Annotated in this window: 36 protein-coding genes (1 of these 36 cut by a window edge); 21 read left to right on the top strand and 15 right to left on the bottom strand. The window is 44.4% G+C overall.

Annotated features, from left to right (window positions below; genetic code table 11):
- Both L4D74_RS20700 and L4D74_RS20695 read left to right on the top strand, forming a co-directional pair.
- The coding region (locus tag L4D74_RS20700) for a toxin C-terminal domain-containing protein (RefSeq protein WP_428754416.1) at nt 1–870 on the top strand (870 nt) is incomplete at its 5' end.
- Nucleotides 871–876: 6 nt separating this feature from the next.
- The gene (locus tag L4D74_RS20695; RefSeq protein WP_428754415.1) at nt 877–1320 is read left to right on the top strand and encodes a hypothetical protein; all 444 of its coding nucleotides are present in this window, start codon (nt 877–879) and stop codon (nt 1318–1320) included.
- Between the two features lie 9 nt (nt 1321–1329).
- Here the strand turns inward: L4D74_RS20695 and L4D74_RS20690 are convergent, their stop codons facing one another.
- On the bottom strand, nt 1330–1575 hold the full coding sequence (locus tag L4D74_RS20690; RefSeq protein WP_428754419.1) for a hypothetical protein: 246 nt from the start codon (nt 1573–1575) through the stop codon (nt 1330–1332).
- Here L4D74_RS20690 and L4D74_RS20685 point away from each other — a divergent pair.
- The 3 genes from L4D74_RS20685 to L4D74_RS20675 all read left to right on the top strand — a co-directional run bounded on the left by L4D74_RS20685 (nt 1522) and on the right by L4D74_RS20675 (nt 7063).
- Nucleotides 1522–2481: a transposase gene (locus L4D74_RS20685; RefSeq protein ID WP_428754414.1), complete on the top strand. Its 960-nt coding sequence runs from the start codon at nt 1522–1524 to the stop codon at nt 2479–2481. The two genes, L4D74_RS20690 and L4D74_RS20685, sit on opposite strands and share 54 nt — an antisense overlap.
- Nucleotides 2482–2845: 364 nt before the next feature.
- Nucleotides 2846–4978, top strand: a complete 2133-nt coding sequence (locus L4D74_RS20680; protein WP_428754413.1) for an amidohydrolase — start codon at nt 2846–2848, stop codon at nt 4976–4978.
- 30 nt (nt 4979–5008) lie between these two features.
- Entirely contained in the window at nt 5009–7063 is a 2055-nt protein-coding gene (locus tag L4D74_RS20675; RefSeq protein WP_428754412.1) for a di-heme-cytochrome C peroxidase, read from the top strand.
- Between the two features lie 189 nt (nt 7064–7252).
- On the opposite strand, the gene L4D74_RS20670 is transcribed toward L4D74_RS20675, so the two are convergent.
- The 7 genes from L4D74_RS20670 to L4D74_RS20640 form a co-directional block, all read right to left on the bottom strand.
- On the bottom strand, nt 7253–9145 hold the full coding sequence (locus L4D74_RS20670; protein WP_428754411.1) for a cellulose-binding domain-containing protein: 1893 nt from the start codon (nt 9143–9145) through the stop codon (nt 7253–7255).
- A gap of 105 nt (nt 9146–9250) precedes the next feature.
- Nucleotides 9251–9949: an Lcl C-terminal domain-containing protein gene (locus L4D74_RS20665; protein ID WP_428754410.1), complete on the bottom strand. Its 699-nt coding sequence runs from the start codon at nt 9947–9949 to the stop codon at nt 9251–9253.
- On the bottom strand, nt 9946–11385 hold the full coding sequence (locus L4D74_RS20660) for an ethylbenzene dehydrogenase-related protein (protein WP_428754409.1): 1440 nt from the start codon (nt 11383–11385) through the stop codon (nt 9946–9948). Before L4D74_RS20660 ends, L4D74_RS20665 begins: the two co-directional genes overlap by 4 nt.
- A 488-nt stretch (nt 11386–11873) precedes the next feature.
- Entirely contained in the window at nt 11874–12503 is a 630-nt protein-coding gene (locus L4D74_RS20655; protein ID WP_428754408.1) for a heme-binding beta-barrel domain-containing protein, read from the bottom strand.
- 458 nt (nt 12504–12961) lie between these two features.
- Nucleotides 12962–14101 (bottom strand): N-acetylglucosamine-6-phosphate deacetylase, encoded by a 1140-nt coding sequence (gene nagA / locus L4D74_RS20650; RefSeq protein WP_428754407.1) that lies wholly within the window; start codon nt 14099–14101, stop codon nt 12962–12964.
- A gap of 86 nt (nt 14102–14187) precedes the next feature.
- Nucleotides 14188–15048 (bottom strand): N-acetylmannosamine kinase, encoded by an 861-nt coding sequence (locus tag L4D74_RS20645; protein ID WP_428754406.1) that lies wholly within the window; start codon nt 15046–15048, stop codon nt 14188–14190.
- Nucleotides 15048–15731, bottom strand: a complete 684-nt coding sequence (locus L4D74_RS20640; protein ID WP_428754418.1) for an N-acetylmannosamine-6-phosphate 2-epimerase — start codon at nt 15729–15731, stop codon at nt 15048–15050. Before L4D74_RS20640 ends, L4D74_RS20645 begins: the two co-directional genes overlap by 1 nt.
- Nucleotides 15732–15984: 253 nt before the next feature.
- On the opposite strand from L4D74_RS20640, the gene L4D74_RS20635 reads away from it, so the two are divergent.
- From L4D74_RS20635 to L4D74_RS20600, 8 genes are all read left to right on the top strand, one after another.
- Nucleotides 15985–16950, top strand: coding sequence for a sialic acid TRAP transporter substrate-binding protein SiaP (locus L4D74_RS20635; protein ID WP_265673834.1), 966 nt, complete (start codon nt 15985–15987; stop codon nt 16948–16950).
- Between the two features lie 73 nt (nt 16951–17023).
- Nucleotides 17024–17545 carry a TRAP transporter small permease gene (locus L4D74_RS20630; protein ID WP_265673835.1) on the top strand — a complete coding sequence of 174 codons (522 nt, stop codon included), beginning with the start codon at nt 17024–17026 and terminating at the stop codon, nt 17543–17545.
- A gap of 8 nt (nt 17546–17553) precedes the next feature.
- Nucleotides 17554–18837, top strand: a complete 1284-nt coding sequence (locus L4D74_RS20625) for a TRAP transporter large permease (RefSeq protein ID WP_265673836.1) — start codon at nt 17554–17556, stop codon at nt 18835–18837.
- 150 nt (nt 18838–18987) lie between these two features.
- Nucleotides 18988–19878 carry a dihydrodipicolinate synthase family protein gene (locus tag L4D74_RS20620; protein ID WP_428754405.1) on the top strand — a complete coding sequence of 297 codons (891 nt, stop codon included), beginning with the start codon at nt 18988–18990 and terminating at the stop codon, nt 19876–19878.
- A gap of 220 nt (nt 19879–20098) precedes the next feature.
- On the top strand, nt 20099–20935 hold the full coding sequence (locus L4D74_RS20615; protein WP_265673838.1) for a MurR/RpiR family transcriptional regulator: 837 nt from the start codon (nt 20099–20101) through the stop codon (nt 20933–20935).
- Nucleotides 20936–21174: 239 nt separating this feature from the next.
- Nucleotides 21175–22353 carry an N-acetylneuraminate epimerase gene (locus tag L4D74_RS20610; RefSeq protein WP_428754404.1) on the top strand — a complete coding sequence of 393 codons (1179 nt, stop codon included), beginning with the start codon at nt 21175–21177 and terminating at the stop codon, nt 22351–22353.
- Between the two features lie 9 nt (nt 22354–22362).
- Nucleotides 22363–23451 (top strand): YjhT family mutarotase, encoded by a 1089-nt coding sequence (locus tag L4D74_RS20605; protein WP_428754403.1) that lies wholly within the window; start codon nt 22363–22365, stop codon nt 23449–23451.
- Nucleotides 23452–23566: 115 nt separating this feature from the next.
- Nucleotides 23567–25351 (top strand): exo-alpha-sialidase, encoded by a 1785-nt coding sequence (locus tag L4D74_RS20600; RefSeq protein ID WP_428754402.1) that lies wholly within the window; start codon nt 23567–23569, stop codon nt 25349–25351.
- A 150-nt stretch (nt 25352–25501) separates the two neighbouring features.
- On the opposite strand, the gene rnb is transcribed toward L4D74_RS20600, so the two are convergent.
- The gene (gene rnb, locus L4D74_RS20595) at nt 25502–27526 is read right to left on the bottom strand and encodes an exoribonuclease II (protein ID WP_428754401.1); all 2025 of its coding nucleotides are present in this window, start codon (nt 27524–27526) and stop codon (nt 25502–25504) included.
- 376 nt (nt 27527–27902) lie between these two features.
- On the opposite strand from rnb, the gene L4D74_RS20590 reads away from it, so the two are divergent.
- Together L4D74_RS20590 and L4D74_RS20585 are read left to right on the top strand one after the other, a co-directional pair.
- Entirely contained in the window at nt 27903–29819 is a 1917-nt protein-coding gene (locus L4D74_RS20590; RefSeq protein ID WP_428754400.1) for a DEAD/DEAH box helicase, read from the top strand.
- Between the two features lie 283 nt (nt 29820–30102).
- Nucleotides 30103–31296 (top strand): acetate/propionate family kinase, encoded by a 1194-nt coding sequence (locus L4D74_RS20585; protein ID WP_428754399.1) that lies wholly within the window; start codon nt 30103–30105, stop codon nt 31294–31296.
- Between the two features lie 262 nt (nt 31297–31558).
- On the opposite strand, the gene L4D74_RS20580 is transcribed toward L4D74_RS20585, so the two are convergent.
- A complete protein-coding gene (locus L4D74_RS20580; protein WP_428754398.1) occupies nt 31559–32476 on the bottom strand; it encodes an ornithine cyclodeaminase family protein in 918 nt (305 codons plus the stop codon).
- A 1-nt stretch (nt 32477) separates the two neighbouring features.
- Complete coding sequence (locus L4D74_RS20575) at nt 32478–33632, bottom strand: DSD1 family PLP-dependent enzyme (RefSeq protein ID WP_428754397.1); 1155 nt, start codon at nt 33630–33632, stop codon at nt 32478–32480.
- A gap of 143 nt (nt 33633–33775) precedes the next feature.
- Between L4D74_RS20575 and L4D74_RS20570 the strand changes: the two genes are divergently transcribed.
- Entirely contained in the window at nt 33776–34684 is a 909-nt protein-coding gene (locus L4D74_RS20570; protein ID WP_428754396.1) for a LysR substrate-binding domain-containing protein, read from the top strand.
- Nucleotides 34685–34791: 107 nt separating this feature from the next.
- On the opposite strand, the gene L4D74_RS20565 is transcribed toward L4D74_RS20570, so the two are convergent.
- Entirely contained in the window at nt 34792–35352 is a 561-nt protein-coding gene (locus L4D74_RS20565; protein ID WP_428754395.1) for a DUF2301 domain-containing membrane protein, read from the bottom strand.
- A gap of 169 nt (nt 35353–35521) precedes the next feature.
- Here L4D74_RS20565 and L4D74_RS20560 point away from each other — a divergent pair, with 169 nt between their 5' ends.
- Complete coding sequence (locus L4D74_RS20560; RefSeq protein WP_428754394.1) at nt 35522–36523, top strand: Gfo/Idh/MocA family protein; 1002 nt, start codon at nt 35522–35524, stop codon at nt 36521–36523.
- 126 nt (nt 36524–36649) lie between these two features.
- On the opposite strand, the gene L4D74_RS20555 is transcribed toward L4D74_RS20560, so the two are convergent.
- On the bottom strand, nt 36650–36910 hold the full coding sequence (locus L4D74_RS20555; RefSeq protein WP_250618517.1) for a DNA polymerase III subunit epsilon: 261 nt from the start codon (nt 36908–36910) through the stop codon (nt 36650–36652).
- Nucleotides 36911–37343: 433 nt separating this feature from the next.
- Here L4D74_RS20555 and L4D74_RS20550 point away from each other — a divergent pair, with 433 nt between their 5' ends.
- On the top strand, nt 37344–38087 hold the full coding sequence (locus L4D74_RS20550) for a class I SAM-dependent DNA methyltransferase (protein ID WP_428754393.1): 744 nt from the start codon (nt 37344–37346) through the stop codon (nt 38085–38087).
- A 14-nt stretch (nt 38088–38101) separates the two neighbouring features.
- Here the strand turns inward: L4D74_RS20550 and L4D74_RS20545 are convergent, their stop codons facing one another.
- Entirely contained in the window at nt 38102–39166 is a 1065-nt protein-coding gene (locus L4D74_RS20545) for an NAD(P)H-dependent flavin oxidoreductase (RefSeq protein ID WP_428754392.1), read from the bottom strand.
- Between the two features lie 381 nt (nt 39167–39547).
- On the opposite strand from L4D74_RS20545, the gene L4D74_RS20540 reads away from it, so the two are divergent.
- Together L4D74_RS20540 and L4D74_RS20535 are read left to right on the top strand one after the other, a co-directional pair.
- A complete protein-coding gene (locus L4D74_RS20540; protein ID WP_428754391.1) occupies nt 39548–41005 on the top strand; it encodes a lipid-binding SYLF domain-containing protein in 1458 nt (485 codons plus the stop codon).
- A 202-nt stretch (nt 41006–41207) separates the two neighbouring features.
- Entirely contained in the window at nt 41208–41375 is a 168-nt protein-coding gene (locus tag L4D74_RS20535; protein ID WP_428754390.1) for a hypothetical protein, read from the top strand.
- Between the two features lie 262 nt (nt 41376–41637).
- On the opposite strand, the gene L4D74_RS20530 is transcribed toward L4D74_RS20535, so the two are convergent.
- Nucleotides 41638–41979: a DUF6515 family protein gene (locus tag L4D74_RS20530; protein WP_428754389.1), complete on the bottom strand. Its 342-nt coding sequence runs from the start codon at nt 41977–41979 to the stop codon at nt 41638–41640.
- A 363-nt stretch (nt 41980–42342) separates the two neighbouring features.
- Between L4D74_RS20530 and L4D74_RS20525 the strand changes: the two genes are divergently transcribed.
- Nucleotides 42343–42696: the 5' portion of an SDR family oxidoreductase gene (locus tag L4D74_RS20525; protein WP_428754388.1), read on the top strand. Its footprint extends 327 nt past the window's final position; the window shows 354 of its 681 coding nt (coding positions 1–354); its start codon is at nt 42343–42345; its stop codon lies off the right edge, out of view.

Below are 42696 nucleotides of genomic sequence, written 5' to 3'. Positions count from 1 at the left end.
CTGGGTCGGTTTTTAAGTGCGGATCCGTTTATTCAAGAGCCTTATTTGACGAATAGCTTTAATCGTTATTCGTATGTAATGAACAATCCACTTAAGTACACGGATCCGTCTGGATATTGGTGGGGGAGCAGTTCTGATTCTGATGTAGAAGAAGATAACTGGGAACCATCGCCAGATTTAGGAGGGTATTGGACGGTTGGTGACTCAGACAGAGATGATTACTACACTCGGAATGAAAGTGACCGAAATCATAGTCGAATTTCCGGTGACAATAATGACCCAAACCGAAGTGTTGTTGAGCGACAAGACTATTGGTACAGTAATATATGGGAACCACTTCGGACGGTAGCATCGGTTGGTATTGGTTTTACACCTTTAGGAACGTTTTTAGATGTCGGTACAGCCTTGACTGGCTACGACATACTAACGGGGGAAAGTGTCACTGGCATATGGCGGGCTGCGGTCCTAATACCTGGTGCTAGTGAGCTTAGGGTTGGGTCTAGAACGGTTGAATCTTTGCTTGATGCTACTGGTGTAGTTACAAAGAAGACACCAAGTGGTGGTTCCCCTGCACTTAAAGGCGATCCATATCATCCGGATACCGTTGCTGCGAGACAGGCACAAAATCGAAATCTGTATGATATATTTGATCCTAAGGCAGCTGTAAATGAACTTGGTTATGGGAGAAGAATAGCTCCTCAGAAAGCTCCGTTTAACTCTCATGGTCAACCTGTCTTCTCAAATGGTAAAGGATATATCTCACCTGATGTAGATGGGCACAACGTCACAAATGGATGGAAAATGTTCGACAATAAAGGCCGAAGAACTGGAAATTGGAATTCAGATTTAACTAAAAGAATTAAGGACTAAGACATTATGCTCAATTTAAATCTTGGTGCACAGAAAATTGAACCTGATGGTGAGCAGGTTCTAGACGGACAATTAATAATAGGCGACTTCTCCGAGGGTTTTCATGCTTCAACTTCTTATTGGGACAGAAAAAAATATCTGTCCCAATGGGTGAAAGGGCTCGAGGTTATTCTTAAAGGTGGTAATAAATCTGCCTTTATCACTACTATGTACGATCCTACTACAGCAAATTTTATATTCTGGTGGGTCATGTACCTCGTAGGAAATGATGTTTATATTCAAAATCACGTTTTATTCATGGACGAACTAGGTGAGCCATTTAATGAAAGCGACTTTGTAAAATTTGTTCCAGAACGTGAAACTTTTACAGAATATGGCGAACCTATCTCTGAGTGGAAGGTTAGTATCGATGATATTCGACGGGCGTTGGAAACTATCGAAAATATTTAAAGTTTGATGTTACAAACAGTGCAAAGAATTTTGCGGGAAAACAGAACCGGCAGCAAAGGCTAAAAGACCTTGTAAAAAAGCAAAAAGGACAGTCACTAAAAGTATGAGATTAGTCTGATTTTGTTCAATCTGCAGACTCACCAAGGCTTCCATCGAAAGAGAACGGCTAAGATATTTAAAACCTTCATAGCGGACCTCATATTGACCACAGCCAGAAAGAATCTCATCTCCGTTGATGCCACCTCGTATTATCACTGCGTGTCTCGTTGCGTGAGGCGCAGTTTTTTGTGCGGAGAAGACCCGCAGACCAACACAAGCTATGAACATCGTAGAGAGTGGATTGAGCGAAAGATTCACTCTCTAACGCAGGCTTATTACATCGATGTTTGCGCCTACGCCATCATGAGTAATCACTACCACTTGGTGCTTCATATAAATAAAGACAAAGCGTTAGCGTTATCACTGCACGATGTGGTTGAACATTGGGGCCGTGAACATAAATTGCCCGTACTCATACAGCGCTGGCAGAATAAACAGCTGACTAACCAAGCAGAAGAAGACCAGTGCATTGGGCTTATAGAAATATGGCGAGAAAGGCTGTGGAACTTAAGTTGGTTCATGAAAGAGCTCAATTACGATATCGCATGCAGAGCAAACAGAGAAGACAGCTGCACCGGTCACTTTTGGGAAAGCCGCTTCAAAAGCCAAGCATTACTTGATGAAAAAGCGCTTGCCGCAGCAATGGCATACGTCGATTTAAACCCTATTCGAGCCGGTATTGCCAAAACCCCTGAAACATCAGAGTTTACTTCGATAAAAGCCAGAATTGATGCGCTAAGTAAAAACTTAGCGACCGCCCCTTGTTTGCATCCCTTTATCGGCAACCCAACGAATGACATGTTAGACGGCATTCCGTTTCGGCTCATCGATTATATTGAGTTAGTTGACTGGACGGCCCGTCAATTTCGACAAAACAAAGCTAGTATGATTAATAATCAACCGCCTATTTTAGCGCGTTTGAATTTCAATCAGAAGAGTTGGTTAACGATATGTACGGCATTAGAAAAAACACGTTCGACAGCGATTGGATGTCGTGTTCATTCAACCCAAGCTAAGGCGGCACTGAATAAGAATAAGATGCAAATCTATCAACTAGAATAAGCGCCAACACTCACAGTCATTCCTTTCACATATGCCAGTGAAAATGTCTGGGTATTGTCGATCCTCAAGCTGCTTAAAATAAAAGACTCACTCGATAAAAACAGCCGTTTAAACTGAAATGCATTAAATAGAGCCCAAAATACAACGTGAAATCAAACAAGTCTATGGTAGCGGTTCTCGTTTCTTTTAAGGTGCATGTCCTTTTGTTCTTTTTGTTCTCTTCTGGCAGGCTTTATTGTGGTGTAAGGCACGCTGTTAGCTTTACTAACCTCCTGATTGTTGTAATAAGTTGTAATAACTATTTCATTTTTCCTGCGTTACTTTTTTGAAGATAACTTTAGAAAAATAATGCAAGGGGATTGTAATGAGTCAACAATTCGACCGTATCAACATTAACGAACAATGTCATCATGAAGGAGAGATCCATTGCTCATGTTGCAGTCCTGTTTGGAAATATTTGTTACCGAGTAATGAAATAGTCGCGAGCCAAATCGCCCACGTAAACTACGAAAGGTCTGTTGCCCAAGAAAAGCATCTTCCTTTGATATTTCACACCGAGCATCATGTTGATCCACCAATGAGGCAGTTTAAAGCGTTGGGGTACATTCAGACTATGGCAGGCGGTCAAGATTTGATGGTTCAAGCGGTAGGTGTGATTGATGGCAAGTTTGTTGCGGTCGGTAGCTTTAAGGATGTCGTAGCAACGATGCCGAAGAGTGCCGAGAAGCATTTGATTCATAGCGGGCAAACATTACTGCCAGGTCTCATCGAGCCTCACTTACATATTATTCCCACCGCAGCGTACAATCTGATGGTCGATGTAGGCCCGTTTTATGGCCAAGATCTGTTGAGTAATGCGAAACCGAATAATCCCTACAATATCAAATTTATCAAAAAGCAGCTGCGAACGGGCGCTAGCGGTAACAAAAAACAGTGGATTATGGGGCGAGGCGTTGATCCTTCTCTGCTGGTCGACAAAGACAAAACCTTTAATGCTCAAGTATTAGACGGGGTTAGTGATACTCAGCCTGTTTTCTTAATGAATGCGTCTATGCATTTGGCCTACATCAATAGCGTTGCTATCGAAATGGTACAAACGGGTTTGATGGAATTTAGTGTTAGTGACGACGGTATACTGAAAGAGCTGGCACAGATAGTTCCGGTAATGAAATTTATTGCCAGCCAGATGTACGCTACGGGTAACGAGCAAGCCGAATTGAGGGAGAAACTGGACAGAGAAGTTCAGAAGATCTTTTCTAAGGCTAGTGAGAGAGGGGTGACATATATGTTGGATGCAGGGGTGCTTCCACAAGACTTAAGCGCATCTCAATCTGTGACCAGTGGAGAAACGCAAACCCCATATGGCTATCCTGATCCGATATTTAATCAGCCCGCCTACTTGTCATGGTGTGCCTCGAAAGCAGAGTGTGAAGTCAGGGTATCTGGTGCATTAGCCACAACATCGTTAAGAGATTTTAATCAAAATATAATCGGAAAATATCAACCTAATATGGGTGATGAGATGTTCAATATTGCCTACATAAAGCTCATCGCGGATGGTTCGAATCAAGGGCTGACAGGATACCAATATACTCCCTACCAATGTGATGAAAACTTTGAACGCTTTGATCAAATGAGCGCTACCCAATCCAATAGAGCTAACTCCAACTCAGACGAGAAAGGCCCATTAGCGAAACAAACCAATGAAGGTATTTTTAACTACGGCTACCCGTTAGAGTTTAATGCGCTAGTGAACCGTGCAGTTGATGGGGGGTGGCCAGTCATGGTGCATTCTAATGGCGACCATTCGACCACGCGAACGCTCCAAGCGTTTAAGCAAGCTGGCGTATCTCAGTCTAGTAAGCAGCAACGCCGGGACCGTATTGAACATGCTTCATTATTGTCCGATGAGCATCTATCAGACATGGAAATACTTGGTATTTCACCCAGTTTTTTGATTGGTCATGTCGGGTATTGGGGCTGGGTTTTTCAGCAAACGATTTTCGGTACAGACAAAGCCAATTTATTGGATAGATGCCACTCAGCTCTTAACAGGCATGGTATGAAAATAAGCCTGCATAGTGACAACAGCGTGACACCACTAGGGCCACTCCGTTTTATGGAACAAGCAATTACCCGAATCATGGAAGGCGCACCTCAAACCCTATCGCCTCAGGTACTTAATGATGTGGAGTGCATTTCGAGATTTGAAGCACTTAAATCTGTTACTTACGATGCGGCTTGGCAATGTCATGCGGAGAAGTGGGTGGGATCTCTTGAAACGGGAAAATGCGCCGATTTTGTTTTGCTTTCAGAAAACCCGGTTACCTATGTTTGTGAACAAGATGGGTTCTCTGCCAAAGGGATGCGGAACATTCCAGTCTTAGAAACATGGAAAGGCGGGGTAAAGCGGTATAGCACAGAGGACGAGCTTAATACGCGACTGCAGAAAAAACCTTCGCTAAGGGTTGCGCTAAAACAGTCGGAAACGGTTTAACCCTTTTAACTAACTGAGATAGGTAAGATTATGAAAATGTGCAATTTTAGTTTGTTGATTGCGGTTTCGATTGGTTTAGTAGCTGGCAGTACCCATGCCGCGGATACTATAGAACAGCAAAAAATAGACAGTAGCTTGATAGGAGAAAGGGTACTGGCGATGGAGGCAAAGGGTCTACTTGATTTGATTCCGTATCAAACGGGATCCGAACTCGTTTATCCTGAACCTGTAGCGGATAGTGTTAACGGTGCTGTGAATTTGCAGCAAGGGTGGACACTAGCATCACAGCAAGAATTTTACTATACCACCCAAGGTTCCCAGATCCTTCCATATAAGTGGTATTTACACTTAGAGCAGAGTGACAGCGTGGCGCTTTTTCGCAGTGATGCCAATATTCAACAATATGGTTATATCGCGAGTGAGGCAAGCGAACTGAATCCGGATGGTTTAAGTGTTGGCTTTGCAAAAGATGTGGGTAGCGATGGAAAAGCGTGGGTGGGGTTAACCTGTGCAGCCTGTCATACAACGGAAGTTACCTACCAAGATTTGCGAATGCGAATTGATGGTGGGCCGACAATGGCGGATTTTCAGACATTTAATGTCGATTTGGTGGCTGCACTAACCGCAACGTTAGCTGATCCTGAAAAATTTTCCCGCTTTGCTGACAACATGTTGCTAGACAAGAATACATCAAGCTCCGAACAAGCGGCATTAAAGCAGGCGTTGCAGGAACAAATTGTCGTATTGAGTAATCGTAACATGATCAATGTCCCTAACGACCAACAAGTACCCTACGGTTATGGAAGGCTAGACGCGATCGGTGCGATTTTCAATCAAGTTTTGAGTGTTTTTACTGCTGAGCCGACGAATGCTCGCCCAGCAAATGCGCCAGTCAGTTACCCCTTTATCTGGGGGACGCATCAGTCTGATTATGTTCAGTGGACGGGATTTGCGCCTAACGGGCCGTTAAGTATTGGAGCTTTGATTCGAAATGGTGGCGAGGTACTTGGGGTTTATGGAAAAATCGATATCAATAGCCAGAGTCATGGGCTTGGCTATAGTAGCTCGATAGACTTTAACGGATTGGGCCTATTAGAAGCTCGCGTTGCGCAGCTGAGATCCCCACAATGGCCGAGTGAAGCAAAGTTAGCGGCATTCCAGATTGATACAGACAAAAGCCAAGCAGGGAAAGCTCTGTATGATAAAGAATGTGCAAGTTGTCACACTACTGTTGCGCGTGCTGACGAAGGGCAAAATTACCAAGCCGTGTTAACGCCGCTTTCGGAAATACAAACCGACTCTCAAGAAATCTTAAACTTAGTGGCGTTGAGAAACGCTGATAACTACCAAGGTCGTAAAGAAGCAATCGTGGCGGGGCCAACGATAGGGTATACCACTCTTGGTCTTAATCCGTTGGTGAATTCTGTGGTTGGTAGTGCTATCGATCAACTTGAAGATGCCGCACGAGCCGCATTCGTACAGTATATGGGAGGCAAGTTAGCGGCTAATGAGAACAACGGAATTAACGTATCTGATAAAGATAAAGCACTCCAGCAAGCAGAAGTGGTCGCTGAGTTTGCGGCTCTCAAAGATGCTTATGGTGAGCTCATTAAGGTGTATAAAAGGTGTGAGGCGTATCGAGCTGGTTCAACTAAATGTTCTCAAGCGCTTGAGCTCACGATTAAATTGGTGAAAGGCAAGGCGCTAGCCAAAGATATAGACAGTCAAATAACCCAGTTTTTTGAGTCCCAAAAACCGAGTCCAGTTAACGAAGAAGTCCTAACAGGACAGGTATATAAAGCACGGCCACTTAATGGTATTTGGGCAACGGCTCCGTATCTACATAATGGGTCAGTATTGAGCTTGATGGAGTTGCTTACTCCGCCAAAAGAACGTTTAAAAACATTCTACGTAGGAAGTCGCGAACTTGATCCTGTTAACGTGGGTTTCGTCAATGAACAAACGGAGCACTCTTCACTGTTTGATACGTCTTTGTTGGGTAATAATAATCAGGGCCATGTGTATGGCACACAACTGTCCGTTCAAGAAAAGCAAACGTTAGTGGAGTATATGAAAACGTTGTAACGAAATACTTACTCGTAGCGGTACGCCTATCGTTGACAATGCTCAGTATTAAATGAGCATTGTCTTTTTTCATCGATCTCACTTTTTAGTTTGTGAGTTAAAGAAAACAGATTCACAGTAAAAGAATAATAAGGCCCCTAACCAATAAAGACCCACCACCGAATGCATTTGATGGGTCTTACGCCTATTTTATTGGCAAACCGTACTCCAGCTGTTGTCGCTGCCGGGTATGGTTTGAGTCCAGTACTTAGCTTGGTAGACACTGCCTTGATACACCATTTTATCACCACTGCTTGCGTGACTCGGGTTGCCTTGCCAGTCTAGTTGTGGCCAATTTGGATAGACATTAATACCGGTAACGTCGCAAGTACCACCTCCGTTTCCACCACCACTACCGCCACCATTTCCCCCACCAGTATTGCCATCGACTTCACCCGTCACTTTAAGCGTGACAGAAGAGAAGCTTGAGTAACCTTTTAACATGACAAAGTAAGTATCGGACGTTGGAGTAGTGTATTGGCATGACTCTGCGTTACCGCTTTTATAAGGGCGGCAATCATAGCGAGTTGAGCTGGCTTTTTGACCCGGGTTAACATAAAGATCGACGTCGCCAGAACCGCCACTGGTAGAAATAGACAGGTTTTTGGTTCCTGCTGGCACAGGGATAGAGAAGTGAATCTCCGCAGACGATGAACCCGCTAGCCCAGACTTGGTTTCGCCGATGGCTATTTCCTTGGATGTTGGGGGATCAACTGGGCCGCCATTACCAGAATCAATAATGCTGAGTCCGTTGGTTGCTTTGCTTAGAACAAGGGAGTCTCCTATGTCACTGGCTGACCACCACTGAATACTTCCGGGCAGCATTAATGGGTCGAGGTCTCGCTGTGATTTCGTTAGTGTCTCTGCGCCTGAGCTAAATTGTGCGGTGCGAACCGTGAGTTTTTCTTGCGTGACACTTATAACTTTAAACTGCTGGATACTGGCAAAATCGATTGTCCAACTTTTAGGATCATTGGCGGAACGAGCAGGTGCACCCCAACTACCTTCACCAACATAGACTGTCCCACCCGTTGTCGTGCTAGTAAAGCCACTGCCTGAAGGCTTGAGCGCTTGTGTGATTTTATTGATATGAGTGTCAGACTCAACCACAAGGTTAACCCCATGATTGTAGAAAAGCTGTGCCCACCAACTCACCAGAATTGTGTTGTCTGACTTTCCAGTGTAATGGGGATACATGGGTTTGTGGTATTGCGCCATTCTCCATTTTGCTGAGCTGGCATTTGTCGATAAGTCTTGTGAAAGCCACTGGTTCATGCTGTTGGCATAGCTAGACCAGCCACTATTTTTAAATTGACTATTAAGCGTGTAGACCCGTAGCAATGGCGAGATATTAAATGCGCCGAACGTGTCTTTGGCATCACAGTGATTATCACTATTATAATCTACGCCAAATACCTGACATAACGTGTTGTAATTGCGATCTTCGTGATTACCATGAGTGGCAATAAATGGGTAGATGCGTTTGTAAGCCGTGCCTTCGATAACATCATTTGAAAAGGTTAGCTGCCAATCTGACAAATACTCAGACATTTCGCTAGCGGTGTTGGCATTGGTGTAATCGCCACCATGCATAATAAAAAGAGGTCTTATTTTGGCAACGAGCTGGTTGCCTTTGCGTCTTGTCGTCCAACCTGTTCGAGTGTCTCCTCCCGCTATCACCGTATAAGGGCTGTTATCGGTAGGCGCGGTTTTGAACCACAGCCTTTCACCACAGCCACTGCTTGAACAGACACGATAGTAAACGGGAGAGTTGGCGGGCAGTGAAGATAGGGTGACAAATTCGCTTTTTAGCGTGTTGTCGAAGGTTGTAGAGGTATGAGGAGACTTTGACTGCCAATTCTGTTCATTGGGCGAAAATCCATAAGTAACATAGTACTCGGCGTTGGTGGTGGGCGTGTAGCCAATTGTGGCTTCAAATTGAGGGGAGTTATCCCAAATGAGTCGATTGTAGATCGCCTCCGCGTTGGCTGAGGAGGAGAGGGTGAATATGATAATAGTAGCAAGGTAAAATAGACCCTTCATTGTCGTTTCCTTATTGTTTTTAGCTAACTGAGCGTGTTGGTTGTTTAGGTGAATAGTTATTAGTTATTAGTTATTAGTTATTAGTGAATAGTTAATAGGTGATCGCTAATCGGTGATCGTTAAGTGCGAGATATCGTCAGAGACTAATATGACGAAAGCCGCATTTTGGTATGGCAGTCGTAAGTCGTTATTATTAAAGAAGTTGACGCTTCTCGCGCCTTTGCCATGGCGGGAATAAATAGCGTCTAGCTTTGGTTCCTTAGTTGCACTCCAGTAATCCCCAGATAGGATGAAAGGAAAGAAATCAGTATCGATCGTTGCCGTTCCTATTCTATGGCGGGAGGTCCTAATGGAATTGAGTTCGTGATAGGTAGGGAGTCGCCATCGTGTCGCGCCACATAATTGTTCGTTATTGGTGGCATCGACTAAATCTTGGGTATCACATTGCTGTCCAACTAAGTGGCAATCCCCCTTATTGGATGCACCTTGTATTTTGCTTGTCCCTTTCGGTATTTGTGTGCTTTTTAGGTCGGACTCAAATGGATTGGAATTGATTAACCATGAGTAGGTCCAATTAGCATGATGCACTCCTTCATCATCGGTTTTTTTCTCCCAAAGTAGCTTAGTCTTTTGGTCATAAATGCATGACCAAGGCCCTTGCCAAGGCGAGACAAATAAACCGTTGAGTGAGATTTTAGAATATCGAGTTGATGCGGGTTCGCTAGGTCGTTGATGGGGAAATACGAATAGTCCTATTACGACGAAGACGAATAATAACAGTGAGCTTAAGATTCGAAGTTTCATAGCGGAAGCACCAATTGTATTGGTTTTTGGTGCCGAGTATGGCCGATCTGACTTTGATCAAACGCAGCAACCCACATGCACACCGTACCGTGGAAGGGAAGATCGGTTTGAGAGCCTGTTTGTTTTTTCCGCGCCATTTCTAACGACCATACTCCGTCGTTCCAAGTCGCGAATGCACGAACATCGCCACGATCGCCTTCAAACTGATTGGATTGCAAAATGACGGATGGTAGGAGTGTGCCTTCGGGGTAGTGGTCGTTTTGTGGTGTGTAAGGTTCGCTACCAAACCATGTGAGGGATTGTGCTGAAGAAAAGGAAGCGGTAGGCAGCCTTTTGGGTATGATGTGCTCAGTTTGGAACCATTGCCAGTTCATCGTGTATCCGCCGCTCTCTTTTGCATCGCTGTAGTAGCCTGCGGTGTATCGCTTTTGTCCCGGCCTTGGCGCTAATGCAGGACCGATATAGCTATCATCGGCTTGAACCATAGGATTGGTTCTGACGGCTTTCCAGTGCCACAGATCTTTTAGATTTCCGCTTGTATAGTGATAGCCTTTGCCATGCCAGTTGGCTGGTGCATGATCCAAAGGTTTTGGTCCTAGCTTGACACTTCCATCGCCCCCATATTCGCATGATTGAGAGAACATGACGGCAAACTTGTCTTCGTAAAATCTCGACTCTTCAAAGGTATCGAATTGGCTTTGCTTTACCTTCCAACGGCCATTTGTTTTCACTAGCGGGAGGTGTTCAAGGCTGTGAGATGGGTCTTGCCAAGTAAAATAAAAAATCAGCTCTTCAGAGTTGTAGGCGGCTTGGACGCTAATTTCTGTTTGACCATTTTGGAAATTGTCGCCGCCGGTGGTCTGAACTTTCAAAATGGGTGAGTTATCCCAAAAAGTCTCAGACTTCACGCCATCGACAACAAATAAAGATTGATTGTTGATTTCCAAAGCGTTGAGTTTATAGAAGGGTGGTTGGAAAAATAGGGTGTAGAAAAGTAACAGCGAAAGGACAATGATACTGGTGGTAAAGCTAAGGAGACGAAGCGTAAGCCCGCGAGTAGGCGTGGGGAGTAGCCAATGAACGCTGTTTTTTCCTAGCTGAATAACATAGACCCAACTATGTAGTACTAAGTAGCTGATAATGCCAATAGCGGAGTATAAATGTAGGCGTGAGGTTTGGATTAGAGCTGTGTCAAGGTAGTGGAGCCAACCGGACAAAATGGTTAGGAGCAAAACCGTGATGCCATAATATCGTGTGAGTCGATGGTAGCGACTGGGTGTATGAGTATCACGACGACGATGTTGGTAACTTCTCCATTTGAAAGTCGCGTAGACAGCGGACAATATTGATAAGCATGAGGCTGAAAGAAAGTGCCACGTGTAGACATCTCCTTGAAGCAGAACAGGGGATAAAAATTGCCATTGTTCTTCCGTCATGAGTGTAAATCTAATACCACTTGTTAGGCTTATTAGGATGCACAGCACCGTGACTAAATGGAGGCATCTGATGACTTGCTTGGATGGTAGCCAGAAATGGGTGTTCATGCGCCGGACTCTTGAAAAATTTCATGAACTATAGGTAGTGGTTAGGCTGTTGTAGGTTTTAGTTACAATAAGGGGAGGGGAATTGCCAAACTTTGCGACGTATTTCGAAGTTTTAATGCGATCTCTATGCGGCGAAAGTTGGGTAAATTGAGGGGTAAGCTGCTTTTGTGTGGATCTTTTAGAATTGAACGGATACTAATGGGTAGACGGGTCGTAGAGGAAGAGGTAGCGAGGAAAGGGTAAGTGCTATATGGCTTTGTTTTTTGGGCTAGATTAAATACAAAGTCCCTATTTGCAAGGGACTTTGGGAATATATCAATTCAATGGTCTATACGTTAAAACGTATAATACGTACCTGAGTAGGTCTGAATTAATAAGGACTAGTCTTTTACACGCTCTAATACAGACGCATCAGTATGAGCAAATACACCACTGTAGATTTTTAGCATAGTAGATTGAGAGTAAGTGAGTTTGTCACCCTCAATATTTAGATTCATTGTAAAGTCAGTCGTACTTGCATTTTCAGTCATAAAATTAGACTCAGCAACACCACGACCTGACATCTTTAATGTCATGTTATTTCCGGCAGGGCCTTCTGCTGTTACACACGTTGTTCTTGGTACACAGAAAGAGTTGTAAACAATTTGGTTTTCTTGGTCGTAAATAAAATAACCGCGTTGGTCATGGAATTTAGAATCGTCTTTTTTTCTGAATACTTCTTGCTTGTAATAAAGGGCAACAAGTGTTTGTTTGCTAGCGTTCACAGCGTCAGCGGCCACTTCGAATGTCATGACTTCATAAAATGGAGTCACAGCTGGAGCGCCTTTACCCTGTGGTGTGCCAGCTTGAGCAGGAGACATATCAACACCGCCTGTTTCTGCTGTTTTCCAAGTACCGACGAGTTGAGCTAGTGGGCCAAAGTCTAAACCGTTAATCACATTGTGAGCGGCGTACGATGACATAGGCGTTAATGCTAAAGATGTTAAGGCTAAAGTTGTTGCTAATTTCATTTTTACTTCCTGTATGTTTTATTTACTTCGTTGTTATGCCGGTATAATAGATTGTTAATTTGCTTTAGAAATTAATCGAAATCAATTTATTTTTAAAAGAACAATAAAAAAATGAAAATATACATTAGGAAATGTTGCGGGATGTAAGTGTTATTGTGAAATGTATTTGCCTGAAATATGGTGCTAGTGATGTTTATTTGTGCTGATTATAGGCTGCTGTGATTGGATTACAGTAAATAACTGATATAACTAACATTAACGAGTGGTGACGCGAACGCGTTACTGAATGTATCGTTTTACTTATGTGGGTGTTATGCCTGATTTCAGATAATAAGTGAAAGGTCAAACCTGAGCACTTGGGATAAAAAATAGGCCATATTTTCATAGGGGGAAAAGTATGGCCTAAGCGGCTTAATGTGCAGAGCTAGCGTTAATTAAAGCGCTCTGCAAGCTGAAGGTTAAGTAAAGAGTTTCCCGTCAACGATGACGGCTTCGGTTTGGTAGTGTTGATCTAGGATAGTTGCTGCAGCGATATACTCAGGCTTAAGGTAGCCAAGAGTTTGTTCACTTTGTAATGCGTGAGCTGGGTAGGTTGATGCCATCTTGAATACTTCGCACTCATCAATACCCCAACTAATGGCATAGGCGACGGACTGGTCCATGCCAATATGAGCCCCAGCCAAACTGCCATTGGCATTGACTAGCTGATTATCAACAACCCGAATTACTTCGTCATTTAGGACAAAATAGTTGTCGCTACTACCCACCGTTGCCATGGCATCCGTCACTATTACTAACTTTCCTTTTGGTTTTATTCGCTGCGCTAATTTCACACTCGTTGGATCGACATGAATACCATCGGTAATGATTGAGCACCAAGCGTGGTCTGTCATTAGTGCACTGCCGACCACTCCAGGCTCGCGGCCAGTAAAAGGAGACATGGCGTTGTAGAGGTGAGTAAAGCCATTGATATAAGATAATGTGTCTGGATTTAATTGGCTTTGAGTCGCGTTGCTGTGCCCACACGATATAATAATGCCTTGCTGGGATAGCCACTTTATGGCTTCGTGGTTGACCTCTTCTGGTGCCAATGTGATGAGCACCTTGCCATGAGTTGGCCAAGTCAGCGCTTTTAATGACGAGACGCTAGGGTCATAGAAGTGGTGGCTGTCATGAGCGCCTTTTTTGTTGGGGCTCAGCCATGGGCCTTCTAAATGAACGCCTATCACACCGGTAATATTGGCATTCAGTGCGTCTTCGGTAGCGATTAAGGCTTGATTGATTTTATCTTGGCTGTCACTGATGAGGGTGGGTAATAAATACGCAGTGCCATGTTTTCGGTGAGCGTCACAAATGGTGCGAATACCGTCCGCGTCAGTGTCCTGATTGAACATGACCCCGCCACCCCCGTTGACTTGAAGGTCGATAAATCCCGGGGTGACCGTTGAATTCGGGTAGTGACTAATCTGCGCATGGCTAGGGACAGAGGCGTTAGGTACGATACCAATAATGCGCTGGTTCTCCCAAAGTAAGGCAGAATCCAAGTGCATGGTTTCGCCATCAAAAATGCGGTGAGCGGAAATAGCGTGTAGTGTCATACGGAATCCTTGTCTCTTGCTAATATTGCGTCTGGTCGGCATTCTACTCATTGACAGTATGGTATGTGTCAGCGAAATTGTATGTTCTAGTCAAAAAGCGCAGCAGCGCCCAGTAAGCAGGCGTCATGGTTGCCTTTTGCTTTGGTGATAGTGACTTGAAAGACCGCGGGTTTGTTTGCTATGTAGCGCCTTATCCTTTCAATATATCCATCGGCAAGGCCAACGCCACCACCAATGACGATAATATCTAAGTCTAGGCTGGCTTTTAAATTGCTGCATACGGTGGCAATGGCTTGCGCGCTACTGTCAATAATAGCGTTAGCTTGTGTGTCGTGGTGAGCTCGTTGGAATAATTCAACATTAGTGATACAAGCCGATATTTGTTGGCGAGCCACCTTTTGTATTGCGGTGCCGGAGGCTAGGGCTTCAACACAGCCTTGTAGACCACATCCACATAAAGGCCCGTTTGGGTCAACAACCATATGACCAATATGTCCCGCGAAATTGTTGTGGCCTCGATGGAGCTTTCCATCGATGATGAGTCCACCGCCAACACCAGTCGATACTGTGAGGTATGCCATATTGTTAGCGCCATGACCAATATGTAAATATTCATACCAAGCGGCGGCTTGCGCGTCGTTTAGCATGAGCGTTGGTTTATTGGTCGCTTTTTCCAGTGCTTGCTGAAGGGGAAATGGGGTAGGGAAGGCGAGTGTATCGGGGTTGATGGCGCTGATACCTTGCTCGGTGACTAGGCCTGTTGTCGACACGCCGATTTTATCCACCTGGTTAAGCCACGTTTGGCAGTGTTCGAGAATGTAGCCAGCAAACTGCTCTGCTGAAAGCGCACGGGTGGTAGGAATCTGTATTCGTTCGTCAAGTTGCCCGTCTTTAATCAATCCCAGAGCAATCTTTGTGCCCCCAATATCGATAGCAAGGGTGTTCATTAGTGTACCTCGGCAGCGCGCGTAGCTTGATTAAACCAACCAGTCACGACTTCTAGTCTTGTGAGGGCAGAACCAACGGTGACTGCCGTGGCGCCGCATTCAATGGCCTTGGCGGCGAGTTCTGGTGTGTTATATCGACCTTCCGCCATTGTAAAGAATCCCGCCTGCGAAAACTGTCTAACAAGTTCAAAATCTGGCTCAGTAGGTTCGACGTCACCGACATAACCCGATAGGGTAGAACCAATGATTTCAACACCATGTTCATGAGCCCAGCGCCCATCTTCAAAGCAGGCGCTATCTGCCATCGCAAAGCAGCCCGATTTTTTGATAGTAGCGATAATGGATTCTCTGCTTTCTGGTCTTGGTCTGTCGGTGGAGTCAAAGGCAATAATGGTCGCGCCAGCCTCGGCCAATGCGGTCACATCACTGCAGTATGGCGTGATTCTTATCGAGCTATCGACTAGGTCTCGCTTCACAATTCCAATGATTGGTATACCCACGTGAGCCGAAACCGCTTTAACATTACGGACACTTTCAATTCTTAACGCTCGAGCCCCTGCTTGTTCGGCGGCTTGAGCCATCGCCACCACAATCTCGGTTTTAGCAAGCGGGCTGCCATCTACAGGTTGTATAGAAACGACAGTCTGTCCGTTAAGAATTCCTTTTAAATCATTGATGTTAATCGCTTTATCTCTCACGGTGGACCTCTCAAATCAAGTGTTACTACAAAAAAATGTAAATGGACAAGGGCACTAGATGAGTACTTTGAATGTTATCTGGTTCGAATATCTGCCCGTGATCACATTTTGTTAAATCTAGGTTTGAAAATAATCTTCACCGCTATGATAATCCATAACGAAGATTTTTTTCAAACAAAATAAAATTTTTTTTTTGAAAGTGGTGAAATCAGGTAGAAAATAAATATAAGGGAACAATATGAAAGCCATGAACAAAATTACCATCGCGATGCTGACACTCGGATTTGCAGTTTCAGCACAAGCAGCAACAACACTAAAAATGGGTATGCAGGCGTCGGTTGGATCGGTTGAGTACACGTCAGCTAAATTGCTTGCCGATACCATTGAAGAGCTTAGTGATGGTGAATTGAAACTATCACTTTTTCCAAGCGCACAGCTTGGTGATGACCGAGCAATGTTGCAACAGTTAAGCATGGGCGATTTGGACATTACTTATGCAGAGTTTGGGCGAATGGGTCTTTGGATCCCACGAGCTGAAGCTGTTACGTTGCCTTACGTCGCTAAGGATTACGAGCATCTGCGCCGTATGTTTGAATCGGACTTTGGACAAGGCATCCGTGAGGAAATGCTGACTAAATTTAACTGGCGTGCTTTGGACACATGGTACAACGGTACTCGTGAAACCACATCAAACCGACCATTGGAATCGATCAGTGATTTTAAAGGATTGAAACTTCGTGTTCCAAATGCCAAACCAAACTTGAATTACGCGAAGCTGTCTGGCGCCTCTCCAACACCAATGGCGTTCTCGGAAGTGTATTTGGCACTGCAAACCAATGCGGTAGATGGTCAAGAGAACCCACTTCCAACAATTAAAACGATGAAGTTTTACGAGGTTCAAAAGAACCTAGCCATCACTAATCATATTGTTAACGATCAAATGGTGATCATTTCAGATACGACATGGCAGAAGTTGTCTGATGCAGAGCGTAATGTTGTCACTGAAGCCGTAGCAAAAGCGGGGGCTGCGCATACGGCTTCAGTGAAACAACAAGAAGCTGAATTGGTCGCTTTCTTTGAATCTGAAGGGGTTAACGTCACTTACCCTGATTTGGCACCATTCCGTCAAGCAATGGAGCCACTGTATTCAGAGTTTGAAGCAAAAATTGGTCAGCCGATTGTGAAAAAATTAGCCGGAATGTAAGGACTAAGCCTAAACAATAGGTCGCGATTTACTTTGGTTGTAAACAAGCTTGGCTGGCCATTAGGGGCCAGCCTTGGAGCTAAAAATGTTACGTAAGATTATTGATAATATAGAAGAAATTATAACGGTTCCTCTAATGGCGGTGTTGCTGGCAGTGTTGACGTGGCAAATAGGCACACGATGGCTGTTAAATGACCCATCCCTTTGGAGCGAAGAGTTAGCAAGGCTGCTCTTTATGTATATGTCGTTAATTGGTTGCGCATTGGCAATCAAAAGCGGGTCACACGTCAAAATCACATTTTTCTCGGATAAGCTTTCCTACAATACTCGGTTTGTACTGGCTTTCACTCTGGAACTGGCGGTTTTAGCTTCTATTTTCGCCATCGTCTACCTTGGTTATCAACACGTGCAACGTACCGCATTTTTTGAACTGATTACATTGGAAATATCCAGTAAATGGATGAACTACAGCTTGCCAGTGGGTGGGGCGTTTATGGTGGTTCGCCAAGTGGAAAAAATGGTTCAGCTCGTAAAGGATTTTCGTCGCAACGACGAAGTAGAGTGTGAGCAGAGCTCGCAAACAATGGCTAGGTAGGATTCGATATGGCAGGTTCAATTTTTGGCTGGTTAGCCCTTCTTTTTGCAGGGATGCCAGTAGGCTTCTCACTCATTTTTGTCGCGCTGGTATTTTTGCTATTGACACAAAGTACCGGTATTAACTTCGCTGCTCAGCAAATGCTGGGGGGTATCAATAACTTTACCTTACTTTCTGTTCCGTTCTTTGTATTAACTGGGCACCTAATGAACAGTGCTGGTATTACAGAGCGAATTTTTAATTTCGCCAAATCTATGGTTGGCCACATTACGGGCAGCTTAGGGCATGTCAATATCATGGCAAGCCTGCTGTTTTCTGGAATGTCTGGTTCGGCTTTGGCCGACGCGGGTGGTCTTGGGCAGTTAGAAATTAAGTCGATGAGAGATGCAAAATACGACGACGATTTTGCTGGTGGACTTACGGCGGCATCATGCATTATTGGTCCCCTGGTGCCACCATCGGTTCCGTTAGTTATTTACGGTGTCGTGTCTAATACGTCCATTGGCGCATTGTTTCTCGCAGGTGCAATACCGGGTTTAATGTGCGCGGCATCGCTCATGATTATGAGCTATGTCATTTGTAAGAAACGCGGCTATATGACGCTACCTCGTGCATCTCGCCGAGACCAGTTTAAGTCACTTAAAGAAGCGTTTTTGTCGCTATTAACCCCCGTCATTATTATTGGCGGTATTTTCTCTGGTAAGTTCACACCAACAGAAGCGGCGGTTGTATCCTCTTTATATGCGCTATTTTTGGGTACGGTGGTATATCGTCAATTAACACTTTCTAGTTTTGTACATATTTTAAAAGAAACGGTTAACACCACAGCGGTAGTGGCTCTAATGGTGATGGGTGTAACGGTGTTTGGTTGGATTGTTGCGCGTGAGCAATTGCCACAAATGATGGCGGACTACTTCCTAACCATTAGTGATAACCCTCTGGTTCTATTGTTACTTATCAATTTACTCCTGCTGTTTTTGGGTACGTTTATTGAATCACTGGCACTGTTGCTGTTATTGGTTCCCTTCTTAGTACCCGTCGCGGCCGCGGTCGGTATTGACCCGGTGCATTTCGGTGTCATGGCTATTTTGAATTTAATGATTGGTATTTTGACACCGCCGATGGGGATGGCTTTGTACGTCGTTTCGAAAGTCGGTGACATTCCATTCCACACGTTAACAAGAGGCGTTATTCCATTGTTGGTGCCTTTGTTTATTGTGTTGGCGCTGATTGCGGTGTTCCCTCAATTTACGTTGTTCCTACCAGAACTTATGTTGGGATACGGGCAGTAGCCAAGTAATGAGCCATTTGAGCATTAGGTTATTCAAGTGATCATCACGCTAGTGCTTAAAAAGAAACGAGACCAACTTATAAGATGGAATAGGGACCTCTGTTCCATCGATATGACCAGAATATATAGATGTTATTTTTAAGGGATGAAGATGAAAAAATTGTCAGGCTTAATTGCTGCACCTCATACGCCGTTTGATTCTGCAAATCGCGTGAATCTTGGGGCGATTGATCAGATAGCGGCACACCTTATTGAACAGGGCGTTACTGGCGCATACATTTGTGGAACCACAGGTGAAGGGATCCACTGCTCGGTCGAAGAGCGAAAAATCATTGCCAAGCGCTGGGAGAAAGCGGCGGATGGTAAGTTAGATCTAATTGTACATACCGGGGCGTTGAGCATTGTTGATACATTAGAATTGACTCGCCATGCCGACACGCTTGATATCCTAGCGACATCTGCGATTGGCCCCTGCTTTTTTAAGCCGGGTAATGTAGAGGATTTGGTTGAATATTGTGCTCAAGTTGCGGCGGCTGCACCGTCGAAGGGCTTCTATTATTATCATTCTGGCATGTCCGGGGTGAATGTTGATTTAGAGCAATTCCTCATTCAAGGAAATGAACGCATTCCTAATCTGTCTGGCGCTAAGTTCAATCATAGTGACCTTTATGAGTATCAACGTTGCGTGCGTGTGGCTGGTGGGAAATTTGACGTACCGTTTGGAGTTGATGAGTTCTTGCCTGCCGGTCTAGCGGTGGGGGCAGTCAGCGCGGTGGGTAGCACCTATAACTACGCAGCGCCTTTATATTTAGCGATCATTGAAGCGTTTAATCGTGGTGATCAAGCGCAGGTTAGCGCTCTAATGGATAAGGTTATCGCCATTATTCGGGTATTAGTTGAGTACGGTGGTGTCGCTGCAGGTAAAGCGGCCATGGCGTTACATGGTATTGATGTTGGTGATCCTCGTTTGCCTATTCGCGCTTTAACGACAACACAGAAAGCCGATGTTATAGCAAAAATGCGAGATGCTGATTTCTTATAAACCCCGTTTTCTAAGAATTTAAGTCTGTAATGAGCGATACAAAGAGGGGCATCGTTCCACGGAAAATCCCCTTTTTGTATGGTTTCCAACCATTAAATTGCAGCTTTATTTGTTGAATCTACTAATTTACTGCTTAAATACTTAGGGCTATGTCATTGTTTTCCTGAGTCTGCTATTTTTACGCTAGCAGAAGCTATGCCAACATGAGAAAGAGGCTATTGTGAATTCGCCTAAAAACCTTTTAGTCAGGATGCGCTCTAATATTGAGCCGTTGAGTAAAAAACTAAGAATCGTCGCTGATTACATCATAGAAAATGCGCATGACGTGCAGTTTCAAACGATCACCGATCTTGCCAAGAATACTCAAACCAGTGAAGCGACAGTAGTCCGGCTGTGCCGTGATATGGGGTACAAAGGGTATTCTGATTTTCGTATGGCGCTTGCGATAGATTTAAGCCAAACCGCGACGCGCAATGCCCCCATCGTTGATGGAGACGTATGCGATGTGTCTGCTCAAAATGCGGTAGCAAGTTTACAAGATACCGCCAAGCTCATAGATAGAAAATCATTAGACCGAATCTGTACCCTTGTTCATAAAGCCAGTTTTATTAGCTGTGTAGGGGTCGGCGCATCGAGTATTGTAGGGCGTTACTTGTCATTTCGATTACTAAGAATTGGCAAAAAGGTCACTATGTATGAAGATACTCATCTTGCAGCGATGAACGCCGTTCGCTGTAGTGAGGGCGATTTATGGATATCGGTGTCCAGTTCGGGTTCAACCAAAGAAGTGGTCCATGCCGCCACGCAAGCCTACAAACGCAATATCCCAGTGATTGCGTTAACGAATATTAGTCATAGCCCATTATCGGCTATTTCGAGCGAAATGTTGGTTGCCGCAAGGCCAGAAGGCCCCTTGACTGGCGGCGCTTTTGCGTCAAAAGTGGGCGCATTGTTGCTGGTGGATGTGTTAGTCAATAAGCTTCTTGAAACCTACCCTGAATACTCAGAATCCGTACAAGAAACTGCGGAAGTGGTTATGCCTCTAATGACGAGTTAGTACTCTGATTATATAAATTTAATAAGCTCGCTTCGGCGGGCTTTTCTTTTATGTCCCACTTGGTTTACACCTTCACCGCCAAAATTCTTGCTATTTTCAATAAAGATTATTTTTTTGTTAAATCGATCTTGTAAAAATTATTTTTTTTGATTAATACTGTGTATGAAAGTTAAACAAACGACGTTCATGTTGGCTGGAGCGTTGTTGGCATCATGGTATAAATAAAAGGAATAATTAGAATGGACAATCTCACTAAACGCCGTGCCCGAATCCCGGCTCTCGCAACTTCACTCCTTGGTAGTCTCACACTTTTATGTAGCGCATCGCTATATGCCAACCAGCAATGGCCGGATCTGCCGGTTGGTTTTAAAAGTGGCGTTGGTGTCCAGGTTGACAACAAGCTTTACGTCGGACTTGGCTCAGCAGGTAAAGGATTTTATATGCTTGACCTTGATAATGTATCGCAAGGTTGGAGAGAACAAGCGACGTTTACAGGCCCTTCTCGTAGTGGTGCAACCGCGACAGTCGTTGATAATAATATTTATATATTTGGTGGCTCAGGAAAGCAAAGTGTTAACGATGCTGCTCCTGTTTTGTTTGATACGGTGTACCGCTATGACATTAAGAGCAATGAGTGGTCGCAGGTTGAGACGCAAACTCCAGTCGGCCTATTGGGAGCAGCGTCTTATTCTCCCGATGGGAAGCAGGTGCTGTTTTTTGGCGGTTACAACAAGGGTTACTTTGACCAATATCTTTCAGACATTAACGCAACCGATAAGAAAACACAGCCTAAAAAGTGGCAGAAAATTGTTGACGATTACATGGGAATGAAGCCGCTAGATTATAAATGGAATCAGAATGTGTTGAGCTACTCTCCCCAAACTGGACGTTGGGATGACTTAGGGGCTTCACCGTTTATTCCTAATTGTGGCTCTGCCATTGTAACGAAAGGGCCAATGGCAACATTAATCAGCGGTGAAATTAAACCGGGGCTGAGAACGGCTGAGGTGAAACAATTCCAGTTTGGCGCAGAGCAACCATGGGTAAGTTTGCATGATCTTCCTCAACCTACAGGCCAGGGTGTGCAAGAAGGGGTAGCAGGGGCATACGCAGGTGAAAGTAATGGTGCCATGATTGTGGCTGGCGGGGCGAATTTCCGCGGAGCCAAAGGTGCGTTTGAGCAAGGTAACATGTTTGCCCATAACGGATTTGGCAAAGCATTTAACCGAGAAACCTACGTGCTCTCTAATGGGCTCTGGTCACAATCGACAAGTTTACCGCACGGTCTGGCTTATGGTGCGTCATTTACCACTGATAAAGGCGTATTAGTCATTGGGGGAGAAGATCAGCAACGTGAGGCTCGTAAAGAAGTGTACTTACTGTCTTGGGATGGTAAATCGGTTCAAGTGACGAATTAGGAGCGCACCATGACTCTGTCCATAACCGCTTATCCAGATTTTCCCATCGCTATAAAAAATGGTGTCGCGGCGCGTGTTGGTCAGCGAGTCTTTGCTGGGCTAGGAAGCGCTGGAACACAACTTTTTTATTTAGATTTAGAGATGTTGCATCAAGGTTGGCAGCCGTTGCCCACCTTTCCTGCTTCAGAGCGAAACGACGCAGTTATGGTGGCGACCGAACACCGTATTTGGGTATTTTCTGGTGCCGGATTAGCCGAAAACAGCTTTACAACTCAAGTGCTGACGGATGGATATTATTTAGAGGTTGGTGCATCCGTTGCCTTCGAGGAAAGTCAGTGGCTTAGAGTGTCTTCAGATACCCCTGTTGGATTGCTAGGTGCTAATGCCTGTGAGATTAGTCCTGACAAAATCGCATTTTTTGGCGGCTATAACAAACCGTTGTTTGATGATTTTGTTCGGCGGTTATCTTTAATCGATCCGCACGAAGATCCCGTTAAACATCAAGCGACGTTAGTCGAATATATGTCAATGGCACCAGAAGATTACCAATGGAATCAGGATGTGTGGTTGTTCGACTGCCAAACTCAAACGTGGCAAGTCTTAATGAAAAATCCATACCCCGCTAATTGCGGTGCCAGTTTGATTCATGATGGGCATAAGGTGGTTTTAATTGAAGGCGAAGTGAAACCAGGGCTACGCAGCACTCAAGTTAAACAGTTCACGTTCCATCCTCGCCATCCAGTCGTTAGCCATTTATTGCCCTGTATTCAGCAGTCGTTTCCGAAACATGAAGGTGTAGCGGGTGCTTTTTCCGGACTAACAATTTCTGGGTATTTAGTGGCGGGTGGCGCTTACTTTATTGGTAGTCAACAAAGGGCGAAAGAGAAGCAGTGGTATACCCATCAGGGGTTAACCAAGACCTATTGCGACGATGTGTGGTTATTTTCTGCTAGGCAATGGCAGCGCATAGGCCGGTTGCCCCGTGCATGTGCATACGGGATGAGTGTCTCGACAGATCTGGGTATGTTAGTTATCGGGGGAGAAGACGGTAAGGGGCATGCGTCGACGCAATGTGCGCTTTTGCAAGTCGTTAAGTAAGTCGAGAGTTATTGCCAACAATATTTAAACGATAAACACTTTGTGAGTATCCTCACGGGATACTCGATGTCTGTGGTGGTGCGTGTCGTTTTCTGTATCAACAAGGAGAAAGACAGTGCAAGAATTTATAAAGTCAATAAAAGGGATGACAGATTTAATGAAAGTGGCGTGGCTGGCATCGTTGCTGTTTACGCTATTACTAATAACGTCACCAGCGAATGCTATCGCCCCAAATATTCGAGATGTGGTGGTTTTTAAAGGGGGAGAAGGAGGCAGCAGCCACTTTAGAATACCATCAATGATCGTCGCTGCTGATGGTTCACTCGTGGCGTTTGCCGAAGGTCGCGGTACATCGGGGGATCCCGGCAATGGCGTAGCGACCAGTATAAAAAGCCGACGTTCAGTGGATAACGGTCAAACATGGTCCGCTTATCAGGCGATCCATGAAGTGTCTGGTCAGGCGTTTTCTGATCCTAGACCTATTTTAGATTCCACTTCAGGGCGGTTGTTTGTTTTTTATACGCAGTGGGATATCGATTGCGCTCAAAATGGCAACTGCGTGCCGTTTGATGACCCCAACCATAAATTGCTTTATCGCGTGAGTGATGATCATGGTCAGACGTGGTCTACCGCGACGGATGTGTTGGACCAAGTTCGCGATGTGAACTGGTTTGCTAACGGAGATGCGGCTATTAATGGTAGAGCAACATGGTCACTAACACCGGCATCGAGTGTCATTACCCAAGCAAACAGCAACGGTTGGGAGTTAGGGTGGCAGTCAAGAGTGGCAAATGGCTCTTGTAACGTTCAATACTACGGTAATGGTAATACGCGATTTTTGGTTGATTTAGTCGTGAACGAGGACAAGTCAGTCAAAGCGGTGTTGTACGCGAATGGTCAAAATCTCGAGTACCCGTTAGGTTTCGATATTGGTGGTTACCATGATTATCGTATTACTAGCGATGGAACTCATGCGAGTTTCTATGTCGATGGTACGTTAATTGCCAGCCAATGGGCTGGACAATCACACAGCTCGAAAACAGTCACGTGGGGGAATGGCTGTTCTTCCACGCAAGGAAGTTCAGCGTATAAATCGGTTTCATTCACCGTGGCGAATGTATTACAGGGTGATTTTAATGCCAGTTTAATGCGACGTGAAAATGGCAATGTGGTTAATCATCCAGGTGAGCAGGGATGGACTAAAACAGGTGCAAGCGGTGGGAAAGGTGATCCTGGATGGAAGAGCATTAACGCCGGCCCAGGTCAAGGTATTCAATTGACATCAGGTCGGTTAATTTTCCCTGCTATTGCTCTTGATGCGTTCTCCCATCTTTCAGTAGTTTCTATATATAGTGATGACCATGGCACAACTTGGCACGCAGGCCAGCAAACCCCGACCTATGCTCAAGAGCCAAGTGAGGCAGATATGGTGCAGCTCAATGATGGACGGTTGCTCATGTCTGCTCGTAACGATGGCGTCACTGGGACGGGTAACTTTAATCGTTACCACTATATTAGTGAAGACGATGGGATAAGTTGGGTTGAAGTTAAAGAAACGCGCAACTCAGTAAATGGTTCGATTTTTTTCAAATTGGATCAAGTGGATATCGGCTTGGCTCGTTACGGCGACAATCGAGTGCTCATGTCAGGGCCGCAAGGAAACGGTGCAATCAGTTCTGATAGAAACGATCTGGCAATATGGAGTGCAGTAGATAACGGCAGCGGTGTTTACGATTTCACGCAGCGTACTCAATTTAGAGATGGCTATAGTGCCTATTCAGATATTGTCGTATTGCAAGATTTAGGTGTGAATGGTGATGAAACCCTAGGGGTCATTTATGAAGCCGCATCCAGTACGGAAATTCGAGTGATGATTATTGATGTCAATGTCGTCAACTAATTAACGAACGGTCAAGTTACCAATCAGTAAATTACAAGCCAATAAAAAGCCAGTAGGATTCTACTGGCTTTCTTTCTATATAGAGAAATTAATGAACTTGATAGACAAACTAATGAACATGTTTGCTATGACCGAGTTATGCGTGAAGCGTTACTTCTCTGATGGAGCGTCTTGTTCTGGCGCGTTTACGTCATTGCTTGGCGCTGGTTCAGCAAACACTTCAACTGGTTTTGCGACAATGCTACGTGTTTCTAAATTCACATCTGACAGCACGACTTTGAGTGTGTCGCCTAGTCGGTAAACGAGGTTTTTATCGATCGACACGGTGCCATTTTCGTTATTACTTACAATACGTTCTTTGTTATTCACAATGAGCGAGTTTGGAATAAACACCGCTGCGCCATTTTCTGTTAAACGGGCACGCATGCCAGCGCGGTTAATATCGAATATTTCCGCAGTGAACTCGGTGCCATTTTTAGGTTCATTGACCAACGTACGTGCATAGAGCCAATCACCCACTGTACGCTCCGCCATTCTATGGTGCTTACGGTGGATTGCCAGTTCATCACCTAATACATCATCAGGCTTTTGGGTTGGCTCAGTTTGAGTGATATGTGCTTTAAGAAGACGGTGGTTGACCATATCGCCGTATTTACGGATTGGTGATGTCCAAGTTGCGTAGACATCAAGTCCCATCGCGTAGTGAGGAAGTGGCTCATTACCCACTTCGCTATAGGCTTGGTACTTGCGAACGCGGTTATCCAAATAACTTGAGTCTAACCCACCCAAATCACGACGTAATGCAGCAAAACCTTCTAATGACGTGATTTGCTCATCGGTGTAGATAGGCTCTTCGTTTACTGGATTAACCAACTCGAGTACGTCTTTAATTTTCTCTGCTTTAAAACCTGCGTGAGTATTGAAGACGCCAAAGCCAAACGCTTCTTTTAACGTACGACCCGCACAAATATTAGCAGTGATCATGGCTTCTTCAACGAGACGGTTAGCACAACGTCGTGAGTCAGCGTGAATAGCGATAACATCATTATCTTCGCTCAATTCAAAGCGGTAATCTGGGCGGTCAGGGAAAACCACTGCGTTATTTTCACGCCATGCTGCGCGAGCTAAAGAGAAGTCGTAGAGGTCACGGACAACCGTCGCGATTTCATCAGTTGGTTGCCAAGTCTCACTTGAACCTGTCTCTAACCAATCGGATACGTGTTGGTAAGCCAATCTTGCATGAGATTTCATGGTTGCCGCAAAGAATTTGATGTCATCTTGAATAACGCCATCTTTATCTACGGTGACCGAGCAGCAAAGTGCTGGGCGCAGTTCATTTTCAATCAGTGAGCAGACATCGTCAGCGAGATCGCGAGGAAGCATTGGAATATTGCGACCTGGCAGATAGATGGTGTAGCCACGTTGGCGAGCCACAACGTCCATTTCATCTTCAGGTGTAATATAAGCGGTAGGATCAGCGATGGCGATGGTGACTTCAAAGTCGCCATTGTCTTTTTTCTTCGCATACAGCGCGTCATCCATGTCTTTGGTAGACTCACCGTCAATGGTAACAAATGGCATGGCTGTCAGATCAGTACGCTCTAATGCTGAGTCGTCTTTGATTTCCCAAGACTCTAAACCAGTCGGTTCACTGTTAGGTAAATCATTTTGCGCTAAGGTTACCCACCAAGGCGCAATTTTGTCGTCGCCATCGGTGATCTTCTTAGAAATTTCAACTAAGAAACCGTTGTCCCCTTTTAAAGGGTGGTTGATAACGTGTGCAACAACCCAATCGCCTTCATTAAGGTCATCGGCTTTGATGCCCTTTTGAGTTTTCGCTTTCAGTGATAGCTTTTTAAGGGCAGGGTGGTCGGGTGTGACATTGAGACGGCCCTTAAAGCGTTTTACTCGTCCAATAAAACGAGTGACACCTTGCTCTACCAGTTCTTGTGGTTCTGCTAATTCACGATCATTTTCAGTTCGGATAATGGCCACGACTTTATCACCATGCATACATTTCTTCATTTGCGGTGGTGGAATAAAGAAACTGGTTTTAGCATCAACTTCTAAAAAGCCAAAACCTTTCTCGGTTGCCTTGATTGTGCCTTCTTTTTTAGGAAGGTTCTCTTGAATCTGCTGTTTGAGTTGAGCGAGTAGCGGGTTATCTTGAAACATGTATCTACTTCTTAGCAATGAAAGTGCCAACACTATACCCAAAGGCTAGGTTATTGCCTAGTTGAAACTCAAGGGTGAAAGCGCAGTAATATAAGAGGGGAACGCTTAAAAAGTTGCCAATTCGATTGTACATTACTCAATAATGACGATGTATGAAGAAAATTGTGATGTATTTCAATTTTTTCTGGCTTTTTTTGTGCATTTAGGGAATAATCCGCCTCCTTGTTTACGTCCCTAGTGGCTTGATGCGATTTGTCACTTTTCCGCATCTGAATGGAATCAGCTCTTATCTATTGTCATTTCGACAGTATTGGATCAGTTTGGAATTGGTAGAGCTCATGGGACCTGTGTTTATATTTACTTTAATGGGATCCCAATGCAAGATTCTGTAATTCAATTCAATGAATTAGCGCTTAACGAAAACATCCTTTCAGCTCTAGACTCTATGGGCTTTGTATCGCCAACTCCAATCCAGGCGGCTGCAATTCCTCTATTACTAGAAGGAAGAGATGCGTTAGGTAAAGCTCAGACGGGTACGGGCAAGACAGCAGCATTCTCTTTGCCGCTTCTTAACAAAATCGATCTTAACCAGCACAAACCTCAAGCGATCATCATGGCTCCTACACGTGAGCTTGCGATTCAGGTTGCTGCTGAAATCAAAAACCTTGGTCGTGATATCAAAGGTTTGAAAGTTTTAGAGATCTACGGTGGTGCTTCTATCGTTGATCAAATGCGTGCTCTAAGCCGCGGTGCTCACATTGTTGTGGGTACACCTGGTCGTGTTAAAGACCTTCTAACTCGTGACCGTCTACACCTAGACCAAGCTCACACATTCGTTCTTGATGAAGCGGATGAGATGCTAAAAATGGGCTTCGTTGACGACGTTACTTGGATTCTAGAAAAAGCGCCAGAAACAGCACAACGCGTTCTGTTCTCTGCAACTATGCCTCCAATGGTAAAAACAATTGTTGACCGCTACTTGCGTGATCCAGCACGTGTTGACGTTGCAGGTACTAACCACACGGTTGATAAAGTTGCTCAAAACTACTGGGTAGTGAAAGGCGTAGAAAAAGACGAAGCAATGGCTCGTCTACTAGAAACTGAAGAGACTGATGCTTCTATCGTTTTCGTTCGTACTCGTCAAGATACTGAGCGTCTAGCGGATTGGCTAAGTGCACGTGGCTTTAGCGCTGCAGCACTACACGGCGATATTCCTCAATCTCAACGTGAGCGTACTGTTGACAACATTAAACAGGGTTCAATCGATATCCTAGTAGCAACAGACGTTGTTGCTCGTGGTCTTGATGTGCCACGTATCACTCACGTATTTAACTACGACATCCCATTTGATGTTGAGTCATACATTCACCGTATCGGTCGTACTGGTCGTGCTGGACGTAAGGGTAAAGCTATCCTTCTTGTTCGCACAAACCAAATCCGTATGCTGCGTACGATTGAGCGTGTAACTAAGTCTCAAATGGAAGAGATTCAACTTCCTCCTCGTGATCAAGTTGCAGAAGCTCGTCTAGTTAAGCTTGGTGCTGAGCTAGAAAAAGAGAAAGAACACAAGTCACTAGAAAACTTTGCTGAGCTAGTTGAAAAGCTACAAGAAAGTCTAGAAATCGATGCAGCAACACTTGCAGCGATTCTACTTAAGCGTCAACAAGGTAAGCGTCCATTGTTCTACGTTGGTCCAGATCCAATGATCGAAGCGATTGAACGTGACAAGAAGCGTCGTAAAGAGCGTCGTGATAACCCGGATGCTGGCCGTGATGGTCGTCGTAGCTTCAACACTCAAGATTGGGATACATACCAACTTCAAGTGGGTCGTGAGCAAGGCGTTCAAGTTAAAGACATCGTTGGCGCACTAGCGAACGAACTTGGTCTGACTAAAGGCTCGATCGGTGCTATCAAGCTAGATAAAGGCCAAACTTACGTTCAACTGCCTAAGCAAATGACATCTGACGTTGCTGGTAAACTTCGTAAGCTTCGTATTCGTCAGAAAGAAGTAGGCGCTGTAGTTGTTGAATTCAACGACTTCCGTGAATCTCGCGGTCCTCGTCGTGACGGCGGTCGTGATAACCACCGTGGTGCACGTCGTGAAGGCCATCGTGGTCAACGTGACGGCAACCGTGAAGGCGGTCGCGAAGGCGGCGGCTACCGTGGTAACCGTGACGGTGCCAACCGTGGTCAACGCGCTGAAGGTGAACGTCGTTTCGACCGTAACCGTGGCGGCGACCACCGTGGTAGCCACCGTGGTGAGCGTGGTCAATCACGTAACACTGAGTCTTAATGCGATTGAGCATTAAACACTAATTGAAGGCCGAGCGAATGCTCGGCTTTTTTGTGCCTATAAGATTCGCACATGCAGACTGTTAACCCAAAAGGGTTAGGTTCTTTGATTAAATTCAATGGGTGAATTAATTTAAATATTGATCATCATCAACAAATGTCATTTTGATACAAATGTTTATTTAAAAGAAAGTTGAAAGATTCAAAAATTATTGAATAATACGTGTAGAATATATTAGGAAGGCGTTCTTCCACTAATGCTCAATAACAGGATACATTTTCGCATGTCTGATTCGTTTGTTCTCGTCATCAACTCTGGTAGTTCATCTCTCAAGTTTGCCGTTATCGATTCTCAAAGCGGTGAGGCAGTCTTAAGTGGCTTGGGTGAATGTTTTGGTCTAGCCGATGCTCGTATGAGTTGGAAACTTAACGGGCAAAAATCCGAAATCGCAGTAGAAGGTGAAGAAAACCATCACAAGCTAGCAATCGGTAAGTTAGTTGGTTTAACGGAAGAGTTAGGTTTAGCGAGTAACATCGTTGCAATCGGTCATCGTATTGTTCACGGTGGTGAGAAATTTACTAAGACAGTACGTATTGATGAAGCAGTAACTGCAGAAATTGAAAAACTTGCCGATCTTGCACCATTGCATAATCCAGCGGGCGCTATTGGTATTCGTGCTGCAATCGAAGCGTTCCCAGCGCTTCCTCAATTTGCAGTATTTGATACGGCTTTCCACCAGACAATGCCTGAAAAAGCGTTCACAGGTGCTATCGCGAGTGAATTGTATTCTGAATATGGTATCCGTCGTTACGGCTTCCACGGGACTAGCCATTACTTCGTTAGCCGAGAAGCTGCGAAAATGCTTAACAAGCCAGTAGAAGAATCAAGCTTTATCTCTGTTCACCTTGGCAATGGCGCATCTGTATGTGCCATTAGTAACGGTAACAGTGTGGATACGTCTATGGGCTTTACCCCGTTATCAGGTTTGATGATGGGCACACGCTGTGGTGACCTTGACCCAGGAATTATTGAATTCTTGATGAAGAAAGGCTGGAGCCAAGAGAAGGTGTTTGAGACGCTTAATAAGAAGTCTGGTTTCTTAGGCGTGTCTGGTATCACTTCTGACGCTCGTGGCGTGCTAGAAGCGATGGAGGACGGTCATGAGGGTGCTAAGCTAGCGTTTGAAGTCTTTACATACCGTGTGGCGAAGTACATTGGTTCTTACCTGATTCCGCTTGACCACTTAGATGCAGTGATCTTCACGGGCGGCATTGGTGAAAACTCGCTTCCTATCCGTCGCGAGATCATGCGTAACCTTAAGCTACTAGGTTTTGTTGAAGACGAAAAAGGCAACGAAGCTGCTCGTTTTGGCGCGGCAGGCATCATTGGTAAATCAGAATTGCTAGGCGCAGTGGCTTTAGTTGTGCCAACTAATGAAGAATTCGTAATTGCTCAGCAGTCGGTAGAACTACTGTAAATTAAGCGATAACAAAGACGATGTGAAAGCGAGCCCAAGTGGCTCGCTTTTTTGATTCTAAATGCCTATAACATCAAAGGATAGGAGGGTTTCATTTTGCTTACGTGCGTGGCCCACAATTAACTTGAGTAGTAGAACTCTAAGAGAATCATCACAATGATTGTAAGTATTAGTCACTCAGTTGCAAAAGCGAACAACATCGTTCGCTTCTTGCCTTGGTGATGTGATTTTAGCCCCGCACTCACCGAACGCTGAATATGAATTATTCGACTTTCGCCATTTCAAGTAATTTAGCCGCAACAAACAGATCTTGAACTGCGATACCTGAACTATCGAAAATAGTAATATCGTCGGTACTTTCACTCCCAACAGCGACGCTGGCAATGACTTTTCCAATTTCTGTAATAGAGGCATTGGTTGTATGCTGGAACTCGCCAATAACAACAGATTGAGACTCGTAGTCACAAAATAGTCTTGCACGCGGGTAGAGTTCAGTTGGTAGCTCTTGCTTGCCAACTTTATCTGCGCCCATCGCAGAGATATGAGTGCCTGGCTGAACCCAATCGGCTTGGAATAATGGCGCTGTCGCTGTCGTAGCGGTAACAATAATATCGGCTTGCTCACAACCATATTGGGCACTGCCTACTTCAGCAGCAATGCCTTTTTTGATGAGTTTTTCAACAAATATGTCGGTATTACTTTTGTTTCTTCCAACAACAACGACCCGAGATATTGGCCTAATGGCGACAATGGCAGACACTTCATACTCAGCTTGATGGCCTGTCCCAAAAACGGTTAATACTGATGCATCTTCTCTAGCTAAGTAATCGACGGCAACTGCATCCGCAGCAGCAGTCCGGTAGGCATTGACTTGACTCGCCGCGACTGCTGCAACTAACTCACCCGTGTCTGGGCTTAATAAAAAAACGGTCGTGCCATGGCAAGGTATGCCATGCTGATGGTTGTCTGGCCAATAGCTTCCGGTTTTCCAACCAACCAAATTTTCGGTACAGGCAGACTTTAGTGAAAACATGGAATCGACTTGTGGACCCTGTGCATTGACGACGGGAAATAACTGCGTCTCGCTGTTTGTTGCGGCGACGAGCGCTTCCTTTACTGCAACATAGGCGAGCTCGTGAGAGATTAATTGTGCTGTTTGTGTTTCGCTTAAATAAATCATGTTACCACCCTTGAACTCTGGTCCATACATCGTAGGCATTCGTCTGTATATCAAACACGTGATAGTGCTGGTGCATTGAAGCGGTTGCGCAAGCATGGTTAGGTAAGACATGTAAGCGGCAACCAATCGGGAAATTATCAAAATTAATGTTGCTGCCGTCCACGGCTTCAATAATACCGTGCTCTTGGTTTACGGTAGTGACTTGCAGGTTGTCGAGAACCTTACCTGCGCTATCCGTTAATAGACCATACCCACAATCTTTTGGTTGACTGGCCGTTCCCCGATCAGAAGAGAGCGCCATCCATCCCGCATCAATAAAAAGGCTGCCTCTTTCCTTATTATGACCGATCACTGTGGTGACAACACTCGCGGCAATATCATGGGTCGTGCACACCCCAATTCCTGTCATGACGAGATCAAAAAAGCCATAGACTCCGGCTCTCACTTCGGTGATGCCATCTAAATTTTGGTAGCTGTGTGCGGTCGGCGTAGAGCCAATACTGACAATGTTGCAGATAATATCGGCGGCGCGAAGGTGACGGGCTGCGTTGACTGCCGCGTCGACTTCGTTTTGGGCTGCTGCGCGTAATGATGCTTGATCAAAGCATTGATAAGACTCTCCGGCATGAGTGAGTATGCCCTGAAAGCAGGCTGCACCACGGTCCAACAATTGAGCAATTTTGACCAATGTAGGATCGTCAGGTGTGATGCCACCTCGATGTCCATCACAGTCTATTTCTATTAGTGCCGAGATAGCACAATGGTTGTTTATGCTGAATTCATTCAGGAGCTTAGCCTGTTCGACACTGTCTAGTATGACTTTGATCTCGATGCCTTTGGATAAGAGGTTAGCGACACGCGGTAACTTAGACGCTGCAATACCAACCGCATAAATGATATCGCGGTAGCCTGCGCTTGCCAGTGCTTCCGCTTCTTTCATGGTAGAGACGGTAATGGGAGAACCTTTTTTAGGCAGTAGATATGGTGTTGATTCAAGAGCTCGAAGGGTTTTAAAGTGTGGTCGTAACTCACACTCAAGTCCTTCTATTTCAGTGCGTAATCTAGTTAAGTTATTAAGAAGTATTGGCTTATTGACGAATAAGAATGGTGTATCCAACTTATCGTAGTGAATCTTTAAATCTGAATTTTGAAGCATAGTGGCATTACCTAATGTATCAGACGCTAAATTAGATTGATGTATCTCAAAGACACCAAATCTGTTGATGAGTAAACAGTATCTAAAAACTATGTTTTGTTTTACATTAATATTTACTAACTCATAGATTAGGTTTGAGCTAAATGATCACGACGGAAGACCTTAAATTTATTGCCACGATTGCTAATCATAGAACGTTAGCCGATGCGGCCAGAGCTTTAAATATCACGCCGCCTTCTGTCACTCTTAGGCTCCAACACATAGAGCGAAAATTATCGATTCAGCTTATCCAGCGGCCATCACGAGTCGTGAGCCTGACAGAAGAAGGGCAGATCTTGTTGGAGAGAGGGCTTTCTATTCTTAGAGAGTTGGATGAGTTACAAGAACAGCTTGATGAGAGAAAAGAACTGGTGTGTGGCAAGCTGAGAGTCTTGGCTCCGCTTGGTTTTGGTAATGATTATGTTGCTCCGTTGCTGGGGGAATATAAACGGAAACACCCGCAACTCGATATCGAGCTGGAGCTGTCCGACAATCCTATTTGGTCGAGTCACCATAAGTGGGACATCATTATTTATATTGGCGCGTTAAATGACTCATCATTAAAAATGATCACTCTGGCGACGAATCAGCGCTTCATTTGCGCATCGCCAACTTACATTCAAGCAATGGGGTGCCCTGAAACCCCTCAAGAGTTAGTTAAACATCAGTGTATTGCGCTAAGAGAGAATAATGAGGACGTCACATTGTGGCAGTTTACCCATGTTGAAGATGGGAAACATGAAGTAATCAGAATCAATCCGGCGTTGGCAAGTAACGAAGGTCGAGTGATTAAGGACTGGGCTATGGCGGGCTTAGGCGTCATCATGCGATCGGAATGGGACGTTCAACCTCAAATTAATAGTGGGGAGCTGGTGCGCCTGTTACCGGATTATTCTTTACCTAACGCTAATATCGTCGCCCTGTTAAGCAGCCCAGAGAAAGAACGTTCCGCTCGTATCTCTGGGTTTATCTCGTTATTAAAGCAGCGATTGGCGCCTGTGCCTTGGAAGTAATGCAGAACAGCTATCAACGACTTGCTAAGTCGCCTCAATTAATTACAAGTTATAAGAACACCATTATTGCTAATAGGAACATTTTTTGAATTCTGTATGGCTGTATACTAAATTTCATAATTGGCTTTAATACCAATATCAAAATGCAGCGGCATTCGCCATTTTTGCACTGCCAGATACATCATGATTAACCCAGTGATAGAAGAGCAAACGAGTACGCCTTGCCAGTATTCCAGCAAAATGAAAAGGGTGTTCATCGCGAGAAACAGCGGCACCAATTTTAGACCGTAAACCTTAAAACAGAATGACTCTTTTAGGGCTATGCCGGAAAAAGTAACAAAGAAAAAACCAAGCGCGAGCCAGTATAGGTTTTGTTGCGCGGAATATAGCATGATCAATAAACCCAGCCACGTCGACCAAACGATAATCGCTCGGACGTGTTTGCTGTAAACATGCAAGTTCGCAGCGGTGAAAACGCTCGCAAGACAAAATACCAATATCACCACTTGTGATGCATTGCCAGGCAGTGTGATTAATTTAAGCTGATGTGACGCGATAAAGGCGCAGCCAAATAAGGCAACAGAAAATAGAGAGATACCAAACCGATAAAAACAGACGCTCACTTTGTCGAGCTTATCCAATTCTTCACGATGTTCAGGGTTTGCCATAAGTTAATCCATTTGGTTGGTGAATGTTGCGCTGATTGGTAATTCATGTAGCAATGTCAATATAGTTATCATAAAGAATAATGGCAGGTTTGCTTGATTAGCTTGCCTGAGATGGGGAAAATAACCTAATAAAATTGCTATTTGTAGGAAAACCGTGAAGGAGAGTCGTTTGAATAACAAAGTACGCTGGGGCATTGCAGGTCTGGGTAATATTGCTCATCGATTTGTTAAGGACTTAACTGGGTCGGTGGAAAATGCAGAACTTTACGCTGTAGCGGCGAGAGATCTTAGCAGAGCACAGCAGTTTTCAGAACAATATGGCTGTGATATGAGTTATGGGTCGTACGCAGACCTAGCGGCAGACAGCCAAGTCGATGCCATTTATATTGCTACCATTCACCCATTTCATAAAGAATTGATTGAGCTGTTTTTAAACAGCGGTAAACATGTGCTCGTTGAAAAGCCCGCATTGACCAATCTTGCCGATTGGGACGCTATGGCAGCATTGGCTGAAGAGAACGGATTACTGTTAGCTGAAGCCATGAAGAGCGTCACGTTCCCTGCATATCGTGAAATGAAACAATTTATTAGGCAGCAAAACGTTGTCATTAGGTCCGTGGAAGCTTCATTTGGTAATTGGCATGAATTTGACAGTGCATGGCATTTATTTAACCCTACATTGTGTGGCGGTGCGACGTTAGATGTTGGCGTTTATGGCCTGTGGTTGTATGCGGATTTATGTCAACTGGCCGGAGTATCGGTGACTGAACCACAGGTTGAATTTGCGCAAGATAATTCTCAAAGTGAAGTGGATGAAAACGCTACTTTTACTTTTTCAGGTGCGCTGGAAGGTAAAATTGGCGCTTCCATTACTCGAGATCTCGCTCGAGAAGCCATTATCCGTGGTCCAGAGCTAGAAATTATTATTCATGGTAAGTGGTGGAACCCGACGACGATAGACATAACATATCAAGGTCAGCTCAAGCAGATATCAATGCCAGTAAAAGGTGGGGGATTTGCGGATGAAATTGAGCATATATCATCGTTATTGTTAAGCAATGAGACTCGATCTGAGTTACTTAATCACACAACCAGTCGTCATGTGGTCAATATTATGGAGAAAGCGCTGCGTGAAGGTGGTTATGCCGAGCTACTTAACAGCAAATCGTAAATAATTGATTTTAAATAGGGTTGCTAGAGAAGCGGTAACATTGAAAAAGCCTAGTCGCGACACTCTTCCTGTTAAAGGCATGATGTCGATACTAGGCTTACCGTTCACCGATTAAGGTTAATTAATTTATTCAGCGTCAGTGTCGTTGGTGAATGACGCTTCAATTCGCTTAAGTTCTTCTTTTTCTTTGAGTTGCTTTTCTTCTTGATTAGCAAGCTTTCTACGGTTGAGCTCTTTTCTCTCAGACTTACTTAAAAACTTCACGGCTTTTTTTGTCGTAAGGGCATAGGCGATAACGTCTTCGCCTTTTTCTCTGCGTTCTGCCACACGTTGTGAAAAGCGCTCATCATCACGAGCTTTTCTTTGCTCTGCCGTTAATTTACTCACTACTTTATCCTCATTAGTTAATTCATAGCAGATTGCTACCATGATCAGTCAAACAAATGAGATCAGTTGCACATTCATAAAGCTGATGGGCGTATGTTATCACATAACACGCTGGAAGCCCTATTCTATATGGGCTGTGCAGCCAATCGTCTATTAATAAATTCGTGCTTTGCCGTGTAGGTCTAACAAGCTATCTAGGTGGCAAATGACCAAAAATGTGTTTCTCAGATAAATCTTACATGATAAATAGTCAGTAAATCTCATACCCCCTTAGAAAGATAGTTCTTAAATGCTTGTTTTTATTGAATTTAATCGATTCTTAGATGCTGTCACTCGGGTTTGTAAGCCATTGAGGCAATATCTTGTTAGGGAAACCAGTAAAGTCGTATACGATGCGCCACCAAAAAATTATGTCTACCACGACTAGGCCACCATGTCTGCTAACGCCCTTTATACTGACCTTTCCCATTACTACGATCTTATGTGCGCTGATATTGACTATCAATCTCAGAGTCATTGTGTTCAAAGGTTGCACCAAATATTTGGCAATTCGGGTAAATCATATCTCGATTTAGCCTGTGGTACTGGCCCTCACGTACGTCATTTTATTGATTTTGGCTACCAAAGTAGTGGGCTAGATATCAACCAACCTATGCTTGATATCGCAGCACAACGATGCCCTGAAGCACAATTTACTGTGCAAAACATGAGCGATTTTAACGTCGCCCAACCACTAGACTTGATAACCTGTTTTTTATATTCGATTCATTATTGCGATGGCTTACAAAAGCTCCAAGATTGTATTCATCACGTATTTAAAGCGCTCAATAGTGGTGGTGTGTTTTGCTTTAATGTGGTGGACAGGCTTAAAATCGACAACCGCTCTTTTGTTAAGCACAGTACTCAACATCTTGGAGAGACCTTTAGTTTCTGCTCTGGTTGGCACTACGCAGGGCATGGTGAAAAGCAATCACTGAAACTTAATATTGAAAAGCATACCGCCAACGAGACATTATCTTGGCATGATGAGCACCCGATGGTGGCGTTCACCATTGAAGAAATATCAGACTTACTTAAACCTTGGTTTGAGGTTCATGTTTTTGAACACGATTACGATAAGATATTACCTTGGGACCAACGTTCGGGTAATGCGATCATCGTTTGTGTAAAAGCTTAATCATGCAGTGACGCTTATCTTTGATTAACTAAATGCAAGGTTAAGTCTTTTGCTGAGATCTCTGCACATCCCATGGTATTTTGCCCACACCACAATGGTGAAAAATCACTGGATGCGAGTTTCTCAGACTTTGTGCGTAATTGACTCATTTCTATAGAAGCATACGGAAAATCAGGGACATGGTTATTGATGTAGCCGAGTTCTTGCATAACTCGATTGACAATGCCCCTTGCTGGACGACCAGTAAACAAGTTGGTTATTGCCGTGTTTGATTGTGTCCTATTTGCTTTTATCGCGTCACGGTGGAGTTGGGAGGTGCTAGCTTCCGGACATAACAAATAGGCGGTACCTACTTGAACGGCACTTGCTCCTAAAATAAGGGCTGCCTCTACACCACATTGATCGCTTATTCCTCCTGCGGCGATGACAGGGACATTGACTTGAGCAATAACCTGCGGAAGAAGCGCCATGAGCCCCGTCTGACTGGAAAGATCTTCAGATAGGAACATTCCCCGGTGTCCACCAGCCTCTACACCTTGCACAATAATCGCATCCGCCCCATTAGACTCCAACCATATTGCTTCTTGAACTGTGGTTGCGGTTGACAGGATTTTGCTTCCCCAATTTTTTATTCGGCTAACGAGTTCCGGGCTAGGAAGACCAAAATGAAAACTAATCACCGCAGGGGCGAAGGGCTCAATCGCATCGGCGATACTATGATTGAACGGCGTTCTACTTGTACTTGTCGTTAGGGTATTGCTATCGATGTCTAATTCATTAAAGAAAGGCGTGAGGACTCGCTGCCATTTATTATGTTTCTCTACGTCATAATTCGGCATGTTATGGCAAAAGAAGTTGAGGTTGAAAGGGTACGACGTCTTACCCTTGATGGCTTTAATCTCATTGACAATGGTGTCGATATCTAACATGCCGCATGGCAGTGAACCAAGTCCTCCAGCCTGACTAACCGCAACGGTAAGACGGTGATCTTGCACGCCTGCCATTGGTGCTTGAATAATGGGTAAATCAGTTCCAATTAGCGCCTTAACTTTGTCTGCGTTGTTGATCTTTTTATGCATCACACTTTCCTTTATTTGGGTATCTTCAGCTAAACATACCCTTTTTCCACATCCATTGTGTCGTTCTCGGTAAGCGAAAAATAATAGTTCACGGCATGGTGACTGACTCTGTATTTTGACTGAAGTTGTGAAGTAACAACAAATAGTCTTCTGAGGCATGGCGAAAAATTGTTAGTCATGGCGTATGGTTACTATTAGTAACTGAAAATGAGTATTTGGGTTTTGTGATGAATATAAGGGATACAAAAGCAGAGGGGTGCCTCGCCAATAGTAAAAGTACGGTATTTCTAGTGGGTGGGTTTTAGTAGGATGTGCCGCCATAGTGTCGATAGCACAGTGATAATAAAAAGTACTGTGATAATAACAATGAGGTTCTGAGGAATGCAGATACGTCTACGCTGGTTAGGTTCTTTGTTATCCCTAGCGCTACTTGGGTGCAGCAGTAATATTCCTCCCGATGAGCGACAAACCGTTCGTGATGAGATAGATGCAACATCCGCACAAATTGTTGAAAAATTGAGTGATGAATACAGTGAAATTCCTACGTTAGTCGATGAAGCGTACGGCTATGCGGCAGTCAGTATGGCGGGAGTCAAAGTGCCTGTCATCGGCGGGGGCACGGGTATTGGGGCGATTTATAATAATCAAGATGGTAGCGTGACCTACATTGATGTTGATCGTTACGATGTCGGGGCTGGATTAGCTCTGGGCAACAATGAGGCTCTGCTTATCTTTGATGATGAGCAATCGTTGGAGTCCTATAGAGCAGGTGTGTGGCGATTTTCAATTGGGGCAGATGTGAGCTTAGGGGAAAGTAGCTCTCATGCCAGTACTACTCTAGCGGGTGATGATGATGTACCAATCTATTTAATCACAAGCTCTGGTGCGTCAGCGATTGGTAGCGTAAGGATGGTGTCGAGTTCAGTGAATTATGACTTAACGGAAACCGGAGTTGGTGATATTAGTATTGCCAATAAAGACTTAAACACCGCTGCTCCAACCAAGGGTGCAAAGAAGTGGGATAGAGCACTGCCGTTTTTTGCTCAAGAGGTGGTTGATAAAGGATATTCACTGCCTAAGCCTTATGGTATTAGCGTTATTTACACCGATACATTTCAGTATATGGACATAACAGACCTTAATGTGGGGATAAACGGCTCTCAGAAGTATCCGATAGAGTTTGTTTCCTTTGATAACAACAGCAACAATACACAATCACCTCAGCTCAAACTTGATGCTTGGGTGTTTCCATTCATGAATGTGTTTGGCGCAGTGGGGAAAATCAGTGGTACGGCTGATATAGGGATTAAATTCAGTGGTAACGACTTGATTGATCAAATGGAAGCGGACTGTAGCTTACCTCCTCTGCAAAGACCGAAAGTGTGTTTATTAAAGGATGCAAATCCAGAGGTTACCGTGCCTGCTCAGCTTGACGGAAATAATTATACGTTAGGCACCGTTTTAGCGACCGGGTGGAATGATTATTTTGTTACCCTACCAATTTCATTTACTTATGCGGATATGCGAAAAAATGATGCCGAAGGGCTGATTCTCAATGTTTCGCCTCGAGTGGGTAAAGTGATCCCTACTATCGGCTCACAATCTGTGGCGTTATATACTGGTGCAACTTATCTCGATAGCACGCTAACTCTGACAGGGACTTACACCTACAGTGGGGTTGGTATTGACTATAAGGTTAAACAAAGCAATACCGATAAATGGGCTGGCCTTGTTGGTGCGAACTACAACTTTAATCGTGATTGGTCCTTAATGATGGAATACGGCTGGAAAAGTGATAGGAAACGCCAATTCATTTCCGCATTAAATCGACGTTTTTGATAAATAGCGTTAAGAGCGATGGGCGACATTCGTAAGACGATAGTGAGATTCGGTGGCGATGCGTATGGGAAAGCATTAGCTTTTCTAATAAGCGAACATGAATATAATTAGTAAGTTAATTACCAAATAATGTTTGACCTACGTCACATTTAGAGTAAAATTTGTCCTGTTCTTGAAATCAAATTACAAAACGGTACATAAAATGAACTCAGCACTATTATCAACACTCGACAATTCATCAGAAAAAACAGAAGCAGTCCAAACTGCAACGAAAGAAACATCAACGCTTGTAGAGATCGTATCCCTTGCGACAATGTTTTTAGCAACGTCAGCAGTGGTTCTATTACTTAGCCTTACTTGGGTAATGTAATACTTCGTTTTCAGGGACATGAAACCGAGCGATACTCATAGAATTATCATGAGTATCGCGTACGTTCCCTGTTTGATTACCTCTAGTCCCTTAGTGATCTTTTTACGAGTACTCGGACATATTTTTACACTAAGTTTATTTACAATAAGCGTTTTACAGTAAGTTTTTCACACATAGTCAATTCCGCTACGTTTTTCCCTCATCCGCGAGTGCTATGGCTTATAGAACCTCGACAATAAACGCCTAACTACTATGCTATTTGTTATGGTCTAACGACTACAAAACGCCCCTGACCCGTGGGTAAAAACCAATCACCCCTTGAAACGAAGTACTGTTGTCCTTTTTTATTTACTGCTGTCGCTCCTTCTGGCAACTTTCTGATCACTTGACCTAACCGGTAGCGTCTTTTCGGTGGTTTCTCTACAACCACATAATGATCATCGCTCTCTTTATAGTATTGACCATTAATTAAGGCATAAGATACGCCCGCGATGGCAAGAAATACGGCTGAATCGGGTAGGCGGTGTCGGTCATAGTGGTGCACAACGTGGACTTCCTTTTTATGATGCCGATGATGTTTGTGCTTTTTCCATGGGTCAGCCATGCTACTGCAAGAAAGGACAAGCAAAGTTATACCGATTATATAGCGGGTATTTTTCTTCATAAATTCTGCACCTAATAATAGTAAGTCGCCTATTTTTATTGATGATGAGTGAATCTAAGTGAAGAGGATGTCAGTAGTTGGTAGGGTTTGCATTGGACGTCAATATAGACGGTAGTCAGTATAAGTCTCAGTTATGTAAGAGATCTTTTGAGTTCTTCACTATGACAGTTTTTTACCAGAATGTGATGTGACGCTGTTATCTTACAGACCAACGTTAGCAGATAATATTACACTTAGCCGATCAGTTACTCAGCAGCTTAGCGAGTAACTTCGTTCTCCTTTTGAAGATAGTTAAGGGCTCTCATGAAAAAGAAAATTCTAGTGACAGGTGCAACAAGCGGTATAGGCTACGCATTAGCGGTCGAATTGTGTGCAAAAGGGCACGACGTGGTTGCTACAGGACGAAATGCGCAAAAACTGAATGAGCTCAGCGCGATAACGGGTTGCCATACTATTGCAGCAGATCTCAGTATTGTGGACGATGTTTTGAATATGTTTACGTCTGCGTGTGCACATTTGGATGGCTTAGATGTGTTAATTAATAACGCAGGTATGATTTCACGAAAATGCGCAATTGAAGATTTTACACTCGAAGAGTATGAAGCGCAGTATGCCATTAATCTTCGAGCGCCATCGCTACTTTGTCGTGAAGCATTG

The organism is Vibrio cionasavignyae (assembly GCF_050337155.1).
Lineage (GTDB): Bacteria > Pseudomonadota > Gammaproteobacteria > Enterobacterales > Vibrionaceae > Vibrio > Vibrio nomapromontoriensis.
This window is presented reverse-complemented; position numbering and strand designations above follow the sequence as displayed.

What these genes read in the sequence shown, in the direction of transcription:
- L4D74_RS20695 (WP_428754415.1), top strand. Translation starts at nt 877, where the DNA reads ATGCTCAATTTAAATCTTGGTGCACAGAAAATTGAACCTGATGGTGAG.
- L4D74_RS20680 (WP_428754413.1), top strand. Translation starts at nt 2,846, where the DNA reads ATGAGTCAACAATTCGACCGTATCAACATTAACGAACAATGTCATCAT.
- L4D74_RS20675 (WP_428754412.1), top strand. Translation starts at nt 5,009, where the DNA reads ATGAAAATGTGCAATTTTAGTTTGTTGATTGCGGTTTCGATTGGTTTA.
- L4D74_RS20670 (WP_428754411.1), bottom strand. Translation starts at nt 9,145, where the DNA reads ATGAAGGGTCTATTTTACCTTGCTACTATTATCATATTCACCCTCTCC.
- L4D74_RS20665 (WP_428754410.1), bottom strand. Translation starts at nt 9,949, where the DNA reads ATGAAACTTCGAATCTTAAGCTCACTGTTATTATTCGTCTTCGTCGTA.
- L4D74_RS20660 (WP_428754409.1), bottom strand. Translation starts at nt 11,385, where the DNA reads ATGACGGAAGAACAATGGCAATTTTTATCCCCTGTTCTGCTTCAAGGA.
- L4D74_RS20655 (WP_428754408.1), bottom strand. Translation starts at nt 12,503, where the DNA reads ATGAAATTAGCAACAACTTTAGCCTTAACATCTTTAGCATTAACGCCT.
- nagA (WP_428754407.1), bottom strand. Translation starts at nt 14,101, where the DNA reads ATGACACTACACGCTATTTCCGCTCACCGCATTTTTGATGGCGAAACC.
- L4D74_RS20645 (WP_428754406.1), bottom strand. Translation starts at nt 15,048, where the DNA reads ATGAACACCCTTGCTATCGATATTGGGGGCACAAAGATTGCTCTGGGA.
- L4D74_RS20635 (WP_265673834.1), top strand. Translation starts at nt 15,985, where the DNA reads ATGAAAGCCATGAACAAAATTACCATCGCGATGCTGACACTCGGATTT.
- L4D74_RS20625 (WP_265673836.1), top strand. Translation starts at nt 17,554, where the DNA reads ATGGCAGGTTCAATTTTTGGCTGGTTAGCCCTTCTTTTTGCAGGGATG.
- L4D74_RS20620 (WP_428754405.1), top strand. Translation starts at nt 18,988, where the DNA reads ATGAAAAAATTGTCAGGCTTAATTGCTGCACCTCATACGCCGTTTGAT.
- L4D74_RS20610 (WP_428754404.1), top strand. Translation starts at nt 21,175, where the DNA reads ATGGACAATCTCACTAAACGCCGTGCCCGAATCCCGGCTCTCGCAACT.
- L4D74_RS20605 (WP_428754403.1), top strand. Translation starts at nt 22,363, where the DNA reads ATGACTCTGTCCATAACCGCTTATCCAGATTTTCCCATCGCTATAAAA.
- rnb (WP_428754401.1), bottom strand. Translation starts at nt 27,526, where the DNA reads ATGTTTCAAGATAACCCGCTACTCGCTCAACTCAAACAGCAGATTCAA.
- L4D74_RS20590 (WP_428754400.1), top strand. Translation starts at nt 27,903, where the DNA reads ATGCAAGATTCTGTAATTCAATTCAATGAATTAGCGCTTAACGAAAAC.
- L4D74_RS20585 (WP_428754399.1), top strand. Translation starts at nt 30,103, where the DNA reads ATGTCTGATTCGTTTGTTCTCGTCATCAACTCTGGTAGTTCATCTCTC.
- L4D74_RS20580 (WP_428754398.1), bottom strand. Translation starts at nt 32,476, where the DNA reads ATGATTTATTTAAGCGAAACACAAACAGCACAATTAATCTCTCACGAG.
- L4D74_RS20575 (WP_428754397.1), bottom strand. Translation starts at nt 33,632, where the DNA reads ATGCTTCAAAATTCAGATTTAAAGATTCACTACGATAAGTTGGATACA.
- L4D74_RS20570 (WP_428754396.1), top strand. Translation starts at nt 33,776, where the DNA reads ATGATCACGACGGAAGACCTTAAATTTATTGCCACGATTGCTAATCAT.
- L4D74_RS20565 (WP_428754395.1), bottom strand. Translation starts at nt 35,352, where the DNA reads ATGGCAAACCCTGAACATCGTGAAGAATTGGATAAGCTCGACAAAGTG.
- L4D74_RS20550 (WP_428754393.1), top strand. Translation starts at nt 37,344, where the DNA reads ATGTCTGCTAACGCCCTTTATACTGACCTTTCCCATTACTACGATCTT.
- L4D74_RS20545 (WP_428754392.1), bottom strand. Translation starts at nt 39,166, where the DNA reads ATGCATAAAAAGATCAACAACGCAGACAAAGTTAAGGCGCTAATTGGA.
- L4D74_RS20540 (WP_428754391.1), top strand. Translation starts at nt 39,548, where the DNA reads ATGCAGATACGTCTACGCTGGTTAGGTTCTTTGTTATCCCTAGCGCTA.
- L4D74_RS20535 (WP_428754390.1), top strand. Translation starts at nt 41,208, where the DNA reads ATGAACTCAGCACTATTATCAACACTCGACAATTCATCAGAAAAAACA.
- L4D74_RS20530 (WP_428754389.1), bottom strand. Translation starts at nt 41,979, where the DNA reads ATGGCTGACCCATGGAAAAAGCACAAACATCATCGGCATCATAAAAAG.